At 32.3% G+C, this 57,671-nt stretch carries 50 protein-coding genes, 3 pseudogenes and 1 other annotated feature (1 of these 54 running past the window's edge); of the genes and pseudogenes, 6 read left to right on the forward strand and 47 right to left on the reverse strand.

Annotation, left to right across the window (positions count from 1 at the left end):
* Window positions 1–223: 223 nt before the first annotated feature.
* The 7 genes from ACJDT4_RS20445 to ACJDT4_RS20475 form a co-directional block, all read right to left on the reverse strand.
* Entirely contained in the window at window positions 224–1,237 is a 1,014-nt protein-coding gene (locus ACJDT4_RS20445; RefSeq protein WP_406789454.1) for an SIS domain-containing protein, read from the reverse strand.
* Between the two features lie 47 nt (window positions 1,238–1,284).
* Window positions 1,285–2,358, reverse strand: a complete 1,074-nt coding sequence (locus ACJDT4_RS20450) for an SIS domain-containing protein (protein ID WP_406789455.1) — start codon at window positions 2,356–2,358, stop codon at window positions 1,285–1,287.
* Between the two features lie 25 nt (window positions 2,359–2,383).
* Window positions 2,384–3,202 (reverse strand): PTS system mannose/fructose/sorbose family transporter subunit IID, encoded by an 819-nt coding sequence (locus ACJDT4_RS20455; RefSeq protein ID WP_406789456.1) that lies wholly within the window; start codon window positions 3,200–3,202, stop codon window positions 2,384–2,386.
* On the reverse strand, window positions 3,186–3,941 hold the full coding sequence (locus ACJDT4_RS20460) for a PTS mannose/fructose/sorbose/N-acetylgalactosamine transporter subunit IIC (protein ID WP_406789457.1): 756 nt from the start codon (window positions 3,939–3,941) through the stop codon (window positions 3,186–3,188). The genes ACJDT4_RS20455 and ACJDT4_RS20460 overlap by 17 nt, the downstream gene beginning before the upstream one ends.
* Window positions 3,942–3,955: 14 nt before the next feature.
* Window positions 3,956–4,441, reverse strand: a complete 486-nt coding sequence (locus ACJDT4_RS20465) for a PTS sugar transporter subunit IIB (RefSeq protein ID WP_406789458.1) — start codon at window positions 4,439–4,441, stop codon at window positions 3,956–3,958.
* 51 nt (window positions 4,442–4,492) lie between these two features.
* On the reverse strand, window positions 4,493–4,909 hold the full coding sequence (locus ACJDT4_RS20470; RefSeq protein ID WP_406789459.1) for a PTS sugar transporter subunit IIA: 417 nt from the start codon (window positions 4,907–4,909) through the stop codon (window positions 4,493–4,495).
* An 87-nt stretch (window positions 4,910–4,996) separates the two neighbouring features.
* A complete protein-coding gene (locus ACJDT4_RS20475) occupies window positions 4,997–7,771 on the reverse strand; it encodes a sigma-54-dependent transcriptional regulator (protein ID WP_406789460.1) in 2,775 nt (924 codons plus the stop codon).
* A 400-nt stretch (window positions 7,772–8,171) separates the two neighbouring features.
* On the opposite strand from ACJDT4_RS20475, the pseudogene ACJDT4_RS20480 reads away from it, so the two are divergent.
* Window positions 8,172–9,587, forward strand: a pseudogene (locus ACJDT4_RS20480) (GxxExxY protein).
* Between the two features lie 321 nt (window positions 9,588–9,908).
* Here the strand turns inward: ACJDT4_RS20480 and ACJDT4_RS20485 are convergent.
* Both ACJDT4_RS20485 and ACJDT4_RS20490 read right to left on the reverse strand, forming a co-directional pair.
* Entirely contained in the window at window positions 9,909–11,624 is a 1,716-nt protein-coding gene (locus ACJDT4_RS20485; RefSeq protein ID WP_406789461.1) for a methyl-accepting chemotaxis protein, read from the reverse strand.
* Between the two features lie 108 nt (window positions 11,625–11,732).
* Window positions 11,733–13,358: a PucR family transcriptional regulator gene (locus tag ACJDT4_RS20490; protein ID WP_406789462.1), complete on the reverse strand. Its 1,626-nt coding sequence runs from the start codon at window positions 13,356–13,358 to the stop codon at window positions 11,733–11,735.
* Between the two features lie 191 nt (window positions 13,359–13,549).
* Between ACJDT4_RS20490 and ACJDT4_RS20495 the strand changes: the two genes are divergently transcribed.
* Entirely contained in the window at window positions 13,550–15,514 is a 1,965-nt protein-coding gene (locus ACJDT4_RS20495; protein ID WP_406789463.1) for an alpha-L-arabinofuranosidase C-terminal domain-containing protein, read from the forward strand.
* A 182-nt stretch (window positions 15,515–15,696) separates the two neighbouring features.
* Here the strand turns inward: ACJDT4_RS20495 and ACJDT4_RS20500 are convergent, their stop codons facing one another.
* Together ACJDT4_RS20500 and ACJDT4_RS20505 are read right to left on the reverse strand one after the other, a co-directional pair.
* On the reverse strand, window positions 15,697–15,876 hold the full coding sequence (locus ACJDT4_RS20500) for a hypothetical protein (RefSeq protein WP_406789464.1): 180 nt from the start codon (window positions 15,874–15,876) through the stop codon (window positions 15,697–15,699).
* Between the two features lie 2 nt (window positions 15,877–15,878).
* Window positions 15,879–16,175 (reverse strand): hypothetical protein, encoded by a 297-nt coding sequence (locus ACJDT4_RS20505; protein WP_406789465.1) that lies wholly within the window; start codon window positions 16,173–16,175, stop codon window positions 15,879–15,881.
* Between the two features lie 57 nt (window positions 16,176–16,232).
* On the opposite strand from ACJDT4_RS20505, the gene ACJDT4_RS20510 reads away from it, so the two are divergent.
* Entirely contained in the window at window positions 16,233–16,487 is a 255-nt protein-coding gene (locus tag ACJDT4_RS20510) for a helix-turn-helix transcriptional regulator (protein WP_406789466.1), read from the forward strand.
* A gap of 82 nt (window positions 16,488–16,569) precedes the next feature.
* Here ACJDT4_RS20510 and ACJDT4_RS20515 read toward each other — a convergent pair whose 3' ends face one another.
* Both ACJDT4_RS20515 and ACJDT4_RS20520 read right to left on the reverse strand, forming a co-directional pair.
* Entirely contained in the window at window positions 16,570–16,800 is a 231-nt protein-coding gene (locus ACJDT4_RS20515) for a BBE domain-containing protein (protein WP_406789467.1), read from the reverse strand.
* Window positions 16,728–17,894, reverse strand: a complete 1,167-nt coding sequence (locus ACJDT4_RS20520) for an FAD-binding oxidoreductase (protein ID WP_406789468.1) — start codon at window positions 17,892–17,894, stop codon at window positions 16,728–16,730. Before ACJDT4_RS20520 ends, ACJDT4_RS20515 begins: the two co-directional genes overlap by 73 nt.
* A 274-nt stretch (window positions 17,895–18,168) precedes the next feature.
* Between ACJDT4_RS20520 and ACJDT4_RS20525 the strand changes: the two genes are divergently transcribed.
* Window positions 18,169–19,851: an MFS transporter gene (locus ACJDT4_RS20525; RefSeq protein WP_406789469.1), complete on the forward strand. Its 1,683-nt coding sequence runs from the start codon at window positions 18,169–18,171 to the stop codon at window positions 19,849–19,851.
* Window positions 19,852–19,886: 35 nt separating this feature from the next.
* Here the strand turns inward: ACJDT4_RS20525 and ACJDT4_RS20530 are convergent, their stop codons facing one another.
* The 10 genes from ACJDT4_RS20530 to ACJDT4_RS20575 all read right to left on the reverse strand — a co-directional run bounded on the left by ACJDT4_RS20530 (window position 19,887) and on the right by ACJDT4_RS20575 (window position 29,573).
* A complete protein-coding gene (locus tag ACJDT4_RS20530; protein ID WP_406789470.1) occupies window positions 19,887–20,516 on the reverse strand; it encodes a hypothetical protein in 630 nt (209 codons plus the stop codon).
* Between the two features lie 173 nt (window positions 20,517–20,689).
* Window positions 20,690–20,905 carry a TetR/AcrR family transcriptional regulator gene (locus ACJDT4_RS20535; RefSeq protein ID WP_406789523.1) on the reverse strand — a complete coding sequence of 72 codons (216 nt, stop codon included), beginning with the start codon at window positions 20,903–20,905 and terminating at the stop codon, window positions 20,690–20,692.
* Window positions 20,906–21,135: 230 nt separating this feature from the next.
* Entirely contained in the window at window positions 21,136–21,963 is an 828-nt protein-coding gene (locus tag ACJDT4_RS20540; protein WP_406789471.1) for a creatininase family protein, read from the reverse strand.
* A gap of 2 nt (window positions 21,964–21,965) precedes the next feature.
* A complete protein-coding gene (locus tag ACJDT4_RS20545) occupies window positions 21,966–22,718 on the reverse strand; it encodes a MerR family transcriptional regulator (protein WP_406789472.1) in 753 nt (250 codons plus the stop codon).
* Window positions 22,719–22,842: 124 nt separating this feature from the next.
* Window positions 22,843–23,757 carry a sensor histidine kinase gene (locus tag ACJDT4_RS20550; protein ID WP_406789473.1) on the reverse strand — a complete coding sequence of 305 codons (915 nt, stop codon included), beginning with the start codon at window positions 23,755–23,757 and terminating at the stop codon, window positions 22,843–22,845.
* Between the two features lie 47 nt (window positions 23,758–23,804).
* Window positions 23,805–26,432, reverse strand: coding sequence for an ABC transporter permease (locus tag ACJDT4_RS20555; RefSeq protein WP_406789474.1), 2,628 nt, complete (start codon window positions 26,430–26,432; stop codon window positions 23,805–23,807).
* Window positions 26,429–27,112, reverse strand: a complete 684-nt coding sequence (locus ACJDT4_RS20560) for an ABC transporter ATP-binding protein (RefSeq protein ID WP_406789475.1) — start codon at window positions 27,110–27,112, stop codon at window positions 26,429–26,431. The genes ACJDT4_RS20555 and ACJDT4_RS20560 overlap by 4 nt, the downstream gene beginning before the upstream one ends.
* 22 nt (window positions 27,113–27,134) lie before the next feature.
* The gene (locus ACJDT4_RS20565) at window positions 27,135–27,872 is read right to left on the reverse strand and encodes an ABC transporter permease (protein ID WP_406789476.1); all 738 of its coding nucleotides are present in this window, start codon (window positions 27,870–27,872) and stop codon (window positions 27,135–27,137) included.
* A complete protein-coding gene (locus ACJDT4_RS20570) occupies window positions 27,872–28,777 on the reverse strand; it encodes an ABC transporter ATP-binding protein (protein WP_406789477.1) in 906 nt (301 codons plus the stop codon). Before ACJDT4_RS20570 ends, ACJDT4_RS20565 begins: the two co-directional genes overlap by 1 nt.
* Window positions 28,778–28,895: 118 nt before the next feature.
* Window positions 28,896–29,573 (reverse strand): response regulator transcription factor, encoded by a 678-nt coding sequence (locus tag ACJDT4_RS20575; protein ID WP_406789478.1) that lies wholly within the window; start codon window positions 29,571–29,573, stop codon window positions 28,896–28,898.
* Between the two features lie 719 nt (window positions 29,574–30,292).
* Window positions 30,293–30,563, forward strand: a binding site (T-box leader).
* 101 nt (window positions 30,564–30,664) lie between these two features.
* On the opposite strand from ACJDT4_RS20575, the gene ACJDT4_RS20580 reads away from it, so the two are divergent.
* Both ACJDT4_RS20580 and brnQ read left to right on the forward strand, forming a co-directional pair.
* Window positions 30,665–31,777, forward strand: coding sequence for an iron-containing alcohol dehydrogenase family protein (locus ACJDT4_RS20580; protein WP_406789479.1), 1,113 nt, complete (start codon window positions 30,665–30,667; stop codon window positions 31,775–31,777).
* Window positions 31,778–31,806: 29 nt separating this feature from the next.
* Window positions 31,807–33,162, forward strand: a complete 1,356-nt coding sequence (gene brnQ, locus ACJDT4_RS20585) for a branched-chain amino acid transport system II carrier protein (protein ID WP_406789480.1) — start codon at window positions 31,807–31,809, stop codon at window positions 33,160–33,162.
* Window positions 33,163–33,351: 189 nt separating this feature from the next.
* Here brnQ and ACJDT4_RS20590 read toward each other — a convergent pair.
* The 24 genes and pseudogenes from ACJDT4_RS20590 to ACJDT4_RS20705 form a co-directional block, all read right to left on the reverse strand.
* Window positions 33,352–33,510, reverse strand: a pseudogene (locus ACJDT4_RS20590) (ATP-binding cassette domain-containing protein); the annotation flags it as partial.
* 106 nt (window positions 33,511–33,616) lie between these two features.
* Window positions 33,617–34,015, reverse strand: coding sequence for a hypothetical protein (locus tag ACJDT4_RS20595; protein WP_406789481.1), 399 nt, complete (start codon window positions 34,013–34,015; stop codon window positions 33,617–33,619).
* 434 nt (window positions 34,016–34,449) lie between these two features.
* A complete protein-coding gene (locus ACJDT4_RS20600; RefSeq protein WP_406789482.1) occupies window positions 34,450–34,851 on the reverse strand; it encodes a hypothetical protein in 402 nt (133 codons plus the stop codon).
* Between the two features lie 281 nt (window positions 34,852–35,132).
* Complete coding sequence (esaA, locus tag ACJDT4_RS20605; RefSeq protein WP_406789483.1) at window positions 35,133–37,949, reverse strand: type VII secretion protein EsaA; 2,817 nt, start codon at window positions 37,947–37,949, stop codon at window positions 35,133–35,135.
* A 12-nt stretch (window positions 37,950–37,961) separates the two neighbouring features.
* A complete protein-coding gene (locus ACJDT4_RS20610) occupies window positions 37,962–38,855 on the reverse strand; it encodes a hypothetical protein (RefSeq protein WP_406789484.1) in 894 nt (297 codons plus the stop codon).
* A 1-nt stretch (window position 38,856) separates the two neighbouring features.
* Window positions 38,857–39,189 (reverse strand): DUF4176 domain-containing protein, encoded by a 333-nt coding sequence (locus tag ACJDT4_RS20615; RefSeq protein ID WP_406789485.1) that lies wholly within the window; start codon window positions 39,187–39,189, stop codon window positions 38,857–38,859.
* Window positions 39,186–40,160 (reverse strand): hypothetical protein, encoded by a 975-nt coding sequence (locus ACJDT4_RS20620; RefSeq protein ID WP_406789486.1) that lies wholly within the window; start codon window positions 40,158–40,160, stop codon window positions 39,186–39,188. The genes ACJDT4_RS20615 and ACJDT4_RS20620 overlap by 4 nt, the downstream gene beginning before the upstream one ends.
* A gap of 5 nt (window positions 40,161–40,165) precedes the next feature.
* Window positions 40,166–41,752, reverse strand: coding sequence for a hypothetical protein (locus ACJDT4_RS20625; RefSeq protein ID WP_406789487.1), 1,587 nt, complete (start codon window positions 41,750–41,752; stop codon window positions 40,166–40,168).
* Window positions 41,743–42,105, reverse strand: a complete 363-nt coding sequence (locus ACJDT4_RS20630) for a hypothetical protein (RefSeq protein WP_406789488.1) — start codon at window positions 42,103–42,105, stop codon at window positions 41,743–41,745. Before ACJDT4_RS20630 ends, ACJDT4_RS20625 begins: the two co-directional genes overlap by 10 nt.
* Window positions 42,106–42,115: 10 nt before the next feature.
* The gene (locus ACJDT4_RS20635) at window positions 42,116–42,379 is read right to left on the reverse strand and encodes a hypothetical protein (protein WP_406789489.1); all 264 of its coding nucleotides are present in this window, start codon (window positions 42,377–42,379) and stop codon (window positions 42,116–42,118) included.
* A gap of 83 nt (window positions 42,380–42,462) precedes the next feature.
* Window positions 42,463–43,275 carry a hypothetical protein gene (locus tag ACJDT4_RS20640; RefSeq protein WP_406789490.1) on the reverse strand — a complete coding sequence of 271 codons (813 nt, stop codon included), beginning with the start codon at window positions 43,273–43,275 and terminating at the stop codon, window positions 42,463–42,465.
* A 94-nt stretch (window positions 43,276–43,369) separates the two neighbouring features.
* On the reverse strand, window positions 43,370–44,182 hold the full coding sequence (locus ACJDT4_RS20645) for a hypothetical protein (RefSeq protein ID WP_406789491.1): 813 nt from the start codon (window positions 44,180–44,182) through the stop codon (window positions 43,370–43,372).
* Window positions 44,170–45,711 (reverse strand): DUF4474 domain-containing protein, encoded by a 1,542-nt coding sequence (locus ACJDT4_RS20650; protein ID WP_406789492.1) that lies wholly within the window; start codon window positions 45,709–45,711, stop codon window positions 44,170–44,172. Before ACJDT4_RS20650 ends, ACJDT4_RS20645 begins: the two co-directional genes overlap by 13 nt.
* A gap of 3 nt (window positions 45,712–45,714) precedes the next feature.
* Window positions 45,715–46,104, reverse strand: coding sequence for a hypothetical protein (locus ACJDT4_RS20655; RefSeq protein ID WP_406789493.1), 390 nt, complete (start codon window positions 46,102–46,104; stop codon window positions 45,715–45,717).
* A gap of 1 nt (window position 46,105) precedes the next feature.
* Window positions 46,106–46,372, reverse strand: a complete 267-nt coding sequence (locus ACJDT4_RS20660; protein ID WP_406789494.1) for a hypothetical protein — start codon at window positions 46,370–46,372, stop codon at window positions 46,106–46,108.
* Between the two features lie 14 nt (window positions 46,373–46,386).
* Complete coding sequence (locus ACJDT4_RS20665; RefSeq protein WP_406789495.1) at window positions 46,387–46,842, reverse strand: DUF4176 domain-containing protein; 456 nt, start codon at window positions 46,840–46,842, stop codon at window positions 46,387–46,389.
* A 1-nt stretch (window position 46,843) separates the two neighbouring features.
* Window positions 46,844–51,286, reverse strand: a complete 4,443-nt coding sequence (essC, locus tag ACJDT4_RS20670; RefSeq protein WP_406789496.1) for a type VII secretion protein EssC — start codon at window positions 51,284–51,286, stop codon at window positions 46,844–46,846.
* A gap of 9 nt (window positions 51,287–51,295) precedes the next feature.
* Window positions 51,296–52,411 carry a type VII secretion protein EssB gene (gene essB / locus ACJDT4_RS20675; RefSeq protein ID WP_406789497.1) on the reverse strand — a complete coding sequence of 372 codons (1,116 nt, stop codon included), beginning with the start codon at window positions 52,409–52,411 and terminating at the stop codon, window positions 51,296–51,298.
* A complete protein-coding gene (locus ACJDT4_RS20680) occupies window positions 52,398–52,670 on the reverse strand; it encodes an EsaB/YukD family protein (protein WP_406789498.1) in 273 nt (90 codons plus the stop codon). Before ACJDT4_RS20680 ends, essB begins: the two co-directional genes overlap by 14 nt.
* Window positions 52,654–53,208: a type VII secretion protein EssA gene (gene essA, locus ACJDT4_RS20685; RefSeq protein WP_406789499.1), complete on the reverse strand. Its 555-nt coding sequence runs from the start codon at window positions 53,206–53,208 to the stop codon at window positions 52,654–52,656. The genes ACJDT4_RS20680 and essA overlap by 17 nt, the downstream gene beginning before the upstream one ends.
* Window positions 53,186–53,476, reverse strand: a complete 291-nt coding sequence (locus ACJDT4_RS20690) for a WXG100 family type VII secretion target (RefSeq protein ID WP_010966973.1) — start codon at window positions 53,474–53,476, stop codon at window positions 53,186–53,188. Before ACJDT4_RS20690 ends, essA begins: the two co-directional genes overlap by 23 nt.
* Before the next feature lie 431 nt (window positions 53,477–53,907).
* Window positions 53,908–53,988: pseudogene (locus ACJDT4_RS20695) on the reverse strand (sugar O-acetyltransferase); the annotation flags it as partial.
* 39 nt (window positions 53,989–54,027) lie between these two features.
* Window positions 54,028–55,242 carry a DUF5050 domain-containing protein gene (locus tag ACJDT4_RS20700; protein ID WP_406789500.1) on the reverse strand — a complete coding sequence of 405 codons (1,215 nt, stop codon included), beginning with the start codon at window positions 55,240–55,242 and terminating at the stop codon, window positions 54,028–54,030.
* A 72-nt stretch (window positions 55,243–55,314) separates the two neighbouring features.
* Window positions 55,315–57,671 carry the 3' portion of an MBL fold metallo-hydrolase gene (locus tag ACJDT4_RS20705; RefSeq protein ID WP_406789501.1) on the reverse strand. 139 nt of this gene lie beyond the right edge of the window, so 2,357 of the gene's 2,496 nt are visible here — the last part of the coding sequence; its start codon lies beyond the right edge, outside the window; it ends in the stop codon at window positions 55,315–55,317.

Consider the following 57,671-nt stretch of genomic DNA (forward strand, 5'->3'; position numbering starts at 1 on the left):
TCCATTTAGGGCAGACCTCCTTTGATTTTAGATTTGGCTGACGAGACCATCTCTATTTTATCAAAGTGAGGTTTTTTGTTCATCGCTTAAGCTATTCTGAACACACCTGCACAGCAGGTGGTTTTCATAAATGACAATAAGGAGCTGAACACTAATTCTCTTAGTGTATCAGCTCCTAACAATATAAACCTATCTAAATTTTCAATGCCAAGGTTTTTTACAATTAATATTCTAATACTCTGTAGTATCTTCTTATATCAAGAGAATGGTTTCTTAACTTCTCTAAATATACACTTATACGATCCAACACTCCTGTCATAATAAGTTGTCCTATTATAACTCTAAATTCATCGCTTATTCCTTCTGTTACATAATCTTTTGTATCAAATATTGTAAATTTGCTTGAGTGCTGTTTTGTAAAGTTCTCAACTCTATCACAGATAACTCTTGTTTCATCTTCACCTCTTAAAAGTACAACACATGTGTCATCTTCTACAATTTCAAGTGTACCATGGAAATATTCAGGGGCTTGTATAGATTTTGTCTTAATCCACTGCATTTCTTCTAATACACACATTGAATATGAATATGTCTTTCCCCATAAGCTTCCACTTCCAATCCAAAGCTGATATGTCTCATCTTTATATTTTTCTGCAAATTCTTTTGCTTTTTCATCAGCTTGCTCTCTAACACTTACTAATGCCTTTGGAAGGTTTTCAAGTTCATCTGCAAACTTAGTATAGTTAGGGAATTCACCGTTGTTATGAAGCATACGGAACAATAGGAAATATAAAATCATGTTTTCTGGATCTCCACCAGCAAAATTTTCTACTTTTTCAACTATAGAATAGTCAACTACTTTATCTAAAGGTGAACCAGCAACTCTTACTATTCCAACAGTAGTTATTCCCTTTTCTTTAAGGTACTTAGCTGCTGCAACTGTTTCTTTTGTATCTCCTGACTTTGACTGTAATATTACAAGTGATTTTTCATTAAGCTGTTTATTTTCCTTTAAAACTACTTCTGCTGCAATTTCTGAGTAAACGGGAATTTTAGATTTTGTTCTCCAAATATATTCAAAAGTTTGAGTAAGAGCTAAAGATCCTCCCGATGCTACGAAAAATAAGTTTTCAAAGCCTTTTTTTGAAAGCTTGTCAGCTAAACTTTCCACTTCTCCTCTCAAAGCATAAGCATCTCTTCCTAATTGTAAATAGTGTTCTTCATCAAAATTAAACATAGTTGTTCCTCCTAAATATTTTTATTTTATTTATCTAAATTATTAATTTATAATTTGCTTGATAACTCTGAATGAAAGTCTGTAAATATTCTTATACCAAGTGGGATTCCTTTATCCTCAGCCATTTTGTAAGATAAAATTTGTATTGGTATAACAAATAGCAAGGTACTCAAATCTTCATCATCACTATATCCTAATGCTAATGTCCTAGTATCACTTGTCTCTTTTTCATGGGTAATTGTATAGCAGTATTTTGTTGTCCTTTTTGAATACTCTTCTAACTTAGCTATTCTATCTTCTACAATCCCCTTGGTTTTAAGGAAAAACATATAGTGATCTTCTTTAAGTTCTAAGTACGGACCATGCATATATTCCTCTAATTCAAAGGATGAAACTGGTATTCTTACTGTTTCTGCAACCTTAGTATTGCTTTCCATTGCTACACCATAGGCTGGTCCGTAACCTATAACCTTAATTCTTTCAGCTTTTATAAATTCTTCTTTGTTATTTTCATACCATTCATTTACCTTGTCTATAGAAGCTGGAATCTTACTTATAACATTTTCAAACTTTTTTATTTCAGTTTCATATTCAGCTTTGTCTATTCTTCCTACTGAATATGCACCTTCAAGTGCCATAAGCATCAAGGTTAACACTGTTGCAGTAAAGCCTTTTGTAACATATCCTACCTTTTCTTCACCACAATTTATATCAATTATATTTTTAGAATACTCACAAATTGCACTTTCTGTATTGCCAGTAATAATTGCAATATGCTTTGCTCCCTCATCTCTAGCCTTTTTTACAGCATCGATTGTTGAAGTGCTTCTTCCACTTTGAGATATTGCAATAATTATGCTTTCTTTATCAAAAACCTTATCATAATTGCAAAAGGTGCTTGGCATTCTAATTTGTACTTCCATATTTAGCTTTTCTTCAATGTAGTATTTAGCACAATTAAGTGCATTAACAGAAGAACCTGTTGCCAAAAATATTATTTTATTTGTATTTGCTTCATCAACTAACTTAACAAATGGATCTAACTTCTCTTTTCTATCCCTCAATATCCTTTTGCATACTTCCTCTTCTTCCAAGATATATGAGTACATAGTCTCCTTCATATGATTACCTCCAAATTGAATTTATTTAGCTTAATGCTGCAATTCCAATTCCCATTGCTACAAGTGCTAGTATTATATAGTTAGATTTTGCACCCTTTCCAAGCAAGTAGTAGATTATACCTGTTAAACCAAGAGGTAAAAGTGCTGGCATAATGCCATCTAAAATGGACTGCAATTTAACAGCTGTTTTTCCAGTACCAATCATGAACGGCAATGTGAAATTTACCATTGTAGCTGTCATTCCACCGATAACCATAACGCCTAGTATAGCTGCCCCGTAAGTAACCTTGCCCATTACTCCAGATTCCTCAACCTTACTCAAAAGCCCTGTTCCTAGTTTATATCCGCTAAACATGCATATATAACGCAATATATATAAAGGAACATTAAATATTAAAAGGAATAAGATTGGTCCTAATATATTTCCTTGTGATGCTAGTGATATTCCTACTCCAGCTGCTATTATCTTTAATGTACCCCAAACAAAGGAATCTCCTATTCCAGCTATCGGTCCCATTAAACCAGTTTTTACAGAGGATATTGAGCTTTCATCAAAATTTTCGTCATTAGCATTTTGCTCTTCCATTGCAGTAGATATTCCAAGAAGCAGAGTAGCAACATGTGGTGTAATATTCATGAACTCTAAGTGTCTCTTTAAAGCTTTACTAAGATCTTCTTTCTTTGTGTACAGCTTTTTTAATATAGGAACCATAGCATATGCATATCCCATATGTGACATTCTTTCGTAGTTCCAAGAACCTTCTAAGGTAAAGGATCTCCAGAACACCTTTTTTAAATCTTTTTTAGTTATTTTTTTGCTATCTGTATTAGAATTCGTTGTCATCTTGAACTACCTCCTTACTTACTTTATTTTCATTTCCAACTATTATTAATGCTGCTATTGCTCCAAGTGCAGCTATGCCCATTACAGGAACCTTTAAATAAGCTGCTATTATGAATCCAAGGAAGAAAAATGGAACTACTTTTCTTGACATTACCATTCTTGCGAGAAGTGCAAATCCAACAGCTGGAAGTAAACCTGTAGCTATAGTAAGTCCATCAGTTATTACCTTAGGCACATAAGTTAAAAATGATTTCACAACTCCACTTCCTAATCCAAAGGATAGTGTAACTATTAAAGTCATAATTGTTACAAAAACAAAGGTAGATAAATAGTGCATCATTTCAACGCCTCTTGCATTTCCTTCTTCCGCATAGGCATCTGCTTTATGCGCTAATGCTGGTCTTATGAGTATATATATACAGTTTTTAGCAAGTAATCCTACTGTAGCTATTGGAAGTGCTAATGCCAATGCAACTGCTGGTCCTGAGCCTGATTTAATAGCAAATGCAGTTCCTAAAATTCCTCCTGCAGTAACCTCTGGTGGTATTGCAGCTCCTATAGATGCTACTCCCATAAATACAAGTTCAATTGATGCTCCTATAATAAGTCCTTTCTGCAAATCTCCTAAAGCTAATCCAACAAGTGTTCCCATTACTATTGGTCTTTGAATCATCTGAGTTCCTAGAAAATATTCGCAGTATCCGAAAAACGCTATAATTGCAATTAACAATATATCCATCTTTTTTATCCCCCTTAGCTAATTTTATTTTTAATTAAATCAACAGCATTGACTCTAGTATCATTAGGAACCTGTCTTACTTCAACCTCTACCCCATCACTACTTAGTTCTTTTACTATATTAATTTCTTCTTCAGTTAAATGAACAACCTTTGAAACAGATATGGTATTTTCCTTTGGTCTTGTACCGCCTAAGTTTATGCTCTTAATCGTTTTCACAGCTTTTGCTATTTTAGCTGCATCCCCTACAGATTCAACTACTATGAATAATCTATACTTGTCAGTTTTTCCTTCTTTAAGTGCCTTTATGGAATCTTCTATATTTTTTATCACTAGCTTAACTCCACTAGGTTTTGCAAGTTTGATTGTAGTTAACCTTAACTGGTCATTAACTACGTTGTCACTTGCGATTAATATGCAATCTGCCTGTAAGAAACTGGTCCACGAAAATGCTACTTGTCCGTGTAATAATCTGTGATCTACTCTTAATAACTTTATCATTTTATTTTCCTCCCTTATATAAACTTAAATATATTGTTAGCTATTAAGTAATTAAAATTCCTCATCCGCCTGAACAGAGTTAATAACTTTATTACAGTAACATATACTGTCCTTAGAACTTTCCAGTGCTCTATTTATTAAACTGTCTATATCCTCGTTGTCTTGATTTGTTATTAGTTCAATTACTAATGGCAAATTTAAACCTGAAATGAGATAAATATTCTTGTTTTTAAGGTTTGTCATAAATTCATTATTAACACTTCCCCCAAAAACATCTGTTATAACTATTAATTTATCTTCACAAGATAGTCCATTAATTATTTTGGAGACTTCTTTTTTCAAGTCAAAATTTTCTTCGACGTATGCACATAAAGTTGAAATATTACTCTGCTCTCCCATAATTATTTTCACTGAACTATACATTCCGTCTGCTAAATTTCCATGTGATGCTAACAAAAACTTTATCATATCATCTTTTATCTCCTTTCATTTGGTTTACACTTATATATAAAGCAAGAAGCGTGCCAACCTAGTGGCACGCTTCTAAATTTTTATTTAAATATCCTCTGAACTATCCATTGGTGCGGCTAGAATGTCATATATATATCCTATCTCCACCATATTTATTTTGACATTATATATATCTTCAAGAGCACTAAAAGCTTTTTTTATATTATTTATCATAACTTTTTGACACTGTACAAACTCGTCTAAGTTTTGATATTGTTTTATTGGTGCCTTACGTATAAGTCTCTCTACAAGACAACTTATATGAACATAAAGAGCTAACTTTTTATTGTTTGGAAGTCGTTTACCCATTATAACCTCCAAGTTATTTAAACAATCCTCAATGTTTTCTAATATTTTGTTTGTGTCAAGAATGGTTACAGATCCAACAACACTCTTAAGGGAAAAATTACGAATTATATTGTTATTTATTACCCTAATAGTATTTTCATCTGCTATTCCATCAAAAATCCTATAGAGTTTATCCTCTCCACGTCCAGAGATTAAATCCTCTAAAGATATATATTCTACTCCTTCTACCTCTGGGTTAGCTGTACCTAAAATTGCTAGAACATTATAAAGTTGAAATAAAGCTTCTTTTGCCCCATTGGTCTTTAATCTTTCATATTCATGAACCAATATGTGTATTCCAAGTTCTTTTGGAATGCTTTTTTCTAAAAGAGCTTGAAGCTGCTTTGCCGTTCCAATTCCTGTTATGCAGGAGGTTATTATAGCCTTTTCCTTTTCTTTTTCAGGATATATTATTTTATACTGAGTTTCATTGCTTGCTTTTAATTTTTCTATAAGTTCTTCTAAATAAATATCTCTATTTAAAAGCTCTCCAACAAATAATGCCATTTGAGTAGATACGTTATTCACTATTGCTATAGGTGCATTTATATACTCCTTGATATTTGAGTATATATCCTTTAAAGATCCCATATCTACTAATATAACAAGTCCATTTGATACATCATTTTCTTCTACATATTCTATAAGCTTTTGAACTATCTCACTCATTGAAATATCTATAGGCATATCAAAAGGTTCAAATACATTTTTCTCAAGCATACGATTAACAACACTACTTATGCTGCTGGCTGTGGCATACCCATGAGCAAGTATAACTGCCTTTATATCATTTGTATTTTCTTTTATGCTAAGACTTTTTAAATAAAAAGATAAAAATATTTCATCATCCATTGACAAATTTACATCCATTTTACTCGATATTAACTTAGACATCTTTGAAACTAATTCACATTCTTTTTTGTTGTTAGCTAAAATATAGTTATGCAATTGATTTCTTATTTTTTCCGTATCATTATTCCATCTTATTACATCATAACCCTTTGCATATAAGAAATACGCTATTATATAAATACTGTTTCCATTAAACCTAACATTATAACTGTATTCTACATACTTAAAGACATCGTGGAGTGATGATGTTATAAATTGAAGCATTACATTTTCATTGTGTTTGCTTTTTTCAAATACCAATTTATCTATAAGAGAATTTATCTCTAGAAATATATCATTTTCAAACTGCTCTTTATTTTTTGTTTTAATATAACTTTTATATAAATCAAATATTTGTTTATACGTATTTTTTATTACTTGCAGAGAGGTTTTCTCACTAGAAAATAAATCATCTAATTTGCTTTCTGGAGTAATAAGTATATCTTCCTTATGCTTTATTTTTGGTTCTGTATTATTTGTTGCCTCTTTAATTAACTTTTCTGGCAAATCCTTAAGCTTTATTTGAACCTTATCTGACTTAATATCCTTAGAATATGCAGCTGCACATATATACTTTATTGTATTTTGAAGTTCACCTATATTCCCCTTATATTTATATAAGGCTAAAAGCTGTGCTGCTCTTTGAGAAATAAGTATGTCTTTGTTAAAGGTTTTACTTTCATTTATTAAAAAATTATAAACAAATTGAGCTTTTTCGTCATCATCTCTTTCATCCAGTCCCGGAATTGACACTGTTATAGGTATTCTTCTTAAAAAAGTATCCAGAAAGTTTTCGGAAAGCGATTCTGTGGTTGCAAAGATAAGTCGCACCTTTACTTTGTGCCATCCCTCTGTTTCTCCCATCCTTCTTACTACTCCTTGATCCATAAAGGTAAACAATTTTTCCTGTCCCTCATTATTTAACCTATGAACTTCATCAAGAAACAATATTCCACCATCTGCAGCTTCAAGCATTCCTCCCTGACTTTTATCCGCTCCTGTAAAGGCTCCTTTCACATATCCAAATAGATTGCTCGACAGAAGCTCTGGGTTATTGTAATATTGAGCACAATTAAAAACAATAAAGGGCGCATTTTCTGGCAAAACACCGCATTTTATACTGTACTTGTGAATAAGACTTGCCGTATAACTTTTTCCAACACCAGTTGGTCCACTCAACATAATAGGCAAGCCATTTTCAGGATAAAATATAGAAGTCTTTATTTGATCAACTGCTTGTTTAAGGCTCCCGTTAATCCCTATAAGCTTATCAAATATCTCTTCGCCCTCTTTTTCCTCATCTTCTTTAAAAAATAACTCATCTAAACTTGAGAAAACGTTTTTTGAAATCTTAAAAAACTTTTCTTCAAAGGCCTTTTTATGAAAAAAATATACCGGTCTTGTATTAACTTTGATTACTTCACCATCTTCAATCATTTGATTTATATAGTGACTTATAGTATTACGTTTAACTTTAAATAGCTCCGAAATATATTGAGCCGTAAACACTTCATTATCCTTGCCCTTCTCGTAACTCTTTGTTTTTTCATACAAATATTTTAGAGTATCATCTTTTAACATAAACAATAACACCACCTATTTGGATTTTCTTCAGTGAACCTTTAAGTTTTCTTGTATTTATTAATACCTAAATTCATTCTTTATATTCAAAGCAAAAAATATGCCAAACTAGTGTCAAAGCTTGATGTCTAACGATTTAGATATATAAATGTATTTTTTGTGACACTATATCTTTGACACTAAGTTTTTTATGTGTAAATCTATTATATAAATTATATAAAGCCGAGTATACAGAAGAACAGTATATATTTAAATTTTTGCCTATCTTGTAACCAGTGATACTATAATTATTTAACAATTCTATTTATACTAAGTATAAAAAACCTTTATTTCTGATATAATCTAGGTATACAGGATTACGATAGTTTAATCTGCAGCCCTATATGAGGGAGTGATATTGATGGCAAAGTATTTTAACACCACTGGTCTTTGCGTTCCACGAAAACATTACATGGTTAATATAGATAACAAACTCAAGGAAATAAAAAAACTTATAGATAAGGAAAATTATTTTGTAATAAATAGACCAAGACAATATGGAAAAACCACTACTTTAAATCAATTAGATAATTTATTAAGCACTAATTTTCTTGTCATATCCATTAGTTTTGAAGGTATTGGTGATTTAGTTTTTAGTGAAGAAAAACTTTTTTGCAACGCAGTATTAGAAATCATAGCTGACAATTTAGAACTAACTAATGAAAATAAAGCAAATTTATTAAGAGAACTTTCTCGAGACATTTGTAATCTTAAAGATTTGTCTAAGGCTATAACAAACTTTATAGAAAAATGTAATAAGGATGTTATTCTTTTAATAGATGAAGTTGATAAATCCTTAAACAATCAATTATTTTTAAGTTTTTTAGGTATGCTTAGAAATAAATATTTATTAAGAGAAGTAGGAAAAGATTACACTTTTAAATCTGTAATTTTTTAGCTGGTGTTCACGATATTAAAACCTTAAAACTAAAAATAAGAAATGAAGAAGATAAAAAATACAATTCACCTTGGAATATAGCAGTAAATTTCAATATTGATTTAAGCTTTAACCCTGACGAAATTGCAACAATGCTAGTAGATTATGATAATTGCAATAAGCTTTCAATGGACATACGCAAACTATCTGAAAGAATTTATTATTTTACAAGTGGCTACCCATTTTTAGTGAGCAGAATTTGTCAGGTAATAGATGAGGAATTTTATGACGATTGTAAAAAAACTTGGACTTTAAATGATATAGATAAAGCAGTAAAAATAATATTAGAGGAAAGAAACACTTTATTTGACAGCCTTATTAAGAATCTAGAAAACAATGAGGCTTTGCTTAAATTTATAAACAGAATTGTTCTTGATGGAGAAGAATTTAGTTTTGTAGCTAGTGATAACCTAATAAACCTTGGAGTTACTTATGGTTTTCTAAAAAATAGCAGTGAAAAATGTGTTATAGCCAACAGAATTTTTGAACAATATATTTACAATCATTTAGCAGCTAGAGCAGCATGGTAGATTGCTTTTTATAGCCTTCATAAAACCTATAATAAACGGTACTGGCTTCGACTTTAAAGAAGTTCAAGTTTCTGAAGAAAAAAGATTAGATTTAATAGTAACCTACAACAATTTTAGATACATCATTGAACTTAAAATTTGGCGCGGCGAAAAATACCATGAAAAAGGAATAAAACAGTTATGCGATTATCTCGACATACATAACTCAAACAAAGGCTATTTAGTTGTGTTTAATTTCAATAAAAATAAAGAATATAAAGAAGAAGTTATTAAGGAAGATAACAAAGAAATTTTTTCGGTTTATCTCTAAAAATTAATACACCCAAATAAAATAAAGATATTTTGAACTAACACATAACGAAAGAATTTGCTGACCGAATACAGCAAATAATGAAAGCTTTGACACGGAGGAATTTTTTCCTTGCACTACAGTGGGAGTGAAGTAACAATGCTGAAGGAACGATTTAAAAAAATCCTAATAAATCTTGGTTCAAAAATTGTAAAATACTTAAATATTTCAATCTGTCTGAGCGTATGCGAGTTATTGAAATATCTTAGTATTTTATGATTTTTAAACCTTAGATTTATAGGACTTTTTTTACGTGACGAAGCATTATTACTTCGCCACTTTTTATATTTTAAATTCTTGTATCATTTCATTAAGCTTCTGTGAAAGCTCTGCCTGAGCTTGAGATGATTTTGCAACCTCATTAACAGCATGAGTTATTTCATCTACACTTCCTAGTATTTCCTCAGAGCCTGATGCAGACTCTTGAGCCACTACTGACGCATTTTCAACAGCACCACTCACTTGAACTATTACATCATCAATTTGCTTAGATGAAGCTGCAAAGCTATTTATTATATTGCTCATAAATTCAGCATCTTTTTCATATTGAACACCTGTGTTCATTAGAAACTCATAATTAGGCTTTACATTATTAGATATAAATCCAAGAATATCTTGTCCACTTTTTGAAAGATTGTCAACTGAACTTTGAATTTTTGATACCATATCTCTAATATTTCCCACTGATTGAGATGACTGTTCTGCTAACTGTCTAATTTCATCAGCAACTACAGCAAAGCCTTTTCCTTGTTCCCCAGCTCTTGCGGCTTCAATTGCTGCGTTTAAAACAAGTAGATTAGTTTGCTCTGCTATATCAGAAATAGAATCTGCCATTACTTTAACTTGTTCAACAACCTTTACCTCTTCAATAGCCTGTTCTATATTAGAGCAATTTTCTTCATAAATTAAATTTCCTTCTTCTATACTTTTAGCTGCAGTATTCTTTATATCTATAGCACGCTCTTTTATCTTATTTACAGAAAGTGTCGTATCAGCAGCATTTTTAGCAAGAATATTTGTAGTAGCAGTTACTTCCTCAGTTGAAGCATTTACTTCTTCTGTAGTAGCGCTTAAATCTTGAGCTCCCTTAGATATCTGTTCTGTAGATTTATTTACAAGCTCCATTTTAGAATATATCTCTTCAGTCGTTGCAGAAAGTTCTTCACTTGCAGAACTAATTTCACTAATACTACTAACTAATTTACTAATTAAATTATGTATATTGCTTTTTGCATTATTTAATGCAGCTGCGAGATTTCCTATTTCATCTTTAGAGTGTATTTCTACCGATTTGGTCAAGTCACCATCACCAAGTGCATTAGCAAAAACTAAAACTTTTTTAAGCTGCTTTGAAATTGCAATTGAAATGAATAAGCCAAGTATAATTGCTACAGCAAAACTTAATATTACTAATGCAGTCGTAACATAAAAAGAATTTTTGAAGGTTAATTTGTTCGAGTTATTAAATTTATCGGCATCGGCACTATTTTTATCTATCAATTTGTCTACATCAGCTTCTATAAACCTTCTAATATTAACAACCTTGCCTTTAAATCTTGTATTAGCATCATCAAGCTTATTTTCAGTTACAAGCTTTGCTATTGAATCCATCTCTTCTTTATAACTATTTACATTTTGTTTAAACTTAGGAAAACTCTTCTTATCTGCATTAGAAATTAATGTCTTTTCATATGTATTCATAGTTTTATCACTTTTATCAAACAAGACATTAATATCTTTAATCAATTTATCATCTTGTTTTCCATTACTTTGAAATAAGAGTCTTATAATATCTGTACGTATCTCTGCGAAATTAAGCCTTAATTTATACAGGCATTGTATTGACTTCAATTTTTCATCATGCATTTTTTCTGAATTAGTATCAATTTTACTCATATTACTTAATCCAATAGATCCTACAACACCAACCAATATTGCAACTATAACAAAACCTGATATTAATTTTTGAGAAATTTTTAAATTTTTAAAGTATCCCATAATTACTCTCCTTTACCCATTAGTTAATCATATTTATATCTTCTTCAATAATAAGTGTTATTAATATAGAAATAATCCAAGTACCTACATATGAAGTTTTGCTTATATTTAAGAAAATCTTCCGCCAATGTATTCTAATATTTTAAACGATAAGTAAATACTAACAAATTCATCTATATTACTTAAATTAATATTAATTATCTCTTCTATTTTAGTAATCCTATAATATAAGGTATTTCTGTGTATATGCATTAATTTTGCCAGCTCCGTCTGATTTTTAAAATTTATTATGTATAAGTATAGAGTTTTTAAATAATCCGTATTATATTTCTTATCATAATCCATAAGTTTAAAAATTGAAGGATGACAAAATTCCTTAAGTGAGTCATGGTCAGAACATAAAGAAAAAATATGCTGTAAAATATATGAATCGTAGAAAAAAATAAATTTATCGTCATTTAAATATTTTCCTAATTCTATAGCTTTAAGTGATTGTTTATAGTATCTATTAATGTCTATTAAATTTGAAAATGTTCTGCTAATTCCACAAACTATATTCTGGTCATCTAAAAAAGTATTTAATTTTTCTGAATAAGTTTTAAGAAATGCTTTATCACTAATATAATTAGTTACTATAACAATATTTCCATCATATAAAACACATATAGAATCATGAAAAATATTTTTTAAAAAATTTCTCATAAATCTAAATTGAATTAATGATATTTTTTCTTTGTCCATTGCAATGCTTATAATACGCATATTCTCCTTTAAGTTCCAATCAGCAAATTTTATATTCTCATTAATGGCTTCTTGATTTTTAATTTTTTCACTGAGCAAATCTAAAATTAATAAATCCCTATTATCTGCATTTGTCGTTTCATAATACTTGTGTTTTTGAAGCTCTATAGAAAGCGTCGTAGTTAACTTATTTATCAATGCTATATCACTTTCTGTAAATGGTTTAAATGCTTCAAGTATTACAACTTGTCCCAAAAACTTATTGCCACTATAAATATTGGCCCATATTCTTGATTCAGCAAACTTACTATTTTTCTTAGAATTAATATATAAAACAGACTTAGAATTTTCGGTTAATACATTTTTAGCTTTCCCCCCATCTTTGAACCTGCTATTAGGCGATTTTAAGTATATAGGTACCCCTGAATTTAACACTTCATCAGTTAAAAATTTATGTAGCTTGCTATATATTTGATAACCTCGTGATTTAATATTATTCCATACAGGAATATCAACTTCGATGTTCTCTGTAAAGGCAAGTATATTTAAATTAGCATTTCTAACAAAGATAGGATTATGAAGAAGCTCAAACCCAATATTAATAATGTTCTGAAGCCCATTATCTTGTGAAATTGCATCTAACAATCTTGAAGAGCTATAGTCTAAACTTTTATATTCACAAAAAATATCTAAAATAGAGTTAAGAATTGAAGTAATACTATTACTAGAAATAAATATTATATTGCACTTCATTTCATCCTTTATAGGATAAGGCAATTTACCTTTAGATATTATTAAAAAATTAGCTTCATACAAGTTAATGTTGCTAATTGGAAGATTTGATATATCCCCCACATAAAGTGTATCCGGACCAAAATCTATAAAAGCATCTTCTACATATTGTGCAGACTTAATAAATGTTATATTTTCATTGTTAATATAACTTTTGGGAGCATACCTCTCTAATTTTTCTATAATAGTATTAATAAGCACTAACACATGACCTCCTTTAAATATTTCTGTAAAAGTATAAATAAGCCTTTGTGCATGTGCAAAAATAGTATAGGTTATTATTTGTGCTCATGCATATTGTTGTTAAAAAATAATATAATTACTATTTTATATATCGGAATATAAATAGATATTAATAAAATATACTCTGAATTTAAAGGAGGGACATTGTAATGAATAGAATTAAATTAAAAACACTGCTGATAGCGCTCTCACTAGTAATTATCACTCCGCTGCAAACCACTAGTTACGCAAAGGAGCAGCAACCTAAAGCACAAATTACTGTAAATGTATCTGATAAAGGTAAAATAATAAACCCTGAGCTATTCGGTGCCATAATAAATTGGACAAAAAATGGGGAAGGAGCTGCAAATCCAAAAACAGGAAAGGTGTATCATTCCTTTGTAAAGCTGGTAAAAAAGTTAGGAATAACATCAATTAGATATGGCGGCGGTACTATAAGTGCAACTTGCTTTGACTGGAAGCGTGCCATAGGTCCAATAGATAAGCGACCTATGAACCGTGCAAGAGATGGTGGCCCTGGTCAGCCTTCAAATTTTGGTCCTGATGAAATAGGTGATTTGCTTGATAAAACTGGTGCCAAAGGTGTAATGATTCTAAACATAAATAGAGATGATGTGCAAAGTGCTGCTCAATATCTAGCTTATATGACAGCTCCATTAAGCAAACATCCTTCTTCTGATCCTAATGATCCAAGTTATTGGGCTGCTCTTAGAGCGAAGAACGGTCACCCTAAGCCCTACAATTTTAATTGGTGGGATGTTGGAAACGAAGATGATCTTACGGTAGCTACTCATTGGCGTGATGGTAAACCAATTGAAGTTGGTCCTCATACTACTAATGCTACAAACATAAAATCTGCATTATACGCTTTCGGAGGTACTACATTATTTCAAAATCAAGATACTATTGGTTATGCTGATTTGACACCTGCTTCATCAATCAGTAAAGGAACAGCTAATCAAGATTTCTATGCAAGTTATCCACCAGTTGTACCTGAAAGTGAGACAGTTTATGTAGACGGATCCATATGGAAACAAACAGATAATTTGAATACCGCCTCACCTATTGATGAAGTTTATACAATCGAAAATAAGAGTGGCAAAATTACATTTGGTGATGGTGTACACGGCAAAATTCCAGCTAAAGGAAGCAAGATTACAATTACATATAAATCAGGTCCTCATGGCGGATTTGTAGATTACTACAAGGCACTAAAGGCTGTTAATCCAAATATTAAGGTTGCTGCACAGGATGGAGAAACTGGATTTTTTGAGGCAATGGGTTCAACATATCCATACGACGGAGTTGCTTACCATCCACTTACAGATGGTTTCCCCAAAAATAGCACTCCTATAGATGAATTTACAAAGGAGTTATTTCTTGCACCGGCCTTCCAAAAAACTAAACTTAGCAATATGCAAAGCGAAATAGATAGTTATGCTGGAAAGCATGTTCCTCTTATTCCATCAGCCTATGGTCATGGTCAAGGAAATGTCCCAAATGACGGAGATAAGGCTTTTCATTTGAATTTATCAGAAGGTCTTTTAAATGCAAGTGAACTTATACAATATCAAAATATGGGAATTCCACTTGCACACAGATTTTTGCTTAACGATACTCCGTTTAATCCAGACGAAACTGATGCACCAACAGCACGTAGATACAATGCTGCAATTATAAGCAATGGAAAAGATGATAATTTTGTTGCAACACCAGCAGGTTTATCTATTGAAATGATGTCCAAGTTAGGTGGAATGACTCAGATTGGTGCAGATATAAAGAATAATCCTCAAATTGAACTTGCTAAAAGTGCTAGTTCTCCAAATGTGGATACCTTATCTACAATTGCTGCCAAAGATAAGCATGGACATGTGGATTTATTAGTTGTTAACCAAAGTTCAGATAATGCTGTAACAACAAAGATAGTTCTTGATAAATATACTCATGCAAAAAAAGCCAAAGTATTTACAATGAATGGTTCAAGTATATACTCTATGAATACATTAGATGAACCAAATAATATTCTAATTAATAGTAGTAATATTTATGTAGGAAAAGGAAACTTTAATTATACCTTCCCTGCTCATTCAATAACTAGAATTGAGCTAAAATAAGTATATATAACTATGGAGCATACCTTGTTTTTTCTACAATATTCAATTGTACCCAACAGACTATTTGATTTCTGTTGGGCTTATTTTATCCTCTTTTTAAAAAATAAAATTTGAAAAAAATAATTAGAGAAAGCATAAAAGGAAAAACCCTTAATGTGTACCTTGCGCTTACATAAAACAAATCAAAGAGTAGTTACCCCTTTAAGTCTTCTTGGGAGTTTATAAGTTACTTCTATATAAGTATTCCACTTAGTTCCTTTATCATAAATTACCTTTGCCACCATCTCACTACCTTCATCATCAGGCATTCCTTCCCATATTTCGATAGGGAATGGCTCGCCTTCTAGAGGAAATAAAGGCATCATTATCTCATCAGAGCCATACTCTCCAAAGTCAACTCCCTTAAAACCAACATAGCAGTCTGATCTCTTAAAGTAGCAACGCCGCGTTCGTTACCATTGGTCAACTCACAGTTGCTAGCATTGTAGAGACCTCCAGACACAAATTCATAAGGATATAAATTAGCTTTTCCAAGACCTGTTATTTCAAACTCAAGCTCAGAAATTAGCTTAACCTTGTCTGAGCCATTTTTAATCGTACATCGAAGTCTCAAATTTCCATCTCCAAGTGCAGTAATTACAGCATCATTTCCATCTGCCATAAGCTCAGTTTTATCTGGTGAAAGAACAATTTTAATAGAAATCCTTTCTTGGGATAAATGGCTAAAATAATTGAAGTAACTCCTCATCATCTTTGCCGATTATTTAAGGAAGAATTTAAAATTCGTCCTTTTGTATATTTGATTAAAATACGACTCAAAAAAGCTAAAGAATTAATGCTGCAAAATAGAAATTTTACCGTAAAATATGTAACCAAAAAAGTTGGTTATAATGACATCAGTTATTTTTGTTTTATTTTCAAAAAGTATGAAGGAATAACTCCAACAGAATTCAAAGATATGCATATTCAATAATAAGAAACTGCCATACAAAAAAAATATAAAACCACAACCTATAAATTACGGTTTTACATTTTTTAATGGGACAGTCCCTTATTTAAGGCAAATTCGGCTTTATTGACTGAGGAAATTTAAATATATTTAGTGGATCGTAAATTGTCTTTACCTTTCTAAGATAGTAATAATTTTTTCCATAATATTCACAACCATAATTCTGAAGCTCAGCATAAGGAAAATTAACGTAAGACCCCTTTGTTATAGGTTCAACATATTTAAAGACCTTTGAAACCCAATCCGTGTATAATCTTTCATTGTCATTTTTTCCCACTCTGATAATATACCTATAATGTATTTCGCATTTCTATAGTAATATGCTGAATAATTACTTGGCACTTGCGATATTGCCCCACCTAAAGAGTATAATCTAATATAACAATTATCTTTTCCTGGACTAAGATCCACGTATTGAATTATTTTTTTAATGTTTTTTCTAGATAAATCTTTATATACAAATCTTCCAGTGGATTTAAATCTATTTGGTGGACCATAAATAGAACCTACAGCTTGAACAGCTTCAATAAAAGGAACATATTTTATCAAAGAATTTTTTGATAAACCTGGAAGCAGCAAAAAATCTTTCAAAATAGTTTCTGCTTCAAATTTAGTTCCATAAAAAAATCCATTCATATATATATCTTTCTTCCCAAAACCAGCAAAACAGCTAATTCTCCTATCTAAAGTCTTTAACCAATTTTGCCACAAATAAAAAAACTTTTCCCTTGAAGATGCATTCCAACGTAACTGTATAAGAGTAACTTCTTTTACTTTATGAAGTTTAAAAGTATAGCTAGTTACCACTCCAAAATTCCCTCCACCAGCACCCCTGCAAGCCCAAAACAATTGAGAATTAGTATGTGTATTGGCCGTTATTATATTTCCTTTTTGGTTTATTACCTGTATTTCCAGAAGATCATCTGTTACTAAACCAAAATTTCTACATGATAATCCTATTCCTCCACCTAACACCAAACCAGAAATTCCAACTGATGGACATGTTCCACCATTAAAAGCATAACCATGCTCTGCAAGCTTTGAGTATATATCTCCTAATCTTGCTCCTGCCTGAATTTTTACTACATTAGATTTAGTATCAATGTAAATTTTATTCATATAAGTAGTATCTATAACCAAAACATCCGTACCTGTTGAATATCCCTCATAATTATGCCCACCAGCGCGTATACGAATTTTGACATCATTTTTCTTGCACCACTTTATAGCATTTGATACATCCACAGAATTATAGCAGTATACAATAGCTAGTGGAAACTTATTTATGGCTAAATTATATTCAAGTCTCAAAACAGCATATGCTTTATCGGAAGGAGTCACAACTTTACCTGTTAATTCATTAAAATTCATATTGCCACCTCTTATTTAAAAATTACTACATTTAATATATAGATATGCAGAACATACTATGGTTTTACTTATCTTTTTAATAAAAAACTATATAACTTTTTTATGTTGACAAATATACTATATACTACTATAATTTATAGTAGTATATAGTAATTATTAAAATATCTCTAATAAATATTTATATTAAGAGATATTTTTTTGTCCATCTACTATACATTATACTAATTTACTACATACTAATATATATTATATTAATACTTAGGAGGTTTGTCTTATGAACAAAAAACATCAAATTATTTCTTTTGTAGCCATTATTTTAGGTTTTTTCATGGCATTGCTAGATACAACTATAGTAAATATCACTTTGCCTAAAATGACTGAATACTTTAATACTACTATGGCTCATATTTCTTGGGTAGTAAATGCCTATAATCTAGCCTTTGGAGTTATTATAATAACCGCTTCGAGATTGGCAGATCAATTTGGCAGAAAAAAACTGTTTATTGCCGGAATATTTTTATTTTCTACATTTTCACTGCTATGTGGTATTTCAAATTCCCTTGAAATGCTTATATTTTTTAGAGCACTTCAAGGTCTATCCGCAGCTTTTGTTGTACCTGTTACAGTGCCTCTTTCTTGTGAAATATTTCCACCAGAAAAGAGAGGAACTATTATGGCACTTTGGGGAGCAATTTCTGGTCTTGCGGCTGCAAGTGGACCGACACTTGGTGGTATATTAACTGAATTTTTTAACTGGAGATATGTCTTCTTTATCAATGTACCTCTAGGTTGTATTTGTATACTACTAACTATGAAGTTGATAAAAGAATCTTATGACCTAACTGCAAGTAAAAGCATAGACTTTGGAGGAATTATAACAATCTCTATTGCTATGTTTTGCTTAACCTTCGCATTAATGAAAGCTAACGAAAAAGGCTGGACTTCAAGCCTTATACTTTCCCTCTTTGCTGTTTCTGCTATAGCCTTTATACTCTTTGTTCTTATTGAACTAAAAGTTAAAGAGCCGATGCTTCCTCTTAGTATATTTAAATCTATACAATTTACAAATGGCTCTATTACTCTATTCTTAGTTGGAATTGGTATGATGGCTGGTCCATATATGTTATCCTTTTTTCTAGCTCAAGTTAAAGGGTTAAATCAACTGTCAGCAGGACTTATTATTTCAACTATGTCCTTAAGTTCAATGTTTTTTTCAATATTAGCTGGTATTTTGTTAAAAAAGATAAACAGTAGATATATTAGTGCCTTAGGTGTCCTTTTACTTTGCATTGCTTGCTACTTAAATAGTTCTCTTACTCAAAATTCTTCAACTATAGATATTATCTTAAGATTAATTGTTGCTGGTTCTGGTACGGGATTCAGTATGGCAACATTATCAGGTTCTATATTAACTAACGTTCCTGTAGATAAAATTGGAATAGCTTCTGGAGTAAGTAACATGACAAGAACACTTGGAACTGTACTTGGAGTTGCCTTATTTTTAACTATGTTTACATCAAATATGACTACCCAGATGGTTGATGCTAAAAACTCTGCTGTACAAACAATACAAAAGGACACTGTATTTGATAACAAAGCCAAGCTGCAAATGATTTCTTCTATCAAATCAGGTAATTCTAAAAAAGTTAGTCTTTCAAAAACCTTAAGCACAATTGATAAAAAAGAAGCTGCTGTGTTAAAATCTTCTCCAGAAGCGGCTAAAAATAAAATCAGAGAAAGTTTTAAAAGGCAAAAGAAAGAAACACAAAAAATAGTACCTACTATTGAGGATACCTTTTTGAGTCATTCAGTTAAAGCTTTTAGTTTTACATTTAAGGTAGGCTCTATAATTCTTGTACCTGGTATACTTTTTGCATTATTCAGTGATAAAAAAAGAGATCCTTATGCAAAAAATAAACAGTTTGCTGAAAACAGAGATAACGTCTCAGTGGGCTAAAAGTATGAGATAAAAATCACAAATATATATTCTTCTTAATCTTTCATACTATTCTTGTCAAAACTAATTATAGTTGCTCCCATATCTTCTTTTATATGTTTACTTTGAAGAACCGAATATCTAACAAGATTATGGGAGCAACTTTTTATAATTTTACACAAATAAGTTGGCTTCCCTTGTGTAAATTTACTTTTGTCCGTATATGTATCATATGGTGTATCTTTAATCACTTTCCCATCAGTTTCATACTCTTCAAGTTTATTAACTGCAAATGAACCATCATCTTCTATTGCACCTTTAATTACCCGAACATAACCTTCCTTACCATTATTGAAGGAATCTACAAATTTATCAAGTGATGATATATTATACACTTCAAGTTCTTTACTGCTACCTCTAGAAATCATTATTACACTACCATTTTTAAGAGATGTTTGAAAATTTCTAGCTTCTTCTATATCATTCTTTTTTAAATCATTATTTTCTTTATATGATGCTTCTAAAGCTTTTTCTTCTTTCAAATTACTATTGTTAGATGTAGATTTTGCTTGAGTTTCATTAGTTTTATTAGAAATATTTGAACTACTATTTATATTTTTATTTGTACACCCATTAGCAATTAAAATTACTGATATAAGACCCGCTAATAGCATATATCTTTTCACCTAAATCACTCCTCACTTAACCTTTTTGATCTATTAGTTACTTCCATTTATACAATTATATAACATATAATAAAAAACATACAGTCATGAAATCGTTTATATGATTATTAAGGAGTGATAATTTAATGGTGAAATCAAAAGATGGGCTAAGAAAGAAAACTTAAATATTGATGTTAAACTTTAGGACATGCTTTCTTTACCTTATCCAGATAGCTCTTTTCAGCCAGCATTTTATCAATGTATTGTTCCATTGCCTGAATATAAATGTCCTCTTTAGATTTAAAATAATAATAAAGCATACCTTGTGCGCCATTAACTTCATCTAATATATCTCTTACTGAAACTGTTCCATATCCCTTTTCTATAAATAATTTGGTTGCTATATCTATGAGTTCTTGTTTTCTAACTTCTGGATCTTTACTATTTTTTTCAAAGAGCCCTCACCTCTAGTTCATTATCTTAATAAAAAATATTTAGACCGACTATCTGTCTGTGTATAATATACCTCGCTTGAATTTGTTTATCAATGAAGAAGAACCTTTATGAAATACTGTAACCCATATAAACACAACATACTTTTGCTAAAAATAAATTTTTTTCTGTATCATAAGTAAGCTTCTCAAACTATCATCCCAAGCAACCTATCATGAAGGAAATGATGTTCATACTGTTGAAAATTTTTTCTTTTAATAAATGCCATTACAGCATCTACTAAATATTTAGCAAAATTTTCATTTAATTCCTTACCTATAGCTTTATCTGCATACTTTGGTGCTCCTAAGTGTCCATACTCTCCCATAGCTTCAATAATTTTTTTACCATCTCCCATTTGACGTTCATCAATTACAGTACTCGGAAGTTCTTTATATATTCCCTTTACTAACTCTTCTTTAATACAAAGCATAGAAGAAGTTTCAACAAAGCCAGCATGAATATCATGAAATTCACTTTCCATTTTAGCAATTTTTTCTGGGACCTCAAATTTAATTTTATTATGGCCTAATGAGAAAAAAGCACTTAAGGGTGAAATAGCACAAACTCCAAACTGCTTATTTACTTCATCACATGCCGAACTAACCGCCACTTGATGAATTGGGTCTCCATGAGAAGCTATTAATATAATATTTTTCCAACCCTGCGAAGCAAAATTTTTAATCAATTCATATACTGCAAGCTTAGTGGTTTTAGGTGAAAAATGTACACTGCAAGGATAATTAGCAGAAGCCGATGCAGTATAAAATGGAATACTTTTATAACATTCTATTCCATATTTACTTTCCATTTTTTCTGCTAAAAGCTTTATCCAATGTTCCCCTTCATAAATATCCGTTCCAAGTGGCAAATGGAGTCCATGTTCTTCAATAGGCGCCACAGTAATACATAGTATGCCCTTAGCCTTATTTACTTCATCAATTTCTTTCCACGTCATCTCCATAATATTCTTCATAGTTATTCCTCCACCTCATAATAAACTTCTACTTCTTTAAAAGATACATATCGCTCTATTGCAGTTTTTCTAAGCTTAATATTATTTTTATCTGCATAATCAAGAAGTGCTGCATGAGCAAGACCAACCTTTGAAAAGCCGCCTTTATGAACTGTCTTTAAATATTCACCATTTTTTATATGCAATAGCTCATCCTCATAATTTTCTTTTGGAACAATGGGAAGCCCTACCTTCATTTTTATTTCTTCCTGCTCATTTTCATAATTATCATATAAAATAAAATGTGGACCTGCTTTTTCATATCCTTTGCTGCACATTTCATATAGTTTTCCTACTACTTCGCCAACATTTTCAGTTTTAATGGTTGCTTCTTTATATAATGCAAATACCTCTTTACAATCACATATTTCACAAACATAATCTAAATTTTTTTCATCACCTTGAAGCTTCTTTTGTAACTTTGACTTTACCTCTAAACTATTTTGAATTTCGTTATTAAGTTCATTTAATCGCTTTTCAAAAAAATCTTTTACATTAGTATTGCCTTTTTCAATTTCACTGATATCCTTCAAAGAAAATCCAAATTCTTTATATTCATTAATTCTCATTATTTTTTCAACCTGCTTAGAATCATAGTATTTATACCCGTTTTCTGGATTAATCCATTCTGGAAGCAAAAGTTCCATATCTTCATATATACGCAGTGCCTTTCTCGTTGTATGTCCAATAACACAAAACTTACCACTTGTATACATCCTGACCACTCCCTTTCTTATAAAACAAGTATAAACCTGTGCCTTGGGACGAAGTCAAGTAATAACACCTTGAAATATTATGTGAATTGTACATTGATCAACTCATCATTTTTCAATATCTGCTTTATGAAATTTTAGGAAATAAAATAGATATTGAGAACTTACCATTATTATAAAAAGCTTCTATTGTTCCATTCAGCCGTTTTGTAATTTCTTTGGCTATTGTAAGTCCTAATCCTGTGGTTTTTTTATTTCGAGATTTATCCTTTGTATAGGAACGTTCAAAAATATAATCTAAATCATCTTTGGTCATAGGTTCGCTAAGATTAGAAAAAGTAAACACATAGCTGCTGCCTACTTCCTGTATTTCAAAACAGTATTCTCCCTTACCATGTATAATTGCATTAAATAAAATATTTGAAAATACTCTTTTTATTCCTTGTTCATCACCTTGCACCATACACGGTTTTTCTGGTAATCGAACAGTTGGCTCTTGTCCAATTTTATAAAAATCATCATAATACATAGCAAGCACATCTGTTAAAATTTTTTTTGCATCTACAGGAATATGTCCATAAGTAATCTCACCTGATTCAATACGTACATATTCAAACAATTGCTCTAGTAGTACCTTAACCATGTTTTGACGTTCTAATACTACTGCTAAATATTCCAGCGCCTCTTCATTTACAGCACTTGCCTGGAGCATTTGAACATATCCACTAGCAGTTGTCAGTGGTGTACGCAAATCATGTGAAATATTAGTTATACTCTGCCTAAAATTCCTATTTAGTCTTTTAATTCTTATGCGAGACCTTCTTACATCTCGCATTAAATTGTTGAGTTGATTAACTAGCTGTGTAATATCTCTTTGTTTTGCTATTACTGTCAGTAGCTGATTGGTATCTTTTAGCTGCATAATTTCCTTTAATTGTTTCGTAATATGTTTAATATTCATGCGATAATACAAATGATAAAAAATAAGTATAACAAACATAAATATAAATAAAAAAGTTGTAAACGCCCAAATATTTTTCATATTAACTCCTTTATATGATTATCCTGTGGTTGCACCCAACATGAAAATTATACTATTTCATCTTTCATCGCTTCTATGATATTCCCTTGTTTAATGGCTTTAGATGAAACCCAATAAGAAAAGAATATAGCCATAAATATTATAATGATGTAAATTAAAATTAAAGCACCCGGGAAAACAGCTATAAATTCATTCCAGCCTACCGATGATACCTTAAGCATATAAAAACAAATTATAAATACAACTGGAATACCAATTATAAGCGGCTTTAATGCGAATAATAAGCCCTCTAAGCCAAGCATTTTATTTAATCCTTTAGGAGTTACCCCAATTGATCTAAGCATAGAAAATTCTTTTTTATGAAGCCTAATATTATTTGAAACTGTTGAGAAGGTGTTAAAAATACCAATTATCGCAATCATTAAAGCAACAGCAAAAACACTGATTGAAATAGCTTTCTGAACAAGCTCGTTATGCTGCTTTTCTTCTAATAAACTCCATATTGTAAAATCTTGCGAACCTAAATAAGAATTGCAAATCTTTGTAAGCTTTTTCTTTACCTTTGGGCTTGCTTTGTCTCCTACTAGTAAATCAATTGACATCATATTAGCTTCAAGCTCACGATTTGATGAGAATTTACTAACTATTTTTTTGTAATTTTCCATAGGAATAATCAGTGCTAAACTATATTTACTAGTTCCTAGCTCACTTGGCCAACTTTCCGTAACATCACCTATTTGAAGATTAAATTCATTATTTGTATTCATATTATCTTCTACTTTTTCATGTAAAAGCATTTTATCACCTTTCCTAGTATTTAGCAAAGGTAATAGTTTTACATCATTAGAATTAGCCATTTTATAATGTGTGCTATTTAATAATATGCCTTCATCTGCTCCTTTTTTATAATACTTATCAGCATTAGTTCCAATTTTTCTGCAATAATTTTTAAAGGATTCATCACTTAATCCCACTAAATTTACTATGATTCTATATTTTCCATTTTCTTTTAATACATCATACTTTTTATAATCAATTCCCGCGAATCCTCCAGCACGTGAAAAAGTCTTTGATTCCTGACTCGAAGTTACAAAAGCTGAAGTACGTACTTGCCTTCTAACTACACTATCTTTAACTTCAGGCAAAGATATAATCTTATTAATCATTTCTTCATTTGGTTCATCAATAATATTTAAATTAGCAGTAATATCATGAGTGGCTGTTTTATCATTCTTAGACATAGCTAGATTATATATTGAAATAATATTAAAGTAACCTGCTATTAAAATAAAGCATATAGAGATAGCTAGTACTGCTGTACGTAAACTCTTTTTATTGGCTGAAAATTGAGAACTTGCAAGTTCCCCTTCTATTCCAAAGATTTTCTTAAATATTGAAGTATTTTTAATTTTTATTGTTTGGAAGTTTTGTCGTATTCCTGAAATAGCCGATACTTTTGCGACTTTTCTTGCTGGAATATATGCAGATACTAAAACAGTAATTAAGGATACAAGGACAGAAAAGGCAATTACTATTAAAGATAATGAAACATGTATGGAATTATAATCCTTTTCAATGCTAAGAATTCCATTAACCTTAAAAAATATAGCATAACTAAAAATATATCCTACAATTAAGCCAATTGGCAATTGAATAAGCCACAGTAAAAATCCTTCGTAAAGTACAGAATATTTAATTTGTCTTGGCGTTGCTCCCAAACTCTTCAGAACACTCAATTCTTTAATCCTACTATTAGCAGATAATGAAAACGCATTATAAATAATTAGAACAAAAGCTCCCATAACTAGTATAAATAAAATTATTACAATAGCAATAATCATAATAAATTGAATATTCGAACTATTTTTATCGTTAATTCCATATAAATTTAATAACTGAGTATTATACATAACATTATACTTTCCATTTTTATCTTTGCTTAAACCACAATATTTACCAATTTGGGGTAATGTATTATATATTTTATATGGATTATTAAAACGCATATAAACAGTAAACTTGTCTTCGTGTTTAATATCGGAAATATTTAAATATCCCATTGCAATATATCCTGGATAAGCAGAGCTTGCCGAAATGTCTAGTTCACCTACTATTGTATAATTTTTAGAATCTTTCACCTTAAATTTTTCGCCTTGCTGCTTATAACTTTGAGTGTCAATTAGCTTATCCTTTAACATTCTAGTACCTATGGGAATACTTAACTTATCACCAATTTTATAGGTTGGATTATCTATAAAAAACAATTTTGATACAACAATTTCATTAGTTTTTTTAGGAAGTCTACCATGTATAAGTTCATTTTTTAAATTCATATCCTTCCAAAAGTTTTTATCTGCACCTCGCATTAAAAGGTATGGAAGTTTTGTATCAGAAAGCTTAGCAGTAACCCAAGTTCCTTTAACCATTGTAGTTTTAACTGCTGGATCCTTTTCAATTTCTTTAAGTTTATCTCCAGATATATCCTCTCTTAATTCTCCTTGCCAATAACCTCCACTTTTAATTATTGATGTTACCTTTGCTCCCCACATAGAATAAATAAATATACAAAGCGAACATAGCAAAGCCGATGCAATTGTTATAGCCAGTAATATAGAGCTTGTATGCCTTTTATTCTTTTTTATTTGATTGTAAGTGTATTCATTCATTATTTTCATTGCCCTATCACCTCATCTGAAACTATTTTTCCATCAACAATTTTAATCCTTCTATCAGCTAAGGCGGCAATTTCTTCGTCATGCGTAATCATAACAATTGTCTGATTGTACTCCTGGTTTGAACGTTTTAAAAGATCCATAGTTGTTTTGGTGTTTTTTCTGTCAAGATTACCAGTTGGCTCATCTGCTAAAATAATGGATGGTTTATAAATAAGAGCTCGTCCTATAGCGACTCTTTGCTGCTGCCCACCAGAAAGCTGATTTGGAAAATGTTCAATCCTTTGTGTTAAGCCAAGCAGTTTCACAATCTTATCAAATTCTTCTTTCTTTGGCTTCTTATTATCTAATAACATTGGTAAAAGTATATTTTTTTCTACATTAAGGGTAGAAATTAGATTATACGACTGATAAATTAATCCTATCTTTCGCCTTCGAAATAAAGCTGCCTCCGTTTCATTCATAGCTGAAATATCTGTTTCATCTATATATATTTTCCCTTTTGTAGGGTGATCTACGCATCCAAGCATGTGAAGGAGTGTAGATTTTCCAGATCCACTCGGTCCAATTATTGAAACAAATTGTCCTTTTTCTATTTTCAAATTTAAATTATCTAATGCACTAACCTTTGTATCCCCATTTCCATAAACTTTTGAAAGATTTTCTGTTCTTAATATATACAAAATATTATCTCCTTTCTTTTTATCAATCAATATCTTTTTTTGAAAATAATAAACTAGAACCTAAAAGTGAAGCTATCCCAATTAATAAAAATATGATTGAACACTTTATAACATCTTCTGGTTGTGAATTGAAATTAATTATAGTTTTACGCATACTTGCGAGAGAATATGTTGTAAAAACATCATTTTTTGTTAACACCGTAAGAAGGCCTGATATAAAGTTGCTTCCAATGATTAATAAGATAGAAACTATAATTGAAACACTTACGCTCTTTATAAGATAAGACAAAAAAGTACCAATACCCGACATGGCCCAAAACATGCAAATTAACCCTATATTCATTCGAATGAACGAAACTGCATTAGCTTCTCCCAAGCGATATAATATTGTATATATAAATAAGTTTAAAACTCCAAAACTCAATAAAATAATTGTTATACTAGAAGACATAGCTATATACTGCCCAAGAACCAATTTCCATCTAGCTATTCCATGACAAGCCATTTGTTTTATACTTCCATTTGTATATTCAGACGTAATTAGAGAAACTACAAACATCAATATCACATAAAAAGCAAGATCTTGGCCATAAGACTCTTGATACATAGAAAATCCCGTTGTGTTCATCTGTCCTTTCAACTTAAGATAAAGTGAGGCTGCAAGGGAAATGCAATTCATTGCTAGAAATATAATCGATATAACATAAAAAATCCTGCTTTTAAATATCTTATAAAATTCACTAGAAATTACATTTATCATTATTCATTGCCTCCCATCATCTTTATAAAATATCCTTCTATATCATTTCCACCTAAACCAATGCTTGATACTAGAACACCATTCTCAACTAATTCTTTATTAATTTGAGCGGGTATATCGAGGCAATCATAAACACAAATTTTCCCTTCATCAAACACTTTAAATTCTGAACTTTTTATATTGTGTTTTAAAATGTAAGCTGCTTTTTCAGAATCGTCAACTACTATAGAAATACATTTTTTACAGCGTTCATCTAATTCTGCTGCTTTGAATTCACAAGCAAGTACTCCTTCATTTATAATTCCATACTTTGTTGCAAGCTTAGCAAGTTCCCCTAAAATATGAGAAGATATTAAAATAGTAATTTCATTTTCTATATTTAGTTTTAATAATAGCTCTCTAATTTCCTTAATTCCATAAGGATCTAATCCATTGATAGGCTCATCTAAGATAAGAAAATCTGGATTTCCCAATAACGAAATTGCAATAGACAGGCGCTGCTTCATACCTAGTGAAAAGGCTTTAGTTTTCTTTTTGCCTGTGTTTTTTAGGCCAACTAGGCTTAAAACTTCATCTACATTACTATAATCTGTAATGCCAAGCAGTTTATCATAATAAATCAAGTTTTCTCTTGCTGTCATATAAGGATATAGTGCTGGATTTTCAATTATACATCCAATTCTTTTCCTTCCTTCTTCTAAATTTTCGCTTTCAAATAGCTTGATATCTCCATAACTTTGATGGATTAGTCCACAAACAATTTTCATAATTGTTGTTTTACCGGCACCATTTTTACCTATCAAACCGTAAATATCGCCCTTTTCAATATTCATATTAACTTCATTTACAGATATTTGATTACCATATTTTTTAGTCAAGCCATTAGTTTGTAGTACTAGTTTCATATGCTTATATCACTTACTTTCTTTAATTAGAATATTATTTAATCTTATATTTAAATAATAAACAAAAAATATTAAAATACATTTTAGAATTTATCAAGAAAGTATCAAGTTTTATAAATTAATTATCTTGCATTTTGTAGCCTATTCCCCAAACTGTTTTTATATATGTATCACCATGTTTCAATTTATTACGCAAATTACTAACATGCACTGTAACCACTCTTTCATCTAGAATATATTCTTCAGACCAAACACTTTCAAATATATTTTGTTTTGTAAATACTTTCTTAGGATTGCTAATTAGTAATTCTAATATTTTATATTCTTTTACTGTAAGCTCAATAGGTTCATTATTAATAGTTACACTACGATTTTCACTATCTAAAACTAAATCTTTAAATATAGATATATTGGTTTTATCTACGATTGTCCCCTTATTCATTCTTCTTAATACTGCACCTATCCTAACAATTAATTCTTCATTATTAAATGGCTTTGTTATATAATCATCTGCCCCGTCCCTGATCATTCCAAGTTTAGTGTCTAAATCATCTTTTGCAGATACACATATAATAGGAATTTGGAATTGTTCATTAATTTTTGCTAAAATTTCTTCACCACTTAAACCAGGTAACATTAAGTCCAATAAAATCAAATCAAAAGACTCTTTTTCTAGTAATAATAGTGCCTCTGTACCAGAAAATGCAGCTGATGTTGTATACTTATTTTTTATCAATAAAGTTTGCACCATTTTATTAATTTTAGGATCATCTTCTACAACTAATATTTTATTCATCCTGCTCTACCTTTCTATAGACAATTTCAATCAATTCTATTTTTCAATTTATTTTATATTAATGTAAATAATCTACACAATATTATATCAAAAACAAAGTTCCATTTTTTTCAATAAATAAAAAAACTTTAACTGCCTGTTATTGATGCAATTAAAACTTATAATTTATTATATTAAATTCATTCATCTTACTTTCCAACTGATACTGTTACTTGTGATACAGTTCTCCATAACTACTCTAAATGAAGTTTTTCAATTTTATTCTTGTGTATATATTCTACATAATTATGGTATAATTCTAAAGCACAATTTAATAGTTAAATGTGGGCTACTGGTATCACCAACCTCTGTTTTGGGAAGGAGGTAATACACATAAGTAATGATAATTCTTTAGAGTACCTTATATAAGCTCAAGAAGTATCCTTAAACGTAGTTTTATAACTTGTTTTCTTTAAAATTTGTATATATTCCTCAGGCGTAAGTTTATTATTTATACTTTTCCCTTTAAAGTGTTAGCTGTCCAGTAACTATGCTCATTTGATTTATTATAAAACATACCTTCCTCTGTTGACATATCCAAAAATATGTTCTATAATCTACCTTAAAATCAATTGAATATAGTGAAATCAGTTCAACTACAAACTGTATATGTACCATAATTCCTTAAATATTGGTATTTTGGAACATAAATAGTTTAAGTTTCACAGTGATTTCACCCTATAAAGGCAATGAAGAGAAGGAGTAGATATTTCTTACTGATTTTAGAGAGAAGCGGATGGTGGAAGCGCTTTGTCAGGTAATATACGAAGTAGTCTCGGAGCTGCAGACCAAAAGAAACAGCACATATTACTGTTTTGAGTAGACTCTGACGGATTTCCTACCGTATAAATGGGAAGCGGCATCGATTTATAAAAATCCGTGTTGTTATGAGATATAGTTGTAACACTTCTATATGAAGTTAGGTGGTAACACGAGTCATTCGTCCTAATATTAGGATGAATGGCTCTTTTTTTATTCAGCTAATTTAAAAGCAGCTCTGGATTTTTATCGTGCCTTCATTGATTTTATAAAAATAAAAAGGGGCTGTTAAAATGTCAAGTTACAATGTTTATTTACCAAGTTATAGTGTAGGAGAGGATTGCTATAAGGATATTCCCTACATAACAAGAAAATATGGAACCAAGGCAGTTGTAATCGGTGGAAAAACTGCAATTGAAAAAGCAAAAACTGCTATACTCTCAGGAACTCAAGATTCTAACATTGAAATTCTCGATTTCTTATGGTACGGCGGAAATTCTAATATAAAAAATGTAGAAAAACTAAAAAGTAATCCACTTGTACAAGCTGCAGATATGCTTTTTGGAGTTGGTGGTGGAAGAGCTTGCGACACAGTAAAAACTGTTGCTGACATGCTTGATAAACCTATATTTACCTTTCCTACACTAGCTTCAAATTGTGCCGGTTGTACAGCGCTTTGTGTTATTTACAACGAGGATGGTTCATTTAAAGAATATTATTACCCAAAACATCCGCCATATCATACCTTTATAAATACACAAATCATAGCTAAAGCACCTTATGATATGTTCTGGGCAGGTATTGGTGATGCACTATCAAAAGAATATGAAGTTTCCTTTGCTTGCAGGGACAAAAACCTATATCATATGCCGCTCTTAGGCTTAGGAATTGCAAAAACATGTACCTCTCCATTAATTGATCTTGGAAAAAAAGCATTAGAAGATTGTAAAAATAAAAAGGCTTCTTTTGAACTGGAACAAGTAGCTTTAGACATTATAATGCTTACAGGTATTGTTTCAAACTGTGAAACACATATAAATCAGTCAGACCCAAAGGATAGATACTACTATAACAGTTCGCTTGCACACTGCGTATATTATGGCTCCTCTTTGATACCAGAATGTGAAAAACACCTGCATGGCGAAATCGTAGCCTTTGGTGTATTATGTCTTTTAGCTTACGACAATCAGCTAGATGAAATGAACAAAATACTTGCCTTCAATAAAAGCGTAGGACTTCCTGTTACTATGGAGGAAATAGGTCTTACAGAAAACGCTTTGCCCATAGTTGCAAAAAAAGCTGCTTCTGTTATTGAATGGCAGTATGCTCCTGGTATGCCAACAGAAGAAAAGTTCATAAAAGCAATAAAAGCTGCAGACAGGGCAGGAAAAGCAAGTATGCAATAAACATTATATTCCAAAATGGAGGGTTATTTATGAAAGAAAAACTAAGTTTTAAGCAAAATCTTTTAATAGGGTCTTTGCTGTTTGGATTATTTTTTGGAGCAGGTAATCTAATTTTTCCAGTACAAATGGGGCAGCAAGCTGGAAGCCATACTTTTACAGCGACTATCGGATTTTTAATTACAGGTGTAGGATTGCCTATACTAGGAATTATTGCATCAGCACTTTCAAAAAGTGAAAGCTTATTTGATATGGCGAAACCTATTAGCTCACGTTATTCGAAAATATTCACTTGCTTATTGTATTTAACAATTGGTCCACTATTTGCAATTCCACGTACTGCTACAGTTGCATTTGAAGTTGGAATTCATCCTTTTATTTCTGATGAGTATTTAAAAATTGGACTTTTTATTTTCTCATTAATATTTTTTATATTTACCATTTATTTTTCATTAAGGCCTGGACGAATTTTGGATTGGGTAGGTAAATATCTTACTCCTATTTTTTTAGTACTTTTATCTATCTTACTAATTGCAACTTTTGTAAAGCCAATGGGACAAGTAAGTCGCTATGCAGCTCAGGGAAGATATGCTGCTCAGCCATTATTTACAGGCATATTGGATGGATATAATACTATGGACGCTTTAGCATCTCTAGCTTTTGCAATTATTATTATTTCTAATGTACGAAAGCTCGGCATTAAAGATTCTAATTTAATTGCTTTTGAAACATCCAAATCAAGCTTGATTACTGTTATTGGTATGACAGTCATTTATGGATCACTTGCTTATATGGGAGCTACAAGTTTAGGTAGTGTAAAACGTGCTGATAATGGAGGAAGTATTTTATCTATGGTAAGTAATCACTATTTTGGATTTATTGGAAAGATACTGCTTGCAGCTATTGTAGGGATTGCATGCGTAAAAACAGCAATTGGTTTAATTACCTCCTGTTCTGAAATGTTTAGTGAAATGTTCCCCAAATCTACTTCTTATAAAAATTATGCCATTGTGTTTACAGTTTGTTCTTTTGCAATCGCTAACTTTGGGCTAAATGCTATAATTAAGCTATCTTTACCGGTACTTATGTTTTTATATCCATTAGCAATTACTTTAATAATATTGTCCCTATTAACTCCATTCATTCATAGACAAAATGATATTTATAAATGGACGACTGTATTAACAGCTATTGCAGCATTTTTTGATTTTTGTAAGGCATTACCTGATCCTTTGGTAAAAAGTGAAGTAGTAGTGCAGTTTGTTAATTTTGCTCATTTATATTTACCTGGTTTTGATTATGGATTTGGGTGGATAGTACCAGCATTTTGTGGTTTTACTATAGGATTAATTATTTGGAGTGTTAGTAGGAAAAAGAAACTTGCATGAGCCTTGGGCAAATATATAGCTTACTAATACAAGTTAAAGAAGGATAATGGAAACACTTTTTAAAGCCTTAGCTACTTCTGCTTCCTTCTTTTTACTCTCACAAATATTCTTCTGCTCTTTAATTTTTTCACGCTTTACTACAGTTTTTTTAGGAGACTGAAGTTTTAAATCCTCCTTTGCTTTTTTATAATAATTACCAGCATAGTTTTTAAAAGTTTCTATAGAATCTATATCAAGGTGATTGGTAGGTTCATCAAGTAAAAGTATATCTGGATCATCAATTAAAAGCTTTCCTAAAAGAACTGTAGTTTTTTCACCGCCACTTAATAAACTAAAATCCTTCAGTAAATCTCATCATTATTCATTATACCATTCTCCTTATTTTATCTAAAAAAAGGCTGTTATAATAACTTCTACAGGATAATTTTTCTGTTTTTTCAATCATCATTTTTACCTACATTTTTTTCCTTTGACCACTTAATACAGCTTTATGAATCTTCTCAGAGCCTATTATCTGAACATTTGCTAAATCAGAATTTCCTGTCTTCTCTTCTTTACTTGTACCTAAAATATGTTTATTAAAATACTTTTCACCATACCATTCAATTTGACTTTTGCCCTCCCACTGACGATATTCTTCGGCATATTTACGTTTGTAATAGCCTTGAACTTGATACGGAAATTCGATACATATTTCCACTGCTATAAAAGCCAGATTAATAAAAAACCACATTCCAACCATCTCAAACAATTCAACTATTTCATTATGTAGAAAAATAAATATCGCTTCTACACAATACATACTTAGAATTCCCGACGCCGTCAAAATTTTCAAATCCATTGTAACAAACATCAAATTAAACTCAAGTGCCAACCAAAGTAAATAATTGTTTGCATTGACATGCGTCCAAAATAGTCGATCACATTTTATTCGTATGAAGTGTGTATAGATCCAAAATAAAATAAATGCTAGAAAACATAGCCAAAATAGCCAAGCGGGTAAAAAATTTATGTCCGCCTTGGGAATTGGACTGTCAGATCCTTCAATTGTTAAACTCCCCGTGAAGCGATATATCCCATATAACATTAAAATACAAATACAAGCAATGATGAAAAGCAAAACAGGTCTTTTCACATCCTGATTTTGCCACTTTAACACAGGATCATCTTCAAGTTTAAACTTTCTTCAAATGTTGCAGTAAAAATCTTAGGCTTTTTCATAAAAATCACCATCCAAAATTCTATATTGAGGCTGCACGGCTTTATTAAGCACGGAATCATGTAAATTTACTTCAGATATTTTTTTGCGTATTCTTTGTAATTTGGCTGTTTTATTTTATTCATTGCATACAGCATTTTCCCTTGGAGATAATTATCAGTCGAATCTGGCTCAATCATTATTGCAATATTTTTATCTTTGTCAGGGAAAACGATAGTATAATTTTTATTATCTTGCTTTATGCCATAATAGTTAACCCCATTTTTAGTGCCGACGGCATTTTGTGTATAATCGAAAGTTTTCCCATCTACAGTTACTTTCTTATCTTTAAACACCATTGTAGAATTTTCCCCACTACCATCCTGCACTTTCCATGTCCCTTGAATGCTTTTGGAACCGCTGCATCCATCTAAAATTAAAAGTGACAGGACTAGTCCAAGTACCAATAAAGTAATTTTATTTGTTTTCATTTATCTTCACACTCCTAGGAAATTTTTTAATCATAATTAATTTTCTCCTTTATAATTGTTAGATTTTTAATTCTTTCGTGAACAGTATTCACATCTAAATTACTATCATTATCCTTCCACCTTTCAGTCAAATGAATTAATCTAAGAAGCAAAATTATCTAACTCTTTTTCCGCTGCCTGTTACCACAACTTTCTGAAGATTAAGCTGCCTATTATATTTAGCAAATATCATAAATACTGGTTCTAAAATAAAAGAATGGGAGTCATTTTCCCATCCTCTGTTATTTTTCTTCAATCTTTGGCTTATGCCTTATCCAAGTTTTACCTAAAACACCAATAAGAATCCCTATCACGAAGATAACAATCCAGCGCCAATCAAATCCCTGAGGGACACTTAATACTTTTGGTGTAATATCTTTTACCGACAATGGCTTGGCAAAGAAATTAAATATATTATTCGCATTTACACCATTCGTCCTAGTGTTAGATAAAATGGATGCAAAGTTTTTATAGTAACTTTGACTGTTTTTGAAGTCACCGTTCCCTGTACTTAACAAATTATTCGTATTGTCAATGACATTCTTTGCATTATTCTGCGTCTTCGTGACCGTATCCACCATTTGATCAAACTCAGATGCATCACTCTTGATGATTTGCGCACTTGATGCCGTATCCTTAGCTTGTTTAGCCGTTGAAGTCACCATGCCGGAAATAGTGCTATAAAGTGAATCACCACCTTCTTTATCATACCAAAGTCCAACATCGTCCTGATTATACTCCTCCCAAGGTTTTTCTTGAAGTAATGTGGTATTGTTTGTTGTCCATGCTTTGTATTCTGCATTCAGCGTATCCATTGCTTCATTATACCAAGCCTGCAAATCACTTGACACTTGACTAAAGTAATTACTCGGCAAATGGTTGCTCAAGGTTGCTTTGTCATTTTGGAGACTTGCAATACTTGAATTCAACATTGTAATGGCATCCATAACATTTTTAATATTGGTTTTTCCGTAACTCATGAACTGGCTCACTTCATCATTATTAATTGGATTCGAAATTGGAGTGCCTCCCCTATTGCCATACATCTTGAAAATAGATTGTTCGCTTGCTTGTTGAAAGTCAGAAGCCTTAGTATAACCTTGCATATCAGAATAAGTCGCACCTGGTGCTCCATAAAGGAAAGCAATCAGACTACTTGCAGTATCAATATTATTGAATAAGGTCGATATATAGCCAAACTGATTGCCTCCTAAATATTCAGAAATGGCATTTGCAGGAATAAGCCCAAAATTCTCAACAGACGAAGTAGTACCACCTGAACCATTATCAAAGCTCGCTGTTACCGTTCCGCTTGTCGCTTGTCCTAAATCTACTTTATACGTAACAACGTAAGTCATCGGACTAGTCGTAGGAGAAGTCGTGACATTGCCATTACTATCAGTAGTACTTGTTGTTCGATTATCCAAAGTCACAGAATTATCTGGATTAACTACTGCACCTGTCCCAGTAGGTTGCGAAGCTATGGAAATCCCTGAGTTAGAAAGTCCATTTGAAGCCTGAAGTCTTAACGTATATTCAGTAGCTTTGGGTACGGTAATTGTAATTTGTTTTGTAAAACTTTGATTCTTACCATTTACTGTCGGAGCAGCACTAAAATCTACAGTAGCTGTCTTGACCCCAAAGGCTGTCGCATAATTTTTCAGAACACTAAGCTTAGCTTCGTAGGTGTACTTTTGTTGTAGCGTCAAAGAACCATTCTTTACTAGTGCATTTAAAAGGGTATCGTAGTCTCCCACATTTACTGATAAATTATTCAAGATGTTACTTATGGCTCTAGGATAAGCAGTTCCTGAGATATTATCTTTTTTGTCAAAGGGAGTCCCAAGCATTTTAGTCATTGCACTTCTCGCATTATCCTCAGTTTCAAGACTAGTAAAATCAGTGTTATCTGGTGCCGGGCTAATATCTTGTCCAAAGAATTGTAAATACAGGTCTTTTTCAAGATTTAATAGTGCTGCTTCTTTGCCTGTCAAGCTATCAATCTGTGTGCCAATGTCATCATGTACCCCACTAATCAAAGTGTTATAACTTGAAATTTGATTTTTCAAGTTTGCATAAACACCTGTCTTGCTTCCAGAAGTATCTGTATCATAAAATTGTTTCATCAATTGCACAGCCTTGTTATAAGCTACGGTGTACTGGCCATAATAGTAATTACTATCCGAGTTTGCTTGATTTGTAATAGCCTGATTTCCATTTGCAAGATTAATGTCCGTAATCTTCTTTTGGGTATCAAAATAATTAGTCAGGCTTGGTAACGTTCCGTTGAATGAAGAACTATTTTCGTTTAACATATTAACCACTGAATTGGTAAAGCTATTTTGTGCTTGAATCCAACTGTCATTTTGAGATTTCAAACCATTCGCAGTGGAAATAACTGAACTATAAGACTCATTGGTTGTTTGAAAAGGTCCATACACATTATCATTAAGTGCTGTGAGAATTGTGCCTTGACTCTTGACAACATTACCCATATTCGTTTGGGCATTTGCAACATTCCCTGCCACAGAAGCGTAATACATCTTGACAATTGAAGTATTGAAATCATAAAGCACATTCCCGATTTTATGCTGCAAGATTTTATTGTTCAGCTCTGAGTTAGAGGCAAGAACTTTATAATCCAGCTCTGCTTTTTGAGGATTCAATGCTTGAAGTGTCAAAATATTATGCGTAAAGTTTTGTGGAAGATAAATGACAGCATCAACAGAACCATCGACATAGGCTCTGTTTGCAATGGATCGCGGCAGGACTTGCCAATTATACTTATTATCATTGGAGACAAGTTTTACAAAAGTTTTACCAAAGTTATAATTTGTGCCATTAAACGTATTTGGCTGATCTTCATTAACGAGAGCAATAATCGGCTTTGCGATTTGTGCTTGTTTATGACTATCCCCACTCAGCAAAAACATAAGACCAGCCCCACAAATAATCAGAAAAATGATAACACCTGATCCAATCAGACGAAACTTTTTCATTTTCTTATCAAATTCTTCCCAAAGAATCTTAGAGTTTATCATCTTTGTTTTTTTTTGCATTTCTATTCTCCTTTAATTTCTGTTATACACTGCTTTTCCTGTCTTATCTTCTTTACTTGTACCTAAAATATGTTTATTAAAATACTTTTCACCATACCATTCAATTTGGCTTTTACCCTCCCTCTTACGATATTCTTCAGTATATTTACGTTTGTAATAGCCTTGAACTAGATATGGAAATTCGACATATATTTCTATTGCTATAAAAACCAGATTCATGAAAAGCCATATTGCAATTGACTCAATCAATCCACTTGTTCCAGTTCCAATATCTTCAATGTGTGCAAAAACTCTTTTCAAAATTATATAACATATGCAAGCGATTCCTCCCCACTTCAAAGCAATGTTAATTATCCTACCTTTTAAAGCATTGTGCCTAGCTCGAATCTCTTGTGATGAAAATAATGTTCTTTGAATAGAATCCATTTGTCTGCGAAATAATAAAAAAGTCAATAACCCAAATGCACAGTACGTAATTATGATTCCCCACGCCGTCAAAATTTTCAAATCCATTGTAACAAACATCAAATTGAACTCAAGTACCATCCAAAGTAAGCAATTATTTGCATTGACATGCGACCAAAATAGTCGGTTACATTTTATTCGTATGAAGTGTGTATAAATCCAAAATAAAACAAATATTAGAAAACATATCCAAAATGGCCAAGCTGGCAAAAAATTTATATCCGCCTTGGGAATTGGACTGTCAGATCGTTCAGTTGTTAAACTCCCTGTGAGGCGATATATCCCATATAATATTAAAATACAAATACAAGCAAGGATGAAAAGCAAAACAGGTCTTTTTACATCCTGATTCTGCCATTTTAACACAGGATCATCTTCAAAATTTAAACTTTCTTCAAATGTTGCAGTAAAAATTTTAGGTTTTTTCATAAAAAAGTTCAAATTATTCCACTTCTTTTATATTTATCTTTTCATTTTTTTCTTCATCTAAACTTTTTTTCCAATCAGCGTAAATCTCTAAAAATCTAATTTCATCTTCATCAGAATATCCTTCAAAAACAACTTTATCAATATCTTTATGTTGAAAGAAAATAGTTGTTTTTGGATTCATCCCCATTGGATAAACTGCACCCATATAATCTGCAAATTTATCTTCTCCAGTTTCTTCATCAGTGTACACTGCACCACGACCTACTACCACTAATTTTTGCATTCCTTCTTCCAGTAATACAATACTACCTAATGGTAATAATTTATCTGTTTTTTCATTCATCATTTATTTTTACCTCCATTTTCTATCTTTTGATTACTTAATACATCTTTATGAATCTTCTCAGAATCTATTATCTTAACATTTGCTAAATCAGATTTTCCTGTCTTATCTTCTTTACTTGTACCTAAAATATGTTTATTAAAATACTTTTCACCATACCATTCAATTTGACTTTTACCCTCCCTCTTACGATATTCTTCAGTATATTTACGTTTGTAATAGCCTTGAACTAGATATGGAAATTCGACATATATTTCTAGTGCTATAAAAACCAAGTTAACGAAAAACCACATTGCAACTATCTTTCTGAATCCACTTGTTCCAGTTCCAATATCTCCAATGTGTGGAAAAACCCTTTTCAAAATTATATAACATATGCAAGCTATTCCTCCCCACTTCAAAGCAATGTTAATTATCCTACCTTTTAAAGCATTGTGCCTAGCTCGAATCTCTTGTGATGAAAATAATGTTCTTTGAATGGAGCTCATTTGTCTGTGAAATATTAAAAAAATCAATAACCCAAGTACACAGTATATAATTAGGATTCCCCACACCGTCAAAATTTTCAAATCCATTGTAACAAACATCAAATTCACTTCAAGTACCAGCCAAAGTGCATAATTATTTGCATTGACATGAGCCCAAAATATTCGGTCATGTTTTATTCGTATGAAGTGTGTATAAATCCAAAATAAAACGAATATCAGAAAACATAGCCAAAATAGCCAAGCCGGTAAAAAATTTATATCTGCCTTAGGAACTGGACTATCAGGTCGTTCAGTTGTTAAACTCCCTGTGAGGCGATGCACGCCATATAATATTAAAATACAAATACAAGCAGTAATAAAAAACAGAACAGGCCTTTCCTTTTTATTTGGTTTCTCTACATCCTTATTTTGCAATTTTAATAAAGGATCATCTTCAAAGTTTAAGCTTTCTTCAAATGTTGCAGTAAAAATTTTGGGTTTTCTCATAAAAATCACCATCCAAATCCTATATTTGGAATAAATTTAGAGCAACTCTTAACTGGGTCCTTTATAAAGTCGCTAGCTGCTTTTTTGATAGTATTCAACTGCTGCCCAGCTGCCTTTTTCATAGTATTCAACTGCTGCCCAGCTGCCTTTTTCATAGTATTCAACTCCTTCATACCATCATCATATAATTTATAAGCCCCATCTTTTATGTTATCATACGCTTTAGGAAATACAGTTTGAACTCCTCTATTTAAAAATCCCAAACCTGCACCTACAACAGCTCCAATTACTGTTCCTGGTCCTGGCAAGATGCAACTACCAATTGATGCACCAACTAATGTTCCGTCTAAAGGACCTATACTCTTTAATGTGTCAATGGTTCCACCGATGATACCCTTCCCAATGCTCTTTTCCTTGATTCCATCTGTTATACTTGAACAAATATCCGACAAACCAAGCTCTGCAAATATTGGAACTGTACCATCCTTACCAAAAAACTTTACAAGATCTGCTCCTTTACCTAAGAGATTTAAAGCCTTTGAAGCCTTTAATGCATCTTCTAATCCGACTGCTTTTAAAACTGTTTTAACAGGAGAAGTAACTTTTTCAAACAGTTCAACTCCATCCTTAAATAACTTCGCAGCCTTAGTATCTGAAACATTAGATAAAACAATCATAATATCTAGTACTCTACCTCTTTCTTCAGGATACTTTTTAAATATTGCACGTAAAGTCGACCAAAGCACGTCACATTTACAAAGTTCTTCATAAACCTTAGCTGGATTATTTTTCATTAGCATCTTAATCCGTTCATACCAATCTTTTTGATCTTTAGTTAATCCCAGTTTATCCTCAACTGTCCCTTCTAAACTCAATAATTGTACTAATGCTAGATATTCATAATCCTTTGCAGACTTTATTGACGTAAACCAAGACTTATCGATCCCATTTGGCAATGTATAACTTCCAGTTTTTGAATCGACAACTGTCTCATTCAGTACTGTTACACTCTGCATAACGAGCTTAAAATTATTCAAATCATCATTAAATAGCCCATTCACTGCCGAATTAAATTTGTAAAGTTTCCTCAGTTTATCCTCAATTTTATTCAAATCTTGTTGGAGGATTTCAGAATAATTTTCAAGAGACTGCGCCGCTTCGTTAAGCGATGATGCAACAGAGAACGAAGACGCCGCTTCAGCTGCTGAAGCCATTGCCCGCAAGGTACTAGCTGTACTATCTGTTGCTGCTTTAATTGCTTCTGTTGAAAACTTCTTAGCCTTGAGCTTATCTTCATCTAGCACACCCTCGCCACTCACTTGTCCATTTGCACTCTCGTACTGGCTGAGATGCTTTTTCGTGTCATCAAATACAGAGGAAGCTCGATGAATCGTTGGAATAATCAACGCCGAAAATAAATCTTTTCCTGCATTAAACGCAGAACCATCCAATGCTTTACCTTCACCGATAGAATTTGTTAGCGTCTGACTTGCACTGACCAAATCCTCTAATGCTACTTTTGCCGAGCCAATGTTGGCTCTTAAGCCATTAATCAAATTCTCAGAATCTGAACTTGAATAAATTAATCCCATGGTAGTCCATCCCTTTCCTTTTGAAGTGTTTCCATTTTGTCTTCTAAGCGTTGACTTTCCTGTGAAAAAACATAGGTAAAATCATCTTGTTGTTGTGCTAGCAAGGTCTTTATATAACGCGCTTTTTCTTGGCTTTCTTCAAAATCCCATTGGGCTGAAAAACTCCCACGCTTCATCAGATCATCATCAATTTCCAAAAGCTTCTGAAACTCTTGTGAAGTGGTTGTTTCAAAGTTATCTAACAACACTTGGATTTGGCGTTTTTGATCTTTAAGCTCCTCTAACTCTCGCTCTGTTTGGATAATTTTTTGATTATATTCGCAGCGTTCCTCAGCACTTTTATCTTTCACCATTTATCACTCCTCACTTTTTGAATAGACTTTGGTCTGCCGCGTCCATTTCCTGCTTGATGGAAGCAAGCTGTGTAAACTTTCCTGCTTGTGTCTTTACACAATTTATCAACTTGTCTAAATCACTCAGCATTTGGTTTGCCACATTCTCTCCAGCTTTCATTCCAGAGATATTACTTTGACTAAAATGTACGGTTGTTTTTCTACTTATATTGACATTTTTAACGGATGAAGTTGCCACTTTGGCAGCTCCAATATCTGAACTAATTCTAGACATAACTTTCTCCTCGCTTATACTCTAAATTTATAAAAAGGGTCATCCTTTAACTAAAAATAATTTTTTAATATTCATATAGTTTATCAGTTATAGTAAGGAGATCCGAGATATTCATCTTTGGGCTGCTGATGATCATGCATCATTGTTCCAGTAATATTGTCCACTATATCTGCATAAGTGTCGTTGCCATTAAAATGTTTTGAATCAATATAGGATTCCAAAAATACTTGTTTATTATCTGAAAAGCATTCTAATGTAAAGGGATTGTGCTGCTTAGTAATTAACTTTTGATAAAATGGGTATATAATGTCCGCATATTCTTTAACACTGTTCTTATGTGGAAGGATAACTTCAAAATTATAAGAATCTCCACTGTCTAAAAAATAATTTTCTACAGATAAACCAAGTATTTTTTTTGCATTTTGAGGAGTAGCAAGGTAAATAAAATATTTTGTAAAAGGCTCTCCTTGAAATAATGGCTCAACTGCATCCCGTGTTTTTTTCGTATAATATGTTTGTAAATAAGTATCCTTTAAACCTGGGGCAACTCCGTTTCCAGTTTCCTTCACAAACGAAATATTTTTATCTTGTGCTAAGCTTGCTGTAGCTTTTAAACCACTAGAATCTTTGATAGCTGTTGAAAAAACAATTCCTGCGCCTGTTTTCTTATAACTTTCATTCCCCGCAATTGAAAATTTAATTTTATACTTATCATTAAGCATAGAAATAATCTTTGTTTTCGCCTCTTCTTCATTGCTGTAATATTTCCCACTTTCTGAAGAAGTAACTTTTGATTTGACAGCATCTATACCTTTATTTATCATCGTACAACCTCCTAGACTAACTATTCCTAAAACTGCTATTGAACCAATTAATAGTTTTCTTATTTTCCCCATGTATATGTCACCACATTTCCTTATTAGCTTCCATTACAATTTTATGAAGAAGATATTTATACTAAAAATAATTTTTTAATAGGAATATAGTCTATTAGTTATAGTAAGGAGATCTGAGATCTTCATCTTTGGGCTGAGGCTGTGCATCTATCATCGTTCTAGTAACATTTTCTACTATATCTGCGTAAGTTTTATTGCCATAAAAATGTTTTGAATCAATGTATTGTTGCACAAATATTTGTTTATTATCTGAAAAGCATTCTAATGTAAAGGGATTGTGCTGCTTAGTAATTAACTTTTGATAAAATGGGAATATAATGTCGGCATATTCTTTTGCACTGTTCTTATGCGGAAGAATAACTTCAAAATTATAAGAATCTCCACTCTCTAAAAAATAATCTTTTACAGATAAACCAAGTACTTTTTTTGCATTTTCAGGAGTATCAAGATAAATATAGTATTTTGTAAAAGGCTCTCCTTGGAATAATGGTTCAACTGCATCCCGTGTTTTTTTTGTATAATATGTTTCTACATAGGTATCCTTTAAACCTTGGAAAACTCCGCTTCCAGTTTCCTTCTTAAAAGAAATATTTTTATCTTGCGCTAAGCTTGCTGTAGCCGTCAAACCACTAGTATCTTTGATAGCTGTTGAAAAAACAATTCCTGCGCCCGTTTTCTTATAACTTTCATTCCCCGCAATTGAAAATTTAATTTTATACTTCTCATTAAGCATGGAAATAATCTTTGTTTTTGCCTCTTCTTCATTGCTGTAATATTTACTGCTTTTCGAAGAAGTAACCTTTGATTTAACAGCATCCATACCTTTATTTATCATCGTACAACCTCCTAGACCAACTATCGCCAAAACTGCTATTGAACCAATTAATAGTTTTCTTATTTTCCCCATATATAAGTCACCCTATTTCCTTCAATTTTTACATCTTCTAAATCAATATTAGCTTTCAATTCAGAATACATTTTGTTCCTAAAACCTGTATCATCAATATAGAGTGTTCCTTTAGTATAAACATTATCTTTGGTATAGCCTGGTTTAGAAACGGTATCTAAATTCCAATATGCTCCTTTGGGCTCATGATCATATGTGTCACTTGGTGCAGTAATACGTCTATTCTTAGTTTTATTAAACAACTCATTTACCATACGAATCCGATCATCAGGGGCTGCCACTGGATCAAAATTTCCTTGACCTAAACCTGTTGCCACAATTTTCTCAAGATCTCGAACAGGGTCTTTAGGATCCCAGACATAAAGTCCTTGCTCTCCGCCTACCATTGTTCCACCCCCATAGGTTCCTTTCCAAATTTGAAAGCGATACTCTTTGCCATTATATACAAACTGAACTTGGCTTGTGTTTAAGTCCATCCCCAAAGCAGGCCCACACTCATCGTAGAAATCCGCATAGCCAAACTTACTCTGCACTGAATTTTGAGTCGTGTAAAAATGTTTATCTTTATAGTCATATTTAAATCCGAAAATACAGAAACCATGTCTTTCTTGAAGCTTCTGTAATTCTATAAGAAAGCTATTGACCTTATCTGCCGAGTCACTATTTTTATCTAAATACCCTGATAATGTTAAATATAGCGTCTTTAATGCTTCTATTTGAGCTTGGGTTAATTTCCCGCTTTTCATCCATTTTTCAACTTCTTCAAAATTTACCGACTGAATGAGTCCGTCCTTATCGTAAGTAATGATTTTTGATAAAGCTGCATCATAAGCACTATTTGGCTTTGAAAGGCTTGAACTTAGTTCTACAGCTTCTAAAGCCATAAACCATGAAATATCTATCCCTGCAGGCAAGGTTCCATCAGAGTTTAAAATTGTTTTATTCAGTATTGTTACACCTTTCATTACATCTTTCATTACGTTTGAATCATCCTGAAAAAGATGCGACGTACTATCTGAAAAATTATGCAGCGCTTTAAGTTTTTCTTCTAACCTATTGATGTCATCTTCTATACTACCTAGCGTATCCTCTAATCGTCTATTGGCGCCTATAAGATAATCCTCAAGGCTAGCAGTTAGATTTGTCTGTAAACAAAGACTATATGTCTCTATCAAAAAGGAAGTAGCATCTCTCTGCCTCCTTTTCTCATTGATCTGTCTATTTAGATTATCTTCGTCCAATACACCATAATGACTAACTTGACCATTTGCTTGCTTGAATAGCTCTAAATTACTGTGCATATCATCAATAGCTTGAGAAACTTTACTGATAGTCGGAATTATGAGCCCCTCAAAAAGCTGCTTTCCTGCATTGTAAGCAACACCTTGCAAGTTTCCACCTGTCAGAGCTCTCGTGAGATACTGTGATCCGCTGTTTAAGCCTGTTGCAGCCTCCTTCGCAATGTTTAGATTATTCGTCATCGCATCAATAAGTTCTTGAGCTTCACTACTATTGTATTTTAATCCCATAGTTTACTCCTTTCTATCGCCTGACTTAGGTTCCTCCCAAAGTAACGCATTACGTTTGTGTTGAAGATTCTCAATATCATCCTCTACCTCTTTTTTAAGCTTAGAATAAGTTTCTGATACTCCTTCTTTTTGCTCGTCCACCATATTTCTCACAAAACGCAGCATTTCTTGATTTGCATCCATATCCATTTGGGCTGTGCGACTTCCTTGATTAACAAGTTCCTCATTCAACTCTTGCAAATTAGAAAAACTCTGTTTCATCGTTTCTTGATATTTTTCTATTGCTTGGAAGATATTTCTCTCTTCACTTTTAAGATCCTCAAGCTTTTGAATCTTTTCCGAAATTTGCTGTGTATATTCTAACCGCTTACCAGCACTAATATCTTTTACCATATTAACTCCAATCCACGCTATCTTGCTTATCGCGTTGTTCAATAAGATTGGCAAGCTGTTGAATTTTATCCGCCTGTCCATAAACGCATGAAATCAGTTTTGACATATCCCCGATAATCTGATTAGAAACAGCAGCACCTTTAGTCATACTTGAGATATTACTAAAGTCAAAAAATACCGACTGATTACTAAGCGATTGATTGTCGGTATCCACGATCTTAGAAATTGCATCTGTCGCAGAAATTGTATTTGAAGCTATTTCCCCCATTTTTCTTATCCTTTCTATTTGAATTTATAAAAGGGATCCTTTTTTAGTTTTTGAACAGAATCTCCTTGTTCATTACTGCCATCACTTTTTGTAGAAGAAGCCTTGACTGTATTTCCCATATCAAGAAGCTGGGTAAAGTCAGGTTCAGGAATCTCCTCAATTTCTTCTTTGGGTACAACTACTGGTGCTTCTTTTAAGCGTTCTAACTTATCTTTCAAAAACTCTTTATCACTCTCATCAGAATATCCTTCCTGAATAACCTCTACTACGTCCACATCTGTTGCCATTAAAAGGATATCATCTTTTCCATACCCTTTTGGATGCTCTGCCAATCGATAATTTGAACGAGGATTTCCCTCTTTATTTTTTGTGAGCGCACGTGCGACAATCATATAAATCTTGTCGCCACGTTTTGCTACTTTGACAAATGTTCCTAGCGGTAAAAATCGAAATTGTTTTTCTTCACTCATTTTATTCCTCCATTGGAATCACTAGATTAAAGAATTCATCATCTTTAAGTACGTGTAAAACTTTATTTTCAGGCATTGCTTTTCTAAGTTCGGGAGCAAGACTAACTATAAAATGTTGATCCTGCAATGAGCCTCCAAAAAGAATTTGATAGACATTATCTCGAACAGCTGCCGTCGCTGAATTAAATTTATTTCCTACATTACCCACAAAATCAATCAGAATGAATTGAACTTTTGTATTTCTCTGATTAAGCAAATTGGCAATATCATCTTGATTGTAAAGCATTTTTTCAACAAGAGCTGCGAAACCATTAAAAATTACAATTAACTCTTCTTCAATTTCGTTATCCTGAAATGCGCCAACAGCTTCTTTAATCTCCGAAAATTGAGTCTGAAACTTTTCTCGTCCAATATACGTAGCCGCTTTAGAAGCATAGGTTTTCAAATTATTTGTCGAGTCAATTATCGCAACAGGAATTTTAAGATTAAAAATCTGATTGATAAGGAACGGAACACTTACCTTATATTGTTTCGGATTAGCACAGAAAAGTCCCAATGTATGCCCTTCAAAACAGACAAATTGTTCGATTTCTGAGCTACTCTGATTTAACCCCAGATACAGTGTGTTCCGACTCTCCTTAGGCAAATATGATGAAAACAACTCAGGTGTCAATTTATCAGGTACCATTGGAATTTTCTTAGGACGATTTCCCTTCCACTCATCATTAATTGTCTTAATCTCCTGTTTAAGATTTTCAAGCATCTCCATATCATTTTCTCCAGCTGCTGGAAGAAAAACTTGAAGGGCGACAGGAAACTCAAGTTTCATTTGTGCACGTCCCATAACTTCGGATTGCTCTAAACGTTCACGTCCAAAAAGTGTGGCAATATCTGTCTCATCATTGAGAAAGAGGGCAATCTTTGTTTGGATATTACTCATCATATTCATCCGGATGGCATTAAACCTACCAGCTGTCAAAATAAGATAAATTCCAAGTGCAGCACCTTCACGGAGCACTTGAATAAGCACTTCATCAATCTCATCACGACGTTTACTTTGAGCTAAGGCATCATAATTATCAAGTAAATTTATAATTATTGGGAGTTGTCGTTTTGTCTTACTCTGGTACTGCCCAAGCGTTGCAACGCCTTCATCTTTGAACACTTGTTTCCTATCAGCGAGCGTATTACGAATACGTCTAAGCATCTTTGTTAATTTCTCATTTTCTTCCAGTGTAACAATATCTGCTACATGAGGAAGATCTTTTAGCGCCAAAAGTCCGTTTGTTCCAAAATCTAAAAGATTGAACTGGATTTGCTCCGGAGTATTAAGCCTTGACAAATTCATCGCAATTGTTTGTAACGTCGTAGATTTGCCATATCCCGGGCTTGAAAAAATCACCGTATGCGCTGCATCCTCAATATTATACTGATAAACTTCTTGAGCTTGATCACTTGGAATATCCATTAATCCCAATGGAGTACTAAGTAATCTTTCTTCTGTTTGAATAACCTGAGGTGTTACAATTCTATTTTCCAAATTAGGCAACCACGGTTTAGCAGGTAGTGTTAAGTTCGATGCCTCAAACACACGATTAACTTCTGAAATGACCGCTTCAAGTTGTGTAGGCAACTCGCTTGTGTCATGCACTTGAACCACTTCCTCGCCTGGGTCGTAAACCAGTTCCGTTTGCCCAATATCATTAACTTGATAAATACGCTCATCAACATTTTCTACTGTGTCGGCATCTGGATCATAAGGAACTCCTGCATAACCACTTTGAAAAAGTTCATAGACCTCGTTTTCACCAACCTTGAGATATCCACGTCCTGGCTGCGTTATATGTGCTGCATCATGTGTTTTTAAAAGTTCATTGGAATCCTGCTCGCTTGCCATTTTAAGAGCAATTTTACTCGTTGAGTTGGCTTCTATTTGGTCATTGACAACTCCACTTGGCTTTTGAGTTGCTAGAATCAAATGGACTCCAAGAGAACGTCCAATACGTGCCACAGAAGTCAACTCATCTAAGAATTCAGGAACATTTGACTTAAGCTCCGCAAATTCATCAGAGACCAAAATTAAATGCGGAATTGGTTTTTCAGGATATTTCGTGTCAGGTTTAGGATTGAAGCGACTCTTATAAAGACTCATATAGCTGTTGATGTTATTCACCCCAAACTTGGCGAACTCTTTCATACGCTTATCCATTTCAGCCTTTATACTTGCTAATGCTCTGGCAGTTCCTGCACCATCCAAGTTGGTAATTGAACCCATAAAATGCGGTAGTTTATCCAAGGTATTAGCAATACCGCCACCCTTCCAGTCAATGATGAGCATTCCAATATCTTCTGGAGAGAAATTAATGGCAAGCCCAATCAGGTAAGTGGTTAAGAATTCAGACTTACCTGAACCCGTAGTACCACCAACCAAAGCATGCGGTCCGTGCACCCTCTCATGCAAATCCCAATACATATATTCCGATTTTCCACGCCAACCAATGAGAGATTTAATTGATTTATTAGGCTCAGCACTTTCCCAGCGTTCCTGAATATTCAAATCCTCAACAGTTTTCACTTCGTATTGGTCCAGCAAACTCAAACTTTCGGGAATAGCATTTTTCTCTACTTCCACATGCTCCAAGTTAGTGAGCTTATGAAGGCTCTTTTCAAGGAACGGTACCTCTCCGTATGGTTCAAAAGATTTGGCAACATAAATTTTATTATCATTTACGATTTCTCCTGCACTTTGGTTTTTGTATTCCACAAGTGCGGTCACAGTTTCTGCAAGGAGTTTCTGATCTTCCTTACACCAGATAACTGTCACACCAAGCTCACTCATATCCTCTGCCAAGAATTCATTAATGCCATGACCTAACAGGTAAGAGTCATCAAAAATCGTAAAAATATAATGTGGCACAAAATGTGGTTTTTCTTTTCCTGCCTCTTTTAGCACTTGCTTACGCTTATTCAAAATCTGGTAGAAAGAATTTAAAAGAAGATCACGTGTGTGCGCATTATGAACAAAACCACGCATATTCAACTCTTGAATTTTAAAATGAGGTAGAAGTCGCCACTTAGCCCAATCTTTTCGATAGCTTTTCTCTGGCACAAGGCTCAAGAAATTGACATCTCGATAAGAATGGAAAAAAGCCACTTGCAGTAATAAATTGGCAACGGCAGTTTTTAGTACAGGATAGGTTCCAACCAATCCTAAAGTTTGTGCAGTCAAATTAAGCGTTATTGGCACTTCGTGCTGCATCGAAAAGTGTTCAACCAGACGCTTCACGTTCAGTGACTCCTCATCTGTGGCTCGTTCATTAATATCTGAATCAACAGATAAATGAGAAGTTTGATTTCCTATGCCTAGCGTAACTACTAAGAAATCTTTGTCACTTGCCATCCGCTCATATATTCGAGAATTGTAAGTTTCAATCATTTCAGATAAATTTTCAGGCGAAGGATTTCTAAAATTCAATACCTCTGTTTCTTCATCATATTTATCAGAAATTTTAGCTACCGTCTTGATAAGGTATTGTGCGTAGTCTTCCTTTCGCTTTTTGTTCTCAATCTTCCGCTCTTTCTTCTCACTTATATACTGTGAAACAGTGAAAGTAGCTGTTATAACACTCATGGAGCCCATACCTAACATTATGAGCGGATTACGTCCTGAAAGAACACTTGTAACCCCAGTCACAGCAAGCATACCAAGAGGAGGAACAATCGCTCTTAAAATTTCATTTTTACTAGCTTTCGGTGCCTCACCGATTTTCTCAATCTTAAATTTATCGCAAGGAGGCTCTAAGCGAAGCCTCGGGCTGCGTCTGTATTTAGGAAAATCTTTTAGGAATTCAACCTCAGGGAGCTGCCCTAGAAGGTGCTCATGGTTAAAAACAATATTATCTGAAAATGTAGTCAATTTCCATTGTGCTTTACGCTTTTCAAGCAAAAAATCATGTGTCAATATTTGATAACCTGTTTGAACCCCTTTAACGTAATGATGCCCCTTGATTGGAACATTATTTAAATAAACAAATTCTCCATTGTCATCAATTATAAAGGTGTTCTCATGAATGACCACTTGCACCTTTCCCTTAGTTTGGATACTCGCAAATGTGTCCGATCCCAGAACAAAATAATCCTCTTTATTAATTAAGAAGAACATTGTCTCAGCAGTTTGCGGAGAAACGACAAAAACTTCAAGCTCTCCTACTTTAGAGTATCCTGTAGTAACGGTATTTCCATTGATAAATAGTGTACCCCCAATCACACCAAAGAGCGACTCTTGATACCGAATAGATGGACGTTCCTCTGACAAACTAATCGTATGGAGGTGCTCTCCTAAAATATAAACTACGAAGAGAAGCTGGCTCGCATCCAAGCGATTATCAATAAAGAAATTTTGTTCTTTTACCTCTTCTCCGATTTCAAAACCTTTACTGCTCATAAGTACCTCCTATTTTCCAAGATTTTTTGTTAGCTCTTGAATTTTCTTATTGTACTCATCCAAAAGTTGTTGTTTCTTCGCACCATCCATTGTGGTATTAAGCTTAGTCGTTTCGTAAAGATTAGTGTATGCTAATAACGTCAACTGAACATCACCCAAATTTTGTGCAAGGTTCAAGGCTTGCTTAAAATCACCACGACCACTATAAACCCAGTAATTTAGGGTATTATCATCTGATTTAGTCGAAACATTATCTAATATGGCTTGTTTCTGTGCCATTGTTAAGTCTGATAAATTGACAGAACTTACAGCTAGTATATAACGTGCTGCCTTGGGCAGTTTACTAGGAGCATAGTTTTGCAAGTCAGCCTGTGTTTTGTCATAGTTATTGGTCAAGAAATCGGTCTGTGCAGTAATAATAGCATTTTGCTTTTTATTGTTACTGTAATAAGAGTAAGTGAACCAACCTAAAACAAGTGCAAGAATAATCGCCAAAGTTCCAAAGTATTTAAAGAAACGGTAGCGTCCTTTGGATACAAAAGCTATATTTCTATTAACTCTTTCTGTTTCTTTTTGTAACTCCTCATCAATAAATTCAGCTATTTCTTGAGTGCTTTCAAAACTATTAATCGTTTGACTGAACTTATCATTCATTGCCAGGGAACCAGAAACAAGTGACTCAAATGGTACTTTAGAATTAAATATGTAAAAAATAAGTGCTTTATACGACTTTAAAAAGTCCACTTGAGTCATATCAAATGGAACAAGGAGCTTATGCAAACCAAAATGAACAACAAATAGTGTTTCTCCAATCAATAGTATATTTTCTGGATGAAGAAAAGGAATTTTGAATTGATTTTCCATACCAGAAAGTGTGACAAGTTTTTGTGCCAATTTTAATTTTTCAAGACGCGTCTTTGCAAGCCGCGAAGCAGAAGCAAGACTTTTAGCAGCTTCCGGAACATGGTAAGAAAGCACCCATGTCTCATTATCTTTATTAACAATAACTTTGTCAGAAAGTTCCTTAAGCACTGCTTCCTTAAATTGCGTACTTTCTAAGCGTACTTGAACAAGGTCTTTATTTCTTTCAAACTCAAGACTCGTTTTGCTATTAGATATTTTCATTCAAATTCTCCTGTCTTTCTTGTGTGGGAAGAATACAAAAAACATCCCCACTGCCTATTGGCAATTCTTTTATTAAATCAGTATCATCCACCTTTATGTTTTTGTCTTTCAGTTTAAGCGTCCAACTTTTGGGCATTACTCCACCTTTAAGCACTTGATGCATGAGTTCGTTAAAACGTCCCATCGTTATTTCTGTAGGAATCGAGAAATCGAGCTGTTGCCCATTAAGCTCAATACTTATATCAATGCGTTCGCTCATTTTTCTTTCTTAACCTCCTTTTAGCATTTTTTCGTCCCAAGAAAATCGCTAAAACAATCAAGGGAACAACAGCTAGTGAAATTACCCAATACCAAATCATCGTTTTAGAATGACTCGTGTTTGTACTAGATTCAATGACTTGAGGCTTGTAATTGACAAAGAGTTGTTTCACAACCTTTGTTGTGTTTACATTATAGAGTGTATTTTTCGCCTTGTTTGAGAAGTTGAGTGTCTCTCTTTGTTTTGGAACATTATCCTTAGCCTGCTCTTTTGCAAGCTTGTTAATTTTAGGCGTAAAAAGCTGGTTTCGTATTTGGAAATCGCTTGTTGTTCCAATGCCTCCATCTGAATTGGTAATCACATTAGGATTAAGCTGTAGGCTTCCATTATCAACTGCAAAACATCGAGGGCTCGCCAAAAAGAATATCCCCAAAAACATACAGATGAATAGTAATAGTCTATTTTTTATAGACCTTTTTAACAAAAGATGCCACCAAAAGTAGCATCTTGATTTATTAGAAACCGAAACTTTGAGCATCTTGTGCATCACGTTCTGCAACAGTATCTGCGTATTTGTTTAATTGTTGATTGACGCTCTCAAGAAGGTTTTCAAACTGAACAACAGTTTGATGAAGTTGATTGTATTGTTCCAAGTATGCTTGGAATGCTTGTCCTTTCCATTCTTCAGCAATTGTACTATTCATTGAATTTACTTTTTGAATTGCTTGATCAATTTCTTCTTTAGATTGAATGTAAACTTGAGCCTGAGATTTTAACTCTTCAGGTGTCACAGAGATTTGAGCCATAATAACTCCTCCTTTTATATACTTTTAGTGTGTTATCTTAAGTTAAATACGAATTTTAATATTATTATATTTCATATTAAACTTTTTCCATTCCAGACTTATTATATTACTCTTGTTTTTTACTGTCAATAATTTATTTCCAGTATTCTCAGCAGTTTCCAGTTCAATAATTATTATGAAATCGTTGGCAGTTCATTTTTACGCCAAATTTTTAAAAAAAGTTTGTTGTATGTTAAAAATCCATTAATTCAACTCATAAATATAAACCACCTTGAAACTTAAAATTTATTTGTACCAAAATGCCATCCTCTGGGCATTATGATGCACATAAATTTCAATAGTTGAAGCGGTTTATTTATAAATAAAAAGTATACATAAAACTAGTAGAATTCGATTAATTTAATGTACACTTTTTATTCTATTTTCAATCTCACTGCTATTACATTATCAGCAATATTCTTTATAACAACACTACCCGAACCTATATCCGCATTATTTCCAATGTGAACCCCTTAATTTATCAAGTTTTAACTAGTATTCTCATCATTATATTAGTTGAAATTAAGCAGCCTATCCTCACTACCGTCTAAATTCATTTTATGCCATGAATTATCGCTGCTGTTTATATAATAAATTTGGTTCCCTAAAATATAAAAGTTGTTAATACCTTGACCTATTTTAATTGGATCAGTTCCATCTAAGTTTGCCTTATACAATATATTATTTTCATCTGCACTATAATACATACTATCACCTGCAAAGTTAACATAATTTAAGTTTTTTACATTTAAGTTTGCTGCTGCAGTTCCATCCTCATTTGACCTACCTAAGTTAAACTTTGATATATATTCTGAGCTATTAGTTCCATAATAAATCATACCATCATATATATACAGTGGTCCTCTTACCTGGTTCAGTATAGTCGTGCCTACATCCCCTGAAGCGGCATCCGCTTTGATTTTATTTACAATACCACCATTATTGCAGTAAATATAATCTCCGTCTAATGCAAATTCTCCTTCAAAGATATCACTCTTTCCTATCTCCTCGGCACCAGTGCCATCAACTTTCATTTTAGAAACATATTCACCTGGTCCATTATAATTATGATAGTATATATAATCTCCCTGTACATAAATTTCCTTAACCTCTACATCTGATATTTTATATGGCCCTGTACCATCTGGCCTTACTCTATATACTTTTCTATCATTATTATTTACAAAATAAACCCAGCCATCAGTTACATTTATATATTTTGCAGTGTCCTTACTTAACTTAAAATTACCAGTTCCATCACTTTTAATTTTGTAAAGTCCATCAATCCCACTGTAATAAAGCCATTCTCCATCCGATGTAATCTCCCCACCGTTAACTAAATTGGCATTATTACTTGCATTTTCGCTTATATTAAAATTCATATTCACATCATTATTTAAGTTTTTATTATCAGTTGAATAAATATCCTTTTCTACGTTTAAAGTATATTTTTCTCCCAAATTATAACCTTCACTTGGTGGGCTAACTAAAATCTCATTGTCACTATTTCCCTTGTTTACACTAACACTAATGACATTATGCTTGCCATCAAATACATGAACTTTATTTTTAACTGTATCATCAAATTTAACTGTCTTACTAAACTTTATGCTCCAAGTCTTGTACTTATTAACAATTTGATTATCTACTATTTGAGCATGAGCCGTTAATGATTTTAAAAATATTAAACTAAAAGTAACTACTACTACTTTAGAAATCCTATTCATAATATTCACCCTCCACTCCCATAATTTACTACATACCATTATACTACAATAATGACAAAATACTAAATATTTTTATAAAACTGTATTTAAATAGCATCCTGTACTTTCCTCAAATTCACTTTTAATTTCTTCTAATTTCTCATTATTTCCGTTTTCTAAACTCAAAGTAACCTTCATAGCCGCAAGATTAAAAGATGGATTCTTTTTTAGCTTTATTCCTTCTTTTGCACAAAGTCTTACTACAATATTAATAACTTCATTTTGATTTACAGAATTTGATATAGACATGTTCCAGCCTATGCTCTTTGCAATAAGCCCTATTTTTCCCGAATATTTTCTTCCTATTATAGGTGAAATAAAACTAAGTTCCATATTTCCTTTAGATTTAATACTTTTCTTGTAAGGCTTATGCTTTTCACCTTCAAAACAGGTATCTATATATTTTAGTGCCTCATTTTGCTCCATCACAGGTGAATTTCCCGCTGGCATTACGCAGCTATCGTTAATTGCAGTTTTTATACTATTACTACCTTTAAGAACTACATCAAAGCCAGTTTTATTTTTAAATTCTTCTTTTTCAGCTTCAAAACCTTCTACCTTATCATCAGTTAAAACTAAAACCTTATTGTCATTAAGCAAAAATGATATTTTCTTTATATTTAAATTTAAGAATAGACTTCTTATTAAATTTTCTAAAGCATTATTGTTGGTTTCCTTATTTATTTCAACCTTCCATTGAAATTCACTTTCAAAATCAGCTATAATATTATTTATATCCGCATTTACTGCTCTTGGAAAATCAAAAACAAGTATTACCTTTTTCTCTCCCAATTTAATGCTTATCTTTTTAAAATCATATCCATTAAAATATTCTCTAACTAAATCATTTATTTCATTTGGTTTTAATTCTTTAGGCCTAAGTTCCTCTTCTACATCTTCCTTTGACCTTGCTTTAAACATAAAAAATCTTCTAAGATCATTTTCAAAGTATGGTGAATTTAAAAGAACGTTTTTCATGCTTTCAAGCTCCATAGAATTAAAAAGTGCATTTCCCTTCCATATAACAAGAAGCTCTTCTATAGTAAATAGCCTTGCATTGTAGTTTTCACATACAAATTTCCAAAGCCCTTCTACATTTTCCTCACTAATTTCGTCCTTGTTATTTAACAAATACTCAAGCTGCCTTTTTAGCTGTTTTCTAGGAACTCTTATATTTACCTCTATTGTTTCTCCGTCCTTAGGCACGTATACCCTTCCCGCTTCTTCACTGGCTATTTCACCTGCAAGACCTTCAATAACACTTTCCTCCCCATGAACAAGAAATATATTCCTTGAACTAAGCTGCCCAGCCAGTGCCTTTATCTCATTCTTATCACTATGAGCTGAAAGTCCAACCTTCTCTATGTTACATTTTACAGGAATACTCTTCCCATTTATATCCATAGTTCTCTCCTCTTTAGGAAGTTCTATGAGATTTAAAAGTTTTCTACCTGGAGCTTCTTCATCTTGATATCCTGTTATAACAATATACCCGTTTTCCATCCCTGCTATTTTTTCTCCGTAATACTGGCTAGGGCCTCCTGTCATCATCCCAGAACTTGATATAATAATTACTGTTTCCTTGGAATTTAAAAGCTTTTCTCTTTCTTCTTTATTCTCTACAGGAGAAATATTATCATCATAAAAAGGTTCCGTTCCCCTTAATATTTTTTTACCAAGACTTCCTTTTAAATAAAGTGGATTATTTTTATATACCATATTTATGTTTTTTATCATCCCATCAACATAAACTTTAACCTTAGGGAGCTTACCTTTATTAATTGCACTTTTTATAATTAACAAAACTTCCTGTGCCCTACCTAGTGCAAAAGCCGGAATCAGCATTTTACCATTATTTTTAATACATTCACTTACTACATCTATTAACCTATCTTCTTCTATTTCTCTATTACTGTGAAGTTTATCTCCATAGGTTGATTCAAATATTGCTGCATCCGGTCTTAGCTTAGGTATTTTTGCACCTTCAATAGATCTTTGTTTAAATATAGAAAAATCTCCAGAGTAAAAAAGGCTTCCTTCCTTTGAGGTTATGTATACCCCGCTTGCCCCTGCAATATGTCCAGCCTGATAAAAACTAAGCTTTATATCCTCTGCAATTTCAAATTCAACTTGATAATTAATTGTAAAGATTCTATCAAGCATATTTTCCACATCTTTTTCTGCATAAAGAGGTATCTCAGCTTCTCTGCTGTTCATAATTTTTAAACTGTCGTAAAGAAGTACCCTTGTAAGATCCTTAGTCATGTTGTTCATATAAATTCTGGCATTAGGATATTCCTTGCTTATTAAAGGAAGTGCCCCTATGTGATCCATGTGCGCGTGACTTATTATAATTATATCTGCACCGCCATTTTCTTGAATGGTACTAA

The sequence above is a fragment of the Clostridium neuense genome, assembly GCF_045310695.1.
GTDB lineage: Bacteria > Bacillota > Clostridia > Clostridiales > Clostridiaceae > Clostridium_S > Clostridium_S neuense.

Excerpts from the sequence above, each read along its gene's own strand:
- brnQ (WP_406789480.1), top strand. The coding sequence starts at position 31,807 with ATGAAAGAAAAACTAAGTTTTAAGCAAAATCTTTTAATAGGGTCTTTG.
- ACJDT4_RS20655 (WP_406789493.1), bottom strand. The coding sequence starts at position 46,104 with ATGGTAAAAGATATTAGTGCTGGTAAGCGGTTAGAATATACACAGCAA.
- ACJDT4_RS20445 (WP_406789454.1), bottom strand. The coding sequence starts at position 1,237 with ATGTTTAATTTTGATGAAGAACACTATTTACAATTAGGAAGAGATGCT.
- ACJDT4_RS20495 (WP_406789463.1), top strand. The coding sequence starts at position 13,550 with ATGAATAGAATTAAATTAAAAACACTGCTGATAGCGCTCTCACTAGTA.
- ACJDT4_RS20475 (WP_406789460.1), bottom strand. The coding sequence starts at position 7,771 with ATGTTAAAAGATGATACTCTAAAATATTTGTATGAAAAAACAAAGAGT.
- ACJDT4_RS20460 (WP_406789457.1), bottom strand. The coding sequence starts at position 3,941 with ATGGATATATTGTTAATTGCAATTATAGCGTTTTTCGGATACTGCGAA.
- esaA (WP_406789483.1), bottom strand. The coding sequence starts at position 37,949 with ATGCAAAAAAAAACAAAGATGATAAACTCTAAGATTCTTTGGGAAGAA.
- ACJDT4_RS20660 (WP_406789494.1), bottom strand. The coding sequence starts at position 46,372 with ATGGGGGAAATAGCTTCAAATACAATTTCTGCGACAGATGCAATTTCT.
- ACJDT4_RS20650 (WP_406789492.1), bottom strand. The coding sequence starts at position 45,711 with ATGGGATTAAAATACAATAGTAGTGAAGCTCAAGAACTTATTGATGCG.
- ACJDT4_RS20525 (WP_406789469.1), top strand. The coding sequence starts at position 18,169 with ATGAACAAAAAACATCAAATTATTTCTTTTGTAGCCATTATTTTAGGT.
- ACJDT4_RS20640 (WP_406789490.1), bottom strand. The coding sequence starts at position 43,275 with ATGGGGAAAATAAGAAAACTATTAATTGGTTCAATAGCAGTTTTAGGA.
- ACJDT4_RS20520 (WP_406789468.1), bottom strand. The coding sequence starts at position 17,894 with ATGAATTTTAATGAATTAACAGGTAAAGTTGTGACTCCTTCCGATAAA.
- ACJDT4_RS20700 (WP_406789500.1), bottom strand. The coding sequence starts at position 55,242 with ATGAATAGGATTTCTAAAGTAGTAGTAGTTACTTTTAGTTTAATATTT.
- ACJDT4_RS20570 (WP_406789477.1), bottom strand. The coding sequence starts at position 28,777 with ATGAAACTAGTACTACAAACTAATGGCTTGACTAAAAAATATGGTAAT.
- essA (WP_406789499.1), bottom strand. The coding sequence starts at position 53,208 with ATGCTCAAAGTTTCGGTTTCTAATAAATCAAGATGCTACTTTTGGTGG.
- ACJDT4_RS20485 (WP_406789461.1), bottom strand. The coding sequence starts at position 11,624 with ATGGGATACTTTAAAAATTTAAAAATTTCTCAAAAATTAATATCAGGT.
- ACJDT4_RS20505 (WP_406789465.1), bottom strand. The coding sequence starts at position 16,175 with ATGGCAGATGGAAATGATGCTGTAATTACTGCACTTGGAGATGGAAAT.
- ACJDT4_RS20555 (WP_406789474.1), bottom strand. The coding sequence starts at position 26,432 with ATGAAAATAATGAATGAATACACTTACAATCAAATAAAAAAGAATAAA.
- ACJDT4_RS20600 (WP_406789482.1), bottom strand. The coding sequence starts at position 34,851 with ATGAAAACAAATAAAATTACTTTATTGGTACTTGGACTAGTCCTGTCA.
- ACJDT4_RS20635 (WP_406789489.1), bottom strand. The coding sequence starts at position 42,379 with ATGTCTAGAATTAGTTCAGATATTGGAGCTGCCAAAGTGGCAACTTCA.
- ACJDT4_RS20680 (WP_406789498.1), bottom strand. The coding sequence starts at position 52,670 with ATGAGCGAACGCATTGATATAAGTATTGAGCTTAATGGGCAACAGCTC.
- ACJDT4_RS20465 (WP_406789458.1), bottom strand. The coding sequence starts at position 4,441 with ATGATAAAGTTATTAAGAGTAGATCACAGATTATTACACGGACAAGTA.
- essB (WP_406789497.1), bottom strand. The coding sequence starts at position 52,411 with ATGAAAATATCTAATAGCAAAACGAGTCTTGAGTTTGAAAGAAATAAA.
- ACJDT4_RS20630 (WP_406789488.1), bottom strand. The coding sequence starts at position 42,105 with ATGGTGAAAGATAAAAGTGCTGAGGAACGCTGCGAATATAATCAAAAA.
- ACJDT4_RS20625 (WP_406789487.1), bottom strand. The coding sequence starts at position 41,752 with ATGGGATTAATTTATTCAAGTTCAGATTCTGAGAATTTGATTAATGGC.
- ACJDT4_RS20665 (WP_406789495.1), bottom strand. The coding sequence starts at position 46,842 with ATGAGTGAAGAAAAACAATTTCGATTTTTACCGCTAGGAACATTTGTC.
- ACJDT4_RS20580 (WP_406789479.1), top strand. The coding sequence starts at position 30,665 with ATGTCAAGTTACAATGTTTATTTACCAAGTTATAGTGTAGGAGAGGAT.
- ACJDT4_RS20565 (WP_406789476.1), bottom strand. The coding sequence starts at position 27,872 with ATGATAAATGTAATTTCTAGTGAATTTTATAAGATATTTAAAAGCAGG.
- ACJDT4_RS20615 (WP_406789485.1), bottom strand. The coding sequence starts at position 39,189 with ATGATGAATGAAAAAACAGATAAATTATTACCATTAGGTAGTATTGTA.
- ACJDT4_RS20510 (WP_406789466.1), top strand. The coding sequence starts at position 16,233 with ATGGCTAAAATAATTGAAGTAACTCCTCATCATCTTTGCCGATTATTT.
- ACJDT4_RS20540 (WP_406789471.1), bottom strand. The coding sequence starts at position 21,963 with ATGAAGAATATTATGGAGATGACGTGGAAAGAAATTGATGAAGTAAAT.
- ACJDT4_RS20620 (WP_406789486.1), bottom strand. The coding sequence starts at position 40,160 with ATGAGAAAACCCAAAATTTTTACTGCAACATTTGAAGAAAGCTTAAAC.
- ACJDT4_RS20550 (WP_406789473.1), bottom strand. The coding sequence starts at position 23,757 with ATGAAAAATATTTGGGCGTTTACAACTTTTTTATTTATATTTATGTTT.
- ACJDT4_RS20645 (WP_406789491.1), bottom strand. The coding sequence starts at position 44,182 with ATGGGGAAAATAAGAAAACTATTAATTGGTTCAATAGCAGTTTTGGCG.
- ACJDT4_RS20455 (WP_406789456.1), bottom strand. The coding sequence starts at position 3,202 with ATGACAACGAATTCTAATACAGATAGCAAAAAAATAACTAAAAAAGAT.
- ACJDT4_RS20690 (WP_010966973.1), bottom strand. The coding sequence starts at position 53,476 with ATGGCTCAAATCTCTGTGACACCTGAAGAGTTAAAATCTCAGGCTCAA.
- ACJDT4_RS20500 (WP_406789464.1), bottom strand. The coding sequence starts at position 15,876 with ATGCCTTTATTTCCTCTAGAAGGCGAGCCATTCCCTATCGAAATATGG.
- ACJDT4_RS20470 (WP_406789459.1), bottom strand. The coding sequence starts at position 4,909 with ATGATAAAGTTTTTGTTAGCATCACATGGAAATTTAGCAGACGGAATG.
- essC (WP_406789496.1), bottom strand. The coding sequence starts at position 51,286 with ATGAGCAGTAAAGGTTTTGAAATCGGAGAAGAGGTAAAAGAACAAAAT.
- ACJDT4_RS20595 (WP_406789481.1), bottom strand. The coding sequence starts at position 34,015 with ATGTTTGTTACAATGGATTTGAAAATTTTGACGGCGTCGGGAATTCTA.
- ACJDT4_RS20575 (WP_406789478.1), bottom strand. The coding sequence starts at position 29,573 with ATGAATAAAATATTAGTTGTAGAAGATGATCCTAAAATTAATAAAATG.
- ACJDT4_RS20450 (WP_406789455.1), bottom strand. The coding sequence starts at position 2,358 with ATGAAGGAGACTATGTACTCATATATCTTGGAAGAAGAGGAAGTATGC.
- ACJDT4_RS20545 (WP_406789472.1), bottom strand. The coding sequence starts at position 22,718 with ATGTATACAAGTGGTAAGTTTTGTGTTATTGGACATACAACGAGAAAG.